At 66.8% G+C, this 54,202-nt stretch carries 60 protein-coding genes (2 of these 60 only partly in view); 24 read left to right on the top strand and 36 right to left on the bottom strand.

Going from position 1 to position 54,202, the window contains the following annotated elements; translation table 11 throughout:
• The 3 genes in view from AAFM92_03750 to rsmA are tightly spaced (at most 7 nt apart) and all read left to right on the top strand, a layout consistent with a single transcriptional unit that may run on beyond the window.
• Positions 1-12: the final stretch of a peptidylprolyl isomerase gene (locus tag AAFM92_03750; GenBank protein ID MEL7299478.1), read on the top strand. The gene continues 1,209 nt to the left of window position 1, outside the view; only the last 12 of its 1,221 coding nucleotides appear in the window; its start codon lies off the left edge, out of view; it ends in the stop codon at positions 10-12.
• A gap of 7 nt (positions 13-19) precedes the next feature.
• The gene (pdxA, locus tag AAFM92_03745) at positions 20-985 is read left to right on the top strand and encodes a 4-hydroxythreonine-4-phosphate dehydrogenase PdxA (GenBank protein MEL7299477.1); all 966 of its coding nucleotides are present in this window, start codon (positions 20-22) and stop codon (positions 983-985) included.
• Positions 982-1,815 (top strand): 16S rRNA (adenine(1518)-N(6)/adenine(1519)-N(6))-dimethyltransferase RsmA, encoded by an 834-nt coding sequence (rsmA, locus tag AAFM92_03740; protein ID MEL7299476.1) that lies wholly within the window; start codon positions 982-984, stop codon positions 1,813-1,815. Before pdxA ends, rsmA begins: the two co-directional genes overlap by 4 nt.
• A gap of 54 nt (positions 1,816-1,869) precedes the next feature.
• Here rsmA and AAFM92_03735 read toward each other — a convergent pair whose 3' ends face one another.
• The 3 genes from AAFM92_03735 to prfA form a co-directional block, all read right to left on the bottom strand.
• Positions 1,870-2,457, bottom strand: a complete 588-nt coding sequence (locus AAFM92_03735; protein ID MEL7299475.1) for a DUF4167 domain-containing protein — start codon at positions 2,455-2,457, stop codon at positions 1,870-1,872.
• Between the two features lie 181 nt (positions 2,458-2,638).
• Positions 2,639-3,463 (bottom strand): peptide chain release factor N(5)-glutamine methyltransferase, encoded by an 825-nt coding sequence (gene prmC, locus AAFM92_03730; GenBank protein ID MEL7299474.1) that lies wholly within the window; start codon positions 3,461-3,463, stop codon positions 2,639-2,641.
• The gene (prfA, locus tag AAFM92_03725) at positions 3,460-4,509 is read right to left on the bottom strand and encodes a peptide chain release factor 1 (protein MEL7299473.1); all 1,050 of its coding nucleotides are present in this window, start codon (positions 4,507-4,509) and stop codon (positions 3,460-3,462) included. Before prfA ends, prmC begins: the two co-directional genes overlap by 4 nt.
• Positions 4,510-4,570: 61 nt before the next feature.
• Between prfA and AAFM92_03720 the strand changes: the two genes are divergently transcribed.
• On the top strand, positions 4,571-4,792 hold the full coding sequence (locus tag AAFM92_03720; protein MEL7299472.1) for a hypothetical protein: 222 nt from the start codon (positions 4,571-4,573) through the stop codon (positions 4,790-4,792).
• Positions 4,793-4,798: 6 nt separating this feature from the next.
• Here AAFM92_03720 and AAFM92_03715 read toward each other — a convergent pair whose 3' ends face one another.
• The 5 genes from AAFM92_03715 to AAFM92_03695 form a co-directional block, all read right to left on the bottom strand.
• Positions 4,799-5,185: a DUF1499 domain-containing protein gene (locus AAFM92_03715; GenBank protein ID MEL7299471.1), complete on the bottom strand. Its 387-nt coding sequence runs from the start codon at positions 5,183-5,185 to the stop codon at positions 4,799-4,801.
• A gap of 70 nt (positions 5,186-5,255) precedes the next feature.
• On the bottom strand, positions 5,256-6,197 hold the full coding sequence (gene speB, locus AAFM92_03710) for an agmatinase (GenBank protein MEL7299470.1): 942 nt from the start codon (positions 6,195-6,197) through the stop codon (positions 5,256-5,258).
• Positions 6,198-6,257: 60 nt separating this feature from the next.
• On the bottom strand, positions 6,258-7,232 hold the full coding sequence (gene speB / locus AAFM92_03705) for an agmatinase (protein MEL7299469.1): 975 nt from the start codon (positions 7,230-7,232) through the stop codon (positions 6,258-6,260).
• Position 7,233: 1 nt separating this feature from the next.
• Complete coding sequence (locus AAFM92_03700; GenBank protein ID MEL7299468.1) at positions 7,234-8,577, bottom strand: aminotransferase class III-fold pyridoxal phosphate-dependent enzyme; 1,344 nt, start codon at positions 8,575-8,577, stop codon at positions 7,234-7,236.
• Positions 8,574-9,734 carry a M20 aminoacylase family protein gene (locus AAFM92_03695; GenBank protein MEL7299467.1) on the bottom strand — a complete coding sequence of 387 codons (1,161 nt, stop codon included), beginning with the start codon at positions 9,732-9,734 and terminating at the stop codon, positions 8,574-8,576. Before AAFM92_03695 ends, AAFM92_03700 begins: the two co-directional genes overlap by 4 nt.
• Positions 9,735-9,782: 48 nt before the next feature.
• Between AAFM92_03695 and mazG the strand changes: the two genes are divergently transcribed.
• Genes mazG through AAFM92_03675 form a run of 4 tightly spaced genes read left to right on the top strand, consistent with a single transcriptional unit; the run spans position 9,783 to position 13,410 of the window.
• The gene (gene mazG / locus AAFM92_03690) at positions 9,783-10,586 is read left to right on the top strand and encodes a nucleoside triphosphate pyrophosphohydrolase (GenBank protein ID MEL7299466.1); all 804 of its coding nucleotides are present in this window, start codon (positions 9,783-9,785) and stop codon (positions 10,584-10,586) included.
• A 48-nt stretch (positions 10,587-10,634) separates the two neighbouring features.
• The gene (locus AAFM92_03685; GenBank protein ID MEL7299465.1) at positions 10,635-11,564 is read left to right on the top strand and encodes a nucleoside hydrolase; all 930 of its coding nucleotides are present in this window, start codon (positions 10,635-10,637) and stop codon (positions 11,562-11,564) included.
• On the top strand, positions 11,561-12,019 hold the full coding sequence (locus AAFM92_03680) for a GNAT family N-acetyltransferase (protein MEL7299464.1): 459 nt from the start codon (positions 11,561-11,563) through the stop codon (positions 12,017-12,019). The genes AAFM92_03685 and AAFM92_03680 overlap by 4 nt, the downstream gene beginning before the upstream one ends.
• Entirely contained in the window at positions 12,016-13,410 is a 1,395-nt protein-coding gene (locus AAFM92_03675; protein MEL7299463.1) for a YdiU family protein, read from the top strand. The genes AAFM92_03680 and AAFM92_03675 overlap by 4 nt, the downstream gene beginning before the upstream one ends.
• Here the strand turns inward: AAFM92_03675 and AAFM92_03670 are convergent.
• The gene (locus tag AAFM92_03670; GenBank protein ID MEL7299462.1) at positions 13,389-14,288 is read right to left on the bottom strand and encodes a DMT family transporter; all 900 of its coding nucleotides are present in this window, start codon (positions 14,286-14,288) and stop codon (positions 13,389-13,391) included. The genes AAFM92_03675 and AAFM92_03670 overlap by 22 nt on opposite strands.
• Before the next feature lie 91 nt (positions 14,289-14,379).
• Between AAFM92_03670 and AAFM92_03665 the strand changes: the two genes are divergently transcribed.
• From AAFM92_03665 to eno, 4 genes are all read left to right on the top strand, one after another.
• On the top strand, positions 14,380-14,793 hold the full coding sequence (locus tag AAFM92_03665; protein MEL7299461.1) for a Fur family transcriptional regulator: 414 nt from the start codon (positions 14,380-14,382) through the stop codon (positions 14,791-14,793).
• Positions 14,786-15,505 carry an NYN domain-containing protein gene (locus AAFM92_03660; GenBank protein MEL7299460.1) on the top strand — a complete coding sequence of 240 codons (720 nt, stop codon included), beginning with the start codon at positions 14,786-14,788 and terminating at the stop codon, positions 15,503-15,505. Before AAFM92_03665 ends, AAFM92_03660 begins: the two co-directional genes overlap by 8 nt.
• A gap of 273 nt (positions 15,506-15,778) precedes the next feature.
• Positions 15,779-16,651, top strand: a complete 873-nt coding sequence (locus AAFM92_03655; GenBank protein ID MEL7299459.1) for a DMT family transporter — start codon at positions 15,779-15,781, stop codon at positions 16,649-16,651.
• A 66-nt stretch (positions 16,652-16,717) separates the two neighbouring features.
• Complete coding sequence (gene eno, locus AAFM92_03650) at positions 16,718-17,995, top strand: phosphopyruvate hydratase (GenBank protein ID MEL7299458.1); 1,278 nt, start codon at positions 16,718-16,720, stop codon at positions 17,993-17,995.
• A 103-nt stretch (positions 17,996-18,098) separates the two neighbouring features.
• On the opposite strand, the gene AAFM92_03645 is transcribed toward eno, so the two are convergent.
• Positions 18,099-19,160 (bottom strand): FAD-dependent oxidoreductase, encoded by a 1,062-nt coding sequence (locus tag AAFM92_03645; protein ID MEL7299457.1) that lies wholly within the window; start codon positions 19,158-19,160, stop codon positions 18,099-18,101.
• A 38-nt stretch (positions 19,161-19,198) separates the two neighbouring features.
• Here AAFM92_03645 and AAFM92_03640 point away from each other — a divergent pair, with 38 nt between their 5' ends.
• A complete protein-coding gene (locus AAFM92_03640; protein MEL7299456.1) occupies positions 19,199-19,879 on the top strand; it encodes a haloacid dehalogenase type II in 681 nt (226 codons plus the stop codon).
• Positions 19,880-19,923: 44 nt separating this feature from the next.
• Positions 19,924-20,352: a cupin domain-containing protein gene (locus AAFM92_03635; GenBank protein MEL7299455.1), complete on the top strand. Its 429-nt coding sequence runs from the start codon at positions 19,924-19,926 to the stop codon at positions 20,350-20,352.
• Between the two features lie 78 nt (positions 20,353-20,430).
• Here AAFM92_03635 and AAFM92_03630 read toward each other — a convergent pair whose 3' ends face one another.
• Entirely contained in the window at positions 20,431-21,495 is a 1,065-nt protein-coding gene (locus AAFM92_03630; GenBank protein MEL7299454.1) for an anhydro-N-acetylmuramic acid kinase, read from the bottom strand.
• Between the two features lie 69 nt (positions 21,496-21,564).
• Here AAFM92_03630 and tyrS point away from each other — a divergent pair, with 69 nt between their 5' ends.
• Positions 21,565-22,815 carry a tyrosine--tRNA ligase gene (gene tyrS / locus AAFM92_03625; GenBank protein ID MEL7299453.1) on the top strand — a complete coding sequence of 417 codons (1,251 nt, stop codon included), beginning with the start codon at positions 21,565-21,567 and terminating at the stop codon, positions 22,813-22,815.
• Positions 22,816-22,838: 23 nt separating this feature from the next.
• On the opposite strand, the gene AAFM92_03620 is transcribed toward tyrS, so the two are convergent.
• Positions 22,839-23,600, bottom strand: a complete 762-nt coding sequence (locus AAFM92_03620; GenBank protein MEL7299452.1) for a Stf0 family sulfotransferase — start codon at positions 23,598-23,600, stop codon at positions 22,839-22,841.
• Positions 23,601-23,786: 186 nt separating this feature from the next.
• Between AAFM92_03620 and AAFM92_03615 the strand changes: the two genes are divergently transcribed.
• A complete protein-coding gene (locus tag AAFM92_03615; GenBank protein ID MEL7299451.1) occupies positions 23,787-24,533 on the top strand; it encodes a hypothetical protein in 747 nt (248 codons plus the stop codon).
• 189 nt (positions 24,534-24,722) lie between these two features.
• Positions 24,723-26,414 (top strand): BCCT family transporter, encoded by a 1,692-nt coding sequence (locus AAFM92_03610; protein ID MEL7299450.1) that lies wholly within the window; start codon positions 24,723-24,725, stop codon positions 26,412-26,414.
• A gap of 300 nt (positions 26,415-26,714) precedes the next feature.
• Here the strand turns inward: AAFM92_03610 and AAFM92_03605 are convergent, their stop codons facing one another.
• The 6 genes from AAFM92_03605 to AAFM92_03580 all read right to left on the bottom strand — a co-directional run bounded on the left by AAFM92_03605 (position 26,715) and on the right by AAFM92_03580 (position 32,542).
• Positions 26,715-28,508: a vanadium-dependent haloperoxidase gene (locus AAFM92_03605; protein ID MEL7299449.1), complete on the bottom strand. Its 1,794-nt coding sequence runs from the start codon at positions 28,506-28,508 to the stop codon at positions 26,715-26,717.
• Positions 28,509-28,661: 153 nt separating this feature from the next.
• Entirely contained in the window at positions 28,662-29,450 is a 789-nt protein-coding gene (locus tag AAFM92_03600; protein ID MEL7299448.1) for an SDR family oxidoreductase, read from the bottom strand.
• A gap of 70 nt (positions 29,451-29,520) precedes the next feature.
• Positions 29,521-30,273, bottom strand: a complete 753-nt coding sequence (locus AAFM92_03595; protein MEL7299447.1) for an SDR family oxidoreductase — start codon at positions 30,271-30,273, stop codon at positions 29,521-29,523.
• A gap of 61 nt (positions 30,274-30,334) precedes the next feature.
• Positions 30,335-31,333 carry a DUF3179 domain-containing protein gene (locus AAFM92_03590; protein MEL7299446.1) on the bottom strand — a complete coding sequence of 333 codons (999 nt, stop codon included), beginning with the start codon at positions 31,331-31,333 and terminating at the stop codon, positions 30,335-30,337.
• A gap of 161 nt (positions 31,334-31,494) precedes the next feature.
• Positions 31,495-32,043: a peptidylprolyl isomerase gene (locus AAFM92_03585; GenBank protein MEL7299445.1), complete on the bottom strand. Its 549-nt coding sequence runs from the start codon at positions 32,041-32,043 to the stop codon at positions 31,495-31,497.
• Positions 32,036-32,542 (bottom strand): peptidylprolyl isomerase, encoded by a 507-nt coding sequence (locus AAFM92_03580; GenBank protein MEL7299444.1) that lies wholly within the window; start codon positions 32,540-32,542, stop codon positions 32,036-32,038. Before AAFM92_03580 ends, AAFM92_03585 begins: the two co-directional genes overlap by 8 nt.
• 115 nt (positions 32,543-32,657) lie before the next feature.
• Between AAFM92_03580 and AAFM92_03575 the strand changes: the two genes are divergently transcribed.
• The 7 genes from AAFM92_03575 (at position 32,658) to AAFM92_03545 (ending at position 39,388) form a co-directional block, all read left to right on the top strand.
• The gene (locus tag AAFM92_03575; protein ID MEL7299443.1) at positions 32,658-33,830 is read left to right on the top strand and encodes a phosphoglycerate kinase; all 1,173 of its coding nucleotides are present in this window, start codon (positions 32,658-32,660) and stop codon (positions 33,828-33,830) included.
• Between the two features lie 75 nt (positions 33,831-33,905).
• A complete protein-coding gene (locus tag AAFM92_03570) occupies positions 33,906-34,790 on the top strand; it encodes a fructose bisphosphate aldolase (GenBank protein MEL7299442.1) in 885 nt (294 codons plus the stop codon).
• A gap of 96 nt (positions 34,791-34,886) precedes the next feature.
• Entirely contained in the window at positions 34,887-35,189 is a 303-nt protein-coding gene (locus AAFM92_03565) for a septum formation initiator family protein (protein ID MEL7299441.1), read from the top strand.
• Between the two features lie 141 nt (positions 35,190-35,330).
• Entirely contained in the window at positions 35,331-36,353 is a 1,023-nt protein-coding gene (pdhA, locus tag AAFM92_03560; GenBank protein ID MEL7299440.1) for a pyruvate dehydrogenase (acetyl-transferring) E1 component subunit alpha, read from the top strand.
• Complete coding sequence (locus tag AAFM92_03555; GenBank protein MEL7299439.1) at positions 36,353-37,732, top strand: pyruvate dehydrogenase complex E1 component subunit beta; 1,380 nt, start codon at positions 36,353-36,355, stop codon at positions 37,730-37,732. The genes pdhA and AAFM92_03555 overlap by 1 nt, the downstream gene beginning before the upstream one ends.
• Before the next feature lie 10 nt (positions 37,733-37,742).
• On the top strand, positions 37,743-38,033 hold the full coding sequence (locus AAFM92_03550; GenBank protein MEL7299438.1) for a DUF5076 domain-containing protein: 291 nt from the start codon (positions 37,743-37,745) through the stop codon (positions 38,031-38,033).
• A 14-nt stretch (positions 38,034-38,047) separates the two neighbouring features.
• Positions 38,048-39,388: a pyruvate dehydrogenase complex dihydrolipoamide acetyltransferase gene (locus AAFM92_03545; protein MEL7299437.1), complete on the top strand. Its 1,341-nt coding sequence runs from the start codon at positions 38,048-38,050 to the stop codon at positions 39,386-39,388.
• A gap of 25 nt (positions 39,389-39,413) precedes the next feature.
• Here the strand turns inward: AAFM92_03545 and cysE are convergent, their stop codons facing one another.
• From cysE to AAFM92_03455, 18 genes are all read right to left on the bottom strand, one after another.
• On the bottom strand, positions 39,414-40,235 hold the full coding sequence (gene cysE / locus AAFM92_03540; GenBank protein ID MEL7299436.1) for a serine O-acetyltransferase: 822 nt from the start codon (positions 40,233-40,235) through the stop codon (positions 39,414-39,416).
• Between the two features lie 69 nt (positions 40,236-40,304).
• Complete coding sequence (locus tag AAFM92_03535; protein MEL7299435.1) at positions 40,305-44,222, bottom strand: glycoside hydrolase/phage tail family protein; 3,918 nt, start codon at positions 44,220-44,222, stop codon at positions 40,305-40,307.
• 3 nt (positions 44,223-44,225) lie between these two features.
• Entirely contained in the window at positions 44,226-44,660 is a 435-nt protein-coding gene (locus AAFM92_03530) for an NlpC/P60 family protein (GenBank protein MEL7299434.1), read from the bottom strand.
• A complete protein-coding gene (locus tag AAFM92_03525) occupies positions 44,660-45,532 on the bottom strand; it encodes a DUF2163 domain-containing protein (GenBank protein ID MEL7299433.1) in 873 nt (290 codons plus the stop codon). The genes AAFM92_03530 and AAFM92_03525 overlap by 1 nt, the downstream gene beginning before the upstream one ends.
• Positions 45,529-46,158, bottom strand: a complete 630-nt coding sequence (locus AAFM92_03520; protein MEL7299432.1) for a DUF2460 domain-containing protein — start codon at positions 46,156-46,158, stop codon at positions 45,529-45,531. Before AAFM92_03520 ends, AAFM92_03525 begins: the two co-directional genes overlap by 4 nt.
• A gap of 11 nt (positions 46,159-46,169) precedes the next feature.
• A complete protein-coding gene (locus tag AAFM92_03515) occupies positions 46,170-46,829 on the bottom strand; it encodes a phage tail tape measure protein (GenBank protein MEL7299431.1) in 660 nt (219 codons plus the stop codon).
• Complete coding sequence (locus AAFM92_03510; protein ID MEL7299430.1) at positions 46,822-47,034, bottom strand: rcc01693 family protein; 213 nt, start codon at positions 47,032-47,034, stop codon at positions 46,822-46,824. The genes AAFM92_03515 and AAFM92_03510 overlap by 8 nt, the downstream gene beginning before the upstream one ends.
• On the bottom strand, positions 47,031-47,348 hold the full coding sequence (locus AAFM92_03505; GenBank protein MEL7299429.1) for a gene transfer agent family protein: 318 nt from the start codon (positions 47,346-47,348) through the stop codon (positions 47,031-47,033). The genes AAFM92_03510 and AAFM92_03505 overlap by 4 nt, the downstream gene beginning before the upstream one ends.
• Before the next feature lie 2 nt (positions 47,349-47,350).
• A complete protein-coding gene (locus AAFM92_03500) occupies positions 47,351-47,764 on the bottom strand; it encodes a phage major tail protein, TP901-1 family (protein MEL7299428.1) in 414 nt (137 codons plus the stop codon).
• 54 nt (positions 47,765-47,818) lie between these two features.
• Positions 47,819-48,229 (bottom strand): DUF3168 domain-containing protein, encoded by a 411-nt coding sequence (locus AAFM92_03495; GenBank protein ID MEL7299427.1) that lies wholly within the window; start codon positions 48,227-48,229, stop codon positions 47,819-47,821.
• Positions 48,226-48,558 (bottom strand): head-tail adaptor protein, encoded by a 333-nt coding sequence (locus tag AAFM92_03490; GenBank protein MEL7299426.1) that lies wholly within the window; start codon positions 48,556-48,558, stop codon positions 48,226-48,228. The genes AAFM92_03495 and AAFM92_03490 overlap by 4 nt, the downstream gene beginning before the upstream one ends.
• 8 nt (positions 48,559-48,566) lie before the next feature.
• Positions 48,567-49,169, bottom strand: a complete 603-nt coding sequence (locus tag AAFM92_03485) for a head-tail connector protein (GenBank protein ID MEL7299425.1) — start codon at positions 49,167-49,169, stop codon at positions 48,567-48,569.
• Positions 49,170-49,270: 101 nt separating this feature from the next.
• The gene (locus AAFM92_03480; protein MEL7299424.1) at positions 49,271-50,434 is read right to left on the bottom strand and encodes a phage major capsid protein; all 1,164 of its coding nucleotides are present in this window, start codon (positions 50,432-50,434) and stop codon (positions 49,271-49,273) included.
• A 33-nt stretch (positions 50,435-50,467) separates the two neighbouring features.
• On the bottom strand, positions 50,468-51,028 hold the full coding sequence (locus AAFM92_03475) for an HK97 family phage prohead protease (GenBank protein ID MEL7299423.1): 561 nt from the start codon (positions 51,026-51,028) through the stop codon (positions 50,468-50,470).
• A 177-nt stretch (positions 51,029-51,205) separates the two neighbouring features.
• Complete coding sequence (locus tag AAFM92_03470) at positions 51,206-51,532, bottom strand: hypothetical protein (protein MEL7299422.1); 327 nt, start codon at positions 51,530-51,532, stop codon at positions 51,206-51,208.
• Positions 51,525-52,700, bottom strand: coding sequence for a phage portal protein (locus tag AAFM92_03465; protein MEL7299421.1), 1,176 nt, complete (start codon positions 52,698-52,700; stop codon positions 51,525-51,527). The genes AAFM92_03470 and AAFM92_03465 overlap by 8 nt, the downstream gene beginning before the upstream one ends.
• Before the next feature lie 23 nt (positions 52,701-52,723).
• Positions 52,724-54,040 (bottom strand): terminase family protein, encoded by a 1,317-nt coding sequence (locus AAFM92_03460; protein ID MEL7299420.1) that lies wholly within the window; start codon positions 54,038-54,040, stop codon positions 52,724-52,726.
• Positions 53,979-54,202, bottom strand: the 3' portion of a protein-coding gene (locus AAFM92_03455) for a hypothetical protein (GenBank protein MEL7299419.1). Its footprint extends 139 nt past the window's final position; the window shows 224 of its 363 coding nt (coding positions 140-363); its start codon lies off the right edge, out of view — the gene reads right to left on this strand; its stop codon occupies positions 53,979-53,981. The genes AAFM92_03460 and AAFM92_03455 overlap by 62 nt, the downstream gene beginning before the upstream one ends.

Raw genomic sequence — 54,202 nt, 5'->3', positions numbered from 1 at the left:
ACCATCAACTGAGTTTCTGATGGCTCGTCTTCCCATCGCGCTGAGCTGCGGCGAGCCCGCGGGCGTGGGCCCGGAGCTTGCTCAGGAGGCCTGGGCCTCTTTGCGCGAAGAGCTGAGCTTTGTGTGGGTGGGCGATCCGCGCATGCTTCCTCTCCCGCTGCCATGGGAAAAGGTGACGCGACCCGAAGATGCGGCGGAGGTGATGCCACGGGCGATGCCGGTCTGGCCGCTGAGCTTTGCGGGCGACGCTCGGAAGGGCCGCGCCGATCCGCAGAACGCGGCGGGCGTGATCGCGGCCATCGAGACCGGTGTATCCCTCGTGCGGGATGGGCGTTCGACCGCCCTCTGCACCGCGCCGATCCACAAGGCGGCGCTTCAGGACGGGGCCGGCTTCGCCTTTCCCGGCCATACAGAGTTTCTCGCGCATCTCGCCGGGGTGGAGTCGGTGGTTATGATGCTTGCCTGCGCGGAGCTCCGCGTGGTGCCGGCCACCATCCACATTCCCCTGAGCGACGTGCCAGCGGCGTTGACCGAAGAGCTCCTCCGCGAGCAGGTACGCATCACCCACCACGCGCTCCAGAGCGATTTTGAAATCGCTTCGCCCCGGATCGCGATCGCGGGCCTCAATCCGCATGCGGGCGAGGATGGCAAGATGGGCCGCGAGGAGCTCGACTGGATGAACGGGGCCGTCGCGCGTATGGCTGCGGAGGGATACGACGTACGCGGGCCGCTGCCGGCGGACACCATGTTTCACGCCCGCGCCCGCGCGGGCTACGACGTGGCCATTTGCGCCTATCACGACCAGGCGCTCATCCCCATCAAGACGCTCGACTTCGACGGCGGGGTGAACGTCACGCTGGGCCTGCCTTTCCGCCGGACCTCGCCTGACCACGGCACGGCCTTCGACATCGCGGGCCACGGCATCGCCCGCCCAGACAGCATGATCGCCGCGCTGCGGATGGCCTGGGACACCGGCGCCCGCTGATGCAGATCGACCACCTGCCACCCTTGCGCGAGGTCATCGCCACCCACGGCCTCAAGGCCAAGAAGGCGCTGGGGCAGAATTTCCTCCTCGATCTCAACCTCACCGCCAAGATCGCCCGGCAGGCGGGTGATCTCACGGGCTGCGACGTGCTCGAAGTGGGGCCGGGCCCCGGCGGGCTCACCCGCGGCCTCCTGGCCGAGGGCGCGCGGCGCGTCGTGGCGGTGGAAAAGGACACGCGCTGCCTCCCCGCTCTGGCGGAGATCGCCGCGGCCTATCCCGGGCGCCTCGAGGTTCTCAATGCCGACGCACTCGCGCTCGACACGCGCGCGCATCTCACTCCGCCCATCCGCGTGGTGGCCAACCTGCCCTACAATGTCGGAACGGAGCTCCTGACGCGGTGGCTCTCGCCGCCTGCCTGGCCGCCCTTCTGGCAGAGCCTCACGCTCATGTTCCAGAAGGAGGTGGCCGAGCGCATCGTGGCCGCGCCGGGGTCCAAGGCCTATGGCCGGCTGGCTATCCTCGCCCAGTGGCGCGCCGATGCCCGCATCTCCATGACCCTCCCGCCCGAGGCGTTCCAACCCGCCCCGAAGGTGCATTCGGCGGTGGTCCACCTCGTGGCGCGCGACGCGCCGCGCTTCCCCGCGGAGCCCGCCACGCTCTCTCGGCTCACGGCCAAGGCATTTGGCCAGCGCCGCAAGATGCTGCGCGCGAGCCTGAAAGGGCTGACTGAGGATCTGGAGGACAAGCTCGAGGCCGCGGGGATCGCCCCGACGGCCCGCGCGGAGGAGATCGACCTCGAACGCTTCTGCGCCCTGGCGCGGCTCATCTAGGGCGCGCGGAAAGCGCGCCACTCATCAAAGCTGGTCGTCGATGCTTCTGGGGCGCTATTCGGCGGCCTGCGGTGCCTCGCCGCCCTGATCGCCTCCACCATCGGAGGCTTTCTTGCGGCTGCGGGTGCGTTTGGGCTTCGGCGCCGGGTTGCCGTTCTCGGGCGTCTCGACGAGGCCGCTATCGCCGCCCGCGGCTTCCACCACGTCAGGCTGATCCTGCTCGGCTGGGTCGCTGCGGTCACGGCGGCGTCCGCCTCCCTGCCCCTGCTGGTCTCCGCCCTGCTCGTCGCTGCCGTTCGATTCCCGCTCCTGACGCTCGGCGCGCTCGCGGTCGCGCTCGGCCTGGCGCTCGCGGTTCTGACGCTCCTGCTCTTCGCGGCGCGCATCCTGCTCTTTCTGCGCCTCGCCCAAGAGACGCGTGTAATGCTCGGCGTGCTGCTGGAAGTTCTCGGCGTTCACGCGGTCGCCGGAAAGCTGGGCGTCGCGCATGAGCTGGTTGTACTTGTCGATGATCTGCTGGGGGGTGCCGCGCACCTTCCCCTCCGGCCCCGAGCTGTCGAAGACGCGGTTGATGATGTTGCCCATCGACCGATTGTTATTGTTGCGGTTTTTATTCCGCGAACGCGATTTCGATGATCTCATAAAGTGCTTCTTGAGCCTGTGCTTGTGACCGAGATGGTGCCGTATGGGCGGGGGTCACTGAATTTGCGCTGATATCCTGCGGGGAGCGTGCTCACCCTGCGGATGCCGTTTCGTCGCATGGGACGGGCGCGCTGACAACCGTCTTTCTACACTTGGGCGCGATTTTCAGGGAAAATAACCGTCAAAGCGGCCCCGCAACCTCCAAAACACGTGGCCGACCATCGAGATCGGCGTGGGAAACGATGTGTTTCCAGCCTGCATCGCGGGCAATGGCGGCCACGTCTGCGCCCTGCCCCGCGCCGAATTCGAGTAGGACACGCCCGCCGGGGGCGAGATGCGCGCCTGCGCGGCCGAGGATCGCGCGGTAGGCGCCGAGCCCGTCGCCCCCATCGGTGAGCGCGCCGTGGGGCTCGTGATCGCGCACTTCGGGCGCAAGACCGGCCATGTCGGCGGCGGGAATATAGGGCGGGTTGGACACGATGAGGTCGTAGCGCCCCGCCACGGGATCAAACCAAGGGCCCTCCCCAAAGCGCGCCCGCCCGTCGAGGCCGAGCTCGCGCGCGTTCCACCCGGCGACGGCGAGCGCGGCGGCACTGACATCGGTGCCGAGCCCCTCGGCCCCGGGCCTTTCTGCGAGCAGCGACAGGAGGATGCAGCCCGAGCCTGTGCCGAGGTCGAGCACCCGCGCAAATGGCTGCTCAAGCGCGGCGGCCACGAGCGTCTCCGTCTCCGGGCGGGGGTCGAGCACGTCTGGCGTGACGCGAAATTCGTGGCGCCAGAAGGCGCGCCGCCCGATGATCTGCGCCACGGGCATCCGCGCGAGCCGCTGGTCGAGAAAGATGGAGAGCATCTCGAGCGTCACCTCGTTGGGGGCCTCGCGCGTCTGCGCGGGCGCGCCGGGCGCGTTGCCCGCCGCATAGGCCTCCTCGAAGAGCCGTCGCACATCACCGGCCGCATTCGGGATGCCGGCCGCCTCAAGCCGCGCGACGAGCGCGCGCGGGATCACAGCCCCTGCTCTGCGAGAAGCTCCGCCTGGGCCTCGGCGGTGAGCGCGTCGACGATCTCGGTCAGATCGCCCGCCATCACCTGGTCGAGCTTGTAGAGCGTGAGGTTGATGCGGTGATCGGTCATCCGGCCCTGGGGGAAGTTGTAGGTGCGGATCCGCTCGGAGCGGTCCCCGGAACCCACCTGGGATTTCCGGTCCGCGGAGCGCTCCCCGTCGATGCGCTGGCGCTCGGCATCGTAGAGCCGCGCCTTGAGCACCTGCATTGCGATCTCGCGGTTGCGGTGCTGGGACTTCTCCGACGAGGTCACGACGATGCCCGAGGGGATATGGGTGATGCGGACGGCCGAATCGGTCGTGTTCACGTGCTGTCCGCCCGCGCCCGAGGCGCGCATGGTGTCGATGCGGATGTCCTGCGGATCGATGTGGATGTCCACGTCCTCGGCCTCCGGCAGCACGGCCACGGTGGCCGCAGAGGTGTGGATGCGGCCGCCGCTCTCGGTCGTGGGCACGCGCTGCACGCGGTGCACGCCGCTTTCGTACTTGAGCCGCGCGAAGACGCCCTCGCCCTGCACATGGGCCACCACTTCCTTGATGCCGCCGAGCTCGGTGGCCTGCTCCTCCACGATGTCGAAGCGCCAGCCCTGCGCCTCGGCATAGCGCTGGTACATGCGCAGAAGATCGCCGGCGAAGAGGGAGGCCTCGTCGCCGCCCGTGCCGGGACGGATCTCGATCATGGCGGGCCGTGCATCGGCGGCATCCTTCGGCAAAAGCGCGATGCGCAGCGCCCCCTCGAGCTCAGGAAGCCGGGCACGGAGCGCTGGAAGCTCCTCTTCGGCCAGCGCCTTCATGTCGGGGTCGGCGAGCATTTCCTCGGCCTCGGCGATGTCTTCCTCCACCTGCCAATAGGCGCGCACCTGCTCCACCACCGGGCGGAGATCGGCGTATTCCTTGCCGAGCTTGGCGATGTCACCCTCTCCCGCGGCCATGGAGGCCTCGAGAAACTCGAAGCGCTGGGTGATCTGCTGGAGGGTCTCGCGAGGGATCATGGCGGCCTAGGTGCGACGCGCTGGCATTTTGGTCAAGGGGGCGTCCGTGGTACGCTTAACCATGCGTAAACTCATCCTCTCTCTCATCTTCCTGGCCGGATCGGCGACCGCGGAGACCAATCCCGCGCTCGATTGCTGGTGCCGCGGGTCCTCCGGTGAACGGTTTGAAATGGGCGACATCACCTGTTTCACCATCTCGGGCCGCACCTTCACGGCGCAGTGCCAGATGAGCCTGAACAACACCATGTGGCGCGAGCTGAGCGAGGGCTGCCTGAGCGCGTGAGCGCGCCTAGCGGAGCCCCGAGAGCCACCCCTCGATGCGGCGCCGGTTGGCGCCGAAGTCGGCACGCCCCACGACAAGGTGGCTCGCGAGGTGCACGTGGTCGGCCTCCTGCCAGACATGGGTGACATCCGGAAACCCCCAGAAGAGCGAATGGTGGAGGTAGACCCCCTCCGCGAGCTGGCGCGTGCGCGGTGTGGCCTCAATCCGCTCGATCAGCACCGGAAACTCCACGAGCTCCGCCGGTCGCACGGCATAGTGCCCGCCCTCCGAGCTGTAATCGCCGACGTCGCGGATTTCTGGGCGGCCCGGGCCGCTCTCCGGCGTGACGGGCATCAATCGGAAAAAGGCCATGGCAGCACCCACGAGGGCTAGGATCAGGAGGGTCGTCTTCATGGCGTGAGTGTGGGTCTCCCCTGGCCCGGGGCAAGGCTGACGCCGGGACAAGGCAGCGGGAGCAGGCCGCCTAACGGTAGGGCACGCCCGGCAGGACCGAGAGCAGTTCGAAGACGAGGTTCGCGCCCACGAGCGCTGTGTTGCCCGAGGGATCGTAGGGCGGAGAGACCTCCACGAGATCGCATCCCACGATGTTGAGCCCGCGCAGGCCACGGATCAGCTCCATCGCCTGCCACGTGGTCAGCCCGCCGATCTCGGGCGTGCCCGTGCCGGGCGCGAAGGCCGGGTCGAGGCTGTCGATGTCGTAGGTGATGTAGGTGGGTCGATTGCCGATTTTGGTCAGGATTTCAGCGGCAAGCGGGGCAAGGCTCTTGCCCCAGATCTCCGGCGCCAGCGTCATGTTAAAGCCCCAGCCCTGCGCCTCTGTGAAGTCTTCGGCCGTGTAGCCCGTCCCGCGCAGACCGATCTGGAAAACCTTGTCCGGGAGGATCAAACCCTCCTCGTAGGCCCGGCGGAAGACCGTGCCGTGCGTCTCGCGTTCGCCGAACATCTCGTCGTTGACGTCGGCATGGGCATCCACGTGCACGAGCGCGACTGGCCCGTGCTTCCTGGCGATGGCCCGCAGCACCGGGAGGGTCAGCGAGTGGTCTCCGCCGAGGGCCACCGGAATCGCATCATGCGTGAGCACCTCCGCGTAATACTCTGTAATGATGCGAATAGTCTCGCTGAGCGAAAACGTGTTGATCGGGATATCGCCCAGATCGCCGATCTCGAGCCCGTCGAAAGGCGCGGCCCCCGTCTGGATGTTGTAGGGGCGGATCATCGCGCTTTCCTGACGGAGTTGCTTGGGCCCGAAGCGCGTGCCCGAGCGCCAGGAGGTGCCGATATCCATGGGAATGCCGATGAAAGCCACGTCGAGGCCCTCGGCCGTCTCCCGCGCGGGCAGGCGCATGAAGGTCTGCGGGCCCGAGAAGCGGGCGAGGTCGTTACCGGAGATGGGCTGGCTGGGCATGGGCGTGGGGCGCCTTCTGAATTGAGGTATTCTTGGAAAGATGAAGCGGGGCGTCGCGCTCTAGGGGTGCTCACGGCGCTGGCGGAGGTTCCAGCAATAAAGGCAGGCGAGCTCCATGGCGACGTGGGCGCCCGCGATGGCGGTCGCGTTGCCGGCGTCATAGGGCGGAGAGACCTCGACGACATCGCCGCCCACCATGTTGATCCCCCGCAGCCCGCGCAGCATGGCAAGCGCCTGCGCGGAGCTCAAGCCACCCGACACCGGCGTGCCGGTCCCGGGCGCGAAGGCCGGGTCCAGACAATCGATATCGAAGGTGAGGTATGTGGGCCTATCCCCAAGTATTCTCTTGATTTTCGCCACCGCCTCGCGCCAGTCTTCATGGACCTCCGGCGCGTCAATGATGGGCACGCCCAGCGTGTCCGGGTTGAGCGTCCGGATGCCCACCTGCACGGAATGCGCCACATCGATGATGCCCGCCTTCGCGGCTTTGTAGAACATCGTGCCGTGGTCGATGCGGGTCTCGTCGTCATCGGCCCAGGTATCGGTATGGGCGTCGAACTGCAGGAGCGAGATCGGTCCGAAGCGCGCCGCGTGGGCCTTCAGGATCGGGTACGTGATGTAATGATCCCCGCCGAGCGCGAGGCTGCCCGCGCCCGCCGCGAGGATGCCCGCGATATGGGTCTCGAGCGCGGCAGGAAAGTCTGCAACCTTCGCGTAGTCGAAGGCGAGATCTCCGTAATCGACGAGAACATTATCCACCAAAGGATTGATATCCCATCCATAAGGCGGATCGCAGGGCTGCAGCGTGGAGGCCTCCCGGATCGCGCGGGGCCCGAGCCGCGTGCCAGGCCGGTTGGTCACCGCCTGATCGAAAGGCACGCCGGTGATGGCGAGGTCCGCCCCCGTGAGGTCCTTCGTGTAGCGCCGCCGCATGAAGGAGAGCGCGCCGCCGAAAGCGTTCTCGAAGGAGAGCCCGGTCCGCGCCTCCCGCGTGAACGCGCCATCGACGTCATTTTCGCTATCTTTCAACGCCATGTCAGCCGATCCTCACGTTCTCTCGCGTGAGCCCGTCGGCCACCTCCCGGATCGCTGCGCCCAGCGTTTCGACGCAGAACGCGACCTCGGCCTCCGAGATCGTCAGCGCAGGCGACATGACGTTGAGGTGCCCGAGCGGCCGCACGAGGAGCCCTCGCTTCTGCGCGGACTCCGAGATCCGGCGGCCCACATCGATCTCCTCGGGCAGGAGCGCGAGGGTCTCCTTGTCGGCCACGTTCTCCACGCAGCCGATGAGCGCCTCGCCGCGCACATCGCCCACGAGTGGGAGATCTCGGAGCGTGGCGAGCCCCTCCTGAAAGAGGGTGCCCACTTCGAGCGCGCGGGCGCAGAGGCCTTCCCGCTCGATGATCTCGATGTTCTTGAGCGCCGCCGCGGAGGCAACTGGGTGCCCCGAATAGGTGTAGCCCGACGTGTACCAGCGCGGCTCGGCGGCGAGGGTCTCCCAGATCGCATCGGAAAAGAGCATCGCGCCGATGGGCTGATAGCCGGAGGACAGCCCCTTGGCGCAGCACAGGATATCGGGGCGCGCGCCGTAGCGATCCTCGGAGGCGAAGATGTGCCCGATGCGGCCGAAGCCGGTGACGACCTCGTCGGCGACGAAGAGGATGCCGTGGCGCTGGCAGGTCTCGGCCATGGCCTTGAGATATCCCTCTGGCGGCATGATGACGCCGCCCGAGGCCTGGATCGGCTCGGCGAAGAAGGCGGCGACGCGCTCTGCTCCGATCTCCGCGATCTTGGCTTCGAGTTCGGCCACGCAGCCTGCAACCGTCGCCCCGCCGCGGAGCGTGTCGGGGGCGGAGATGTGGTGGATCGTCTGAGTCTCGTAGCGGAATTCTGGCGCGCGGTCCCCGTCGCGGTTGCCGATGGACATGCTGATATGGGTTGAGCCGTGATAGGCGTGTTCACGCGCGATGATGTGGTGGCGCCCCTCGAAGCCCCGCGCGGCCTGCACGAAGCAGGCCATCCGATAGGCCGAGTCGATGGCCGTGGAGCCGCCTGTCGTGAAATGCACGTGGGTGAGCCCCGTGGGCGCCAGATGCGCGAGCTTGGCCGAAAGCGCCGCGGAGGGCGCGTTCGACATGTCCCCGAAGGTGCTGGAAAAGGCGAGCTTTTCGGCCTGCTGGGCGATGGCCTCGGCCATTTCGCGGCGTCCGAGCCCGATATTCGTGTTCCAGAGGCCTCCCACGGCGTCGAGATACTTCGCGCCCGACACATCCCAGACGCTGCAGCCCTCCCCGCGCTCGATGACGACGGGCGGCTCGCCGCCCGTGAACTGCCATGGGCGCAAGGCATGCGCCATGTCCATCTGCGTGAGGTCGTTCATGGGCTGACGGGCTGCGCGGTTTCGACGAGCTTGGCAAAGAACGACGCGCCCACCGGGGCGATATCGTCATTGAAATCGTAGGCCGGGTTGTGAAGGCCCGCCGCCTCGCCAATGCCGAGGAAGAGAAACGCGCCGGGGCGGGCCTGAAGCATGTAGCTGAAATCCTCCGCCCCCATCTCGCGGCCCGTGTTGTCGTCCACGTTGGCCGAAACCTGCCGCGCGACATCCGCTGCGAAAGCCGCCGCCTTGGGATCGTTGACCGTCGCCGGGTAGCCCTTCTCGTAGCGCAGCGTCGCCTCCAAGTCGTAGGCCGCGGCATGGCCCGCCACGATCTGCTCCATCCGGCGCATGACCATGGCCTGCACCTCGGGATCGAAGGTGCGCACCGTGCCGCCGAGATAGGCCGCACCGGGGATGACGTTGTCGGCCGATCCGGCATGGATCATCGTGACGGAGACGACGAGATCGTCGAGCGCCTTGTGATTTCGGCTCACGATGGTGCCCATTGCGCCCGCGATGGCCACGGCGGCGGCGACCGGGTCTTTCGTTTCGTGCGGATAGGCGCCGTGCCCGCCCACGCCCGTGATATCGACATGGAAAGTATCGACCGCCGCGAGAAGCGGGCCCGGAGCGGTATAGAACGCGCCCTCCTCGATGCCCGGGACGTTATGGATGCCGTAGACCTGCGCGATGTCGAAGCGGTCCATCATGCCCTCCTCGACCATGACGTTGCCGCCGCCCCCGCCCTCTTCGGCGGGCTGGAAGATGAGCGCCACGCGGCCCGCGAAATTGCGCGTCTCCGCGAGATAGCGCGCGGCCCCGAGGAGCATGGTGGTGTGCCCGTCATGGCCGCAGGCATGCATCTTGCCCGGCACCGTCGAGGCCCAGTCCGCGCCAGAGGTCTCTTCCATTGGCAGCGCGTCCATATCCGCGCGCAGGCCGATCGTCGGCCCCTGCCCCTTGCCCTCGATCAGCGCCACGACCCCGCTCGTCGCGATACCTTCATGGATCTCGTCCACGCCGAACTCGCGCAGCCGCTCCACGACGAAAGCCGCCGTCCCGTGGCAGTCGAACCCGAGCTCCGGATGCTGGTGGAGGTGCCGCCGCCAGGCCGTCATGTCCTCGGCGAACTCCGCGATGCGGTTGACGATGGGCATGGGCTGTCCTCCTATCCGGCCAAGCTACAGGCGGCGGAGGAAAGCGCAATGGCAGAGGATCTCGTGCACGATCCGAAGGGCGGCATGCCACGGCTCCTGGAGATCATGCGCCGCCTACGCGACCCGGAGACGGGCTGCCCGTGGGACATCGAGCAGACCTTCGCAACCATCGCGCCCTACACGATCGAGGAGGCCTACGAGGTGGCCGATGCCATTGACCGCGAGGCCTGGGACGAACTCGAGGGCGAGCTTGGCGATCTCCTCCTGCAATCGGTCTACCACGCCGCCATCGGGGAGGAGCGCGGGCTCTTCAGCTTTGCGAGCATCGCCGACAAGATCTCCGACAAGATGGTCGCCCGCCACCCCCATGTCTTCGGCGACGAGAGCCGCGAGAAAAGCGCCGAACAGCAGGTCCAGGACTGGGAGCAGATCAAGGCTGCCGAACGCGCGGGCAAGGCCGAGACGGGCGTTCTCGACGGCGTGGCGATGGGCCTGCCCGCGCTCATGCGCGCGCTCAAGCTCCAGAAGCGCGCGGCGCGCGTGGGCTTTGACTGGACCGATGTGGAGGACGTGCTCGCCAAGCTCACCGAGGAGACGCGGGAGCTCGTGGAGGCGCGCGAGGGCGAAGACCCGGCCCATATCGAGGAGGAGTTCGGCGATCTCCTCTTCGTCGTGGTCAATATCGGGCGGCATCTCGGCGTGGATCCCGAAACGGCGCTGCGTGCCACGAATGCAAAGTTCACGCGCCGCTTCCGAGGGATCGAGGCCGCGCTCGCCGCCGAAGGCCGGACGCCGAAGGACGCCACGCTCGCCGAGATGGACGCGCTCTGGGAGGCCGAGAAGCGCCGCTAGGCCCCGCGCGGTCTGGACATCGCGCGCAAATCCCACCACGTCTGCCCCATGCGCAAGATCATCATCGACACGGATCCCGGCCAGGACGATGCCGTGGCCATCCTCCTCGCCCTCGCCTCGCCCGAGGAGATCGAGGTGCTGGGGATCACGGCCGTGGCGGGCAATGTCCCGCTGGAGCTGACAGCCAAGAATGCCCGCATCGTCTGCGAACTGGCGGGGCGCACCGACGTGCCCGTCTTCGCGGGCTGCGACCGGCCCATGGGGCGGGCGCTCGTCACGGCGGAGCATGTCCATGGCCAGACCGGGCTCAACGGGGTCGAGCACGCCGATCCCACGATGCCGCTGCAAGAGATGCACGCGGTGGATTTCATCATCGAGACCGTGCGCAGCACCGACGGTGTCACGCTCTGCCCCCTCGGCCCGCTCACCAATATCGCCACGGCGCTTGAGCGGGCCCCTGACATCGCCGGGCGGATCGCGGAGATCGTGCTCATGGGCGGGGCCTATTTCGAGGTGGGCAACATCACGCCCGCCGCCGAGTTCAACATCTACGTGGACCCGGAAGCCGCTGAAAAGGTGTTCAAATCCGGCGTGAAGCTCACGGTCGCGCCGCTCGATCTTACCCACAAGATGCTCACCTCGGCGGAGTGGATTGCGGCCATGAAGGGCCTCGGCACGCCAGTGGGCGACGCCGTGACGGGGTGGACGGATTTCTTTGAGCGCTTCGACGTCGCCAAGTACGGCTCGGCCGGCGCGCCGCTGCACGATCCCTGCGTGATCGCCCATCTCATCGATCCGACGCTCTTTAGCGGGCGCGAGATCAACGTGGAGATCGAGGTGGAGAGCCCGCTCACGCGCGGCATGACCGTCGCCGATTGGTGGGCCGTGACGGACCGCCCCAAGAATGCCACCTTCCTCGGCGACGGCGACCGCACGCGCTTTTTCACGCTGCTCTCCCACAGGCTGGCCACGCTATGAGCCCGCGCACCGCCATCCATCGGGCCACTGTCGAGGACTTGCCCATCCTCGCGCCGCTCGTGGCGGCCTTTCACCACGAGGAAGGCATCGACACGGACGAGGCGCACCGGCAGCGCGCGCTCAGCCCCCTGCTCGAGGGCTCCCCGCACGGCGAGGTCTTCCTGATCGGGCCGAGACGTGCGCCCGCAGGCTACGCGCTCGTCTGCTACGGCTGGTCGCTCGAATATGGCGGGCTCGACGCCTATCTCGACGAATTCTACCTGAGGCCGGCTGTCCGCGGGCGCGGCATCGGCGGCGACGCGCTCCATGCGCTGTCGCATTATCTCGGCGAGAAAGGCGCGATGTCACTCGCGCTCGAGGTGGACATGCGCAACGAGGCCGCGCGACGGAGCTACGCGCGCTCGGGCTTCGAGGCGCGGGAGCGCTACAGCCTGATGGTGCGGACGCTGACATGAGCGCGGGAACGATCCCTTTCGACAACAGCTACGCCCGCCTGCCGGAGCGCTTCTACACCAAACTGCCGGCGACCCCCGTGCGCGCCCCGCGCCTGCGCGCCTGGAACGACGCGCTCGCCGCGGAGCTCGGCCTGCCCGACATGGACGACGCGGACAAAGCCGCGATCTTCGGCGGCAACGCGGTGCCCGAGGGGGCCGAGCCGCTCGCCGCGCTTTACGCCGGGCACCAGTTCGGAAGCTGGAACCCGCAGCTCGGCGATGGCCGCGCGATCCTTCTGGGCGAGGTGGTGAAGGGCGGCGCGCGCTGGGACATTCAGCTCAAGGGATCGGGGCCGACGCCCTATTCCCGCATGGGTGACGGGCGCAACTGGGTGGGGCCCGCACTGCGCGAATACCTCGTCAGCGAGGCCATGCACGCGCTCAGCATCCCCACGACCCGCGCGCTCGCGCTTGTGACGACCGGCGAGGATGTGCTGCGCGAGGCACCGCTGCCCGGCGCGGTCGTCACCCGCGTGGCGCGCTCCCATATCCGCGTGGGGACCTTCCAGGTCTTTGCCTCACGGGGTGACGTGGACGCGCTCGAAGCGCTCACCACCCACGTCATCGCCCGCCACTACCCGGACGCTGCTGGCCCCGCTGAGCTTCTCGCCGCCGCCGTATCGGCGCAGGCTTCGCTCGTGGCGCGCTGGATGTCGGTGGGGTTCATCCATGGCGTCATGAACACCGACAATGCCCACATCGCCGGTGACACCATCGATTACGGCCCCTGTGCCTTCATGGACGGCTACGACCCCGCACGGGTCTTTTCCTCCATCGATCAGATGGGCCGCTACGCCTACGCCAACCAGCCCAACATCGCCGCCTGGAACATGGCGCAGCTGGCCACGGCGCTCCTGCCGCTCATGCCCGACAGGGACGCGGCTATCGAGGACTTCACAGAGATCGTGAACGGCTTCGCCCCGGCCTACCAGAGCGCGTGGCGCACGGCCTTCGGCGCGAAGCTGGGCCTGAAGGAGGTGGGCGACGCGGAGGTGGAGCTGATCACCGGGCTCCTGACGATGATGGCCGAGGCGGAAGCTGATTTCACGAATACTTTCCGCGCCTTGGCAGAGGATGCTCAGGCTGTCGAACATGACGGCTTCGAGGACTGGCGCGCCGACTGGCAGGCGCGCTCACCGGACCATGCACTGATGTCTGGTGCGAACCCGGCGCTCATTCCGCGCAACCATCTCGTGGAGCAGGCGATCCAATCCGCGGTCTACGACGATTTCGGGCCCTTCGAGGCGCTCCATGGCGCGCTCCGCACCCCTTACACTGCGCCAGAAGACCCGCGTTTCACGCGGCCTCCGGCCCCCGGCGAAGAAGTCACTCAGACTTTCTGCGGCACTTGACGCGGGCGGCGGTTGATCAGCACGAGCCCGAGCGTCACGAGCGCTAGTGCGCCCAGAAGGCTCGGCCCCACCTGCTCACCCAGAAGAAGCGCGCCCAGCAATACGCTGAAAACCGGCGATAAAAAGCTGAAGGATGCCACCGACGCAGCCGGGTAGATTTTGATCAGCCAGAACCAGAAGAGAAAGCCGAAGCTCACGACGGCAAGGATCTGGAAGGCGAGCGCGGCATAGTGGATCGGCGCCAGTTCTCGCACCAACGGCCCAAAGAAGAGCGCCCCGATAAAGAGCACCGGGATCGAGAGCAGGACCTGCCAGAAAATCTGAACTTCGGCGCGCAAGTCCTTTACATTGCTGCCCTTCACGACAAGAAGGATCGCGGCCCAGCCGATGGAGGCCGCCACCGCGCAGAGATCGCCCGCGAGCGAGCCCCCCGCCACGCCTTGCCCGTCGAGGATGGCCCAGGCCATGCCCGCGAAGGCCACGGCAAGCCCTGCGAGCTTCACCGGCCCCACGCTCTCGCCCAGAAAGATCCGCGCGCCGAGCGCGGCCCAGACCGGCATGGCGTAGAAGATCACGCTGGCCCGGCTCACCGTCGTCAGGTCGAGCGCAGTAAAGAGAAAGATGAACTCGAGCCCGAAGATGGCGCCCATGAGGGCCGCAGTGGGCCACATTTCCCGGCTGAGCCCGAAGGCGATGCCGCGAAAGCGCAGCCAGCCATAAAGCACGATCGCCCCGCCGAGGGAACGCAACGCGGCCATGAAGACGGGCTGCCAGCCATCCCCGCCCACCGCGATCACCACCTGGTTGAACGCGAGTAGGAGCGCGAACGCCACCAGAGAGACGGTGCCGAACGTGTCGAGGTGATCCTTGGGAGCCATGATCCGCATCGCTGACCGCGGGGGCGTGCGATGTCAACGGTTGAGGCTGGCGAGGCGGAGGAGTATGCCCGGCACGGGACGAGAGGCGCATATGTCGGACACGATCATCGAACGCTGCGAGGCCAAGGGCCTGCGCATGACCGGCCAACGGCGCACCATCGCCATGGTGCTCGAGGCGGCTGACGATCACCCCGACGTGGAAGAGCTCTACAACCGCGCCTCGGCCGTCGATGCGGGCATTTCGCTCGCCACCGTCTACCGGACGGTGAAGCTCTTCGAGGAGGCTGGCATCCTCGAGCGCCACGAATTCGGCGACGGGCGCTCCCGCTACGAAGATGCCGACCGGGATCACCACGACCACCTCATCGACATAACCACTGGCGAGGTGATTGAATTCGTCGATCCCGAGATCGAGGCGCTACAGGAGCGCATCGCCGAGCGGCTCGGCTTCGAGCTCAAGGGCCACCGGCTCGAGCTCTATGGAAGGAAGCGCAAGAATGGCTGAGACCGGGCAGACCCGCGACCGCCCCCTCCTGGCCGTGCTGATCGACGCCGACAACGTCCCTGCGCGCCACGCCGAGGCGATCCTGAAGGAGATCTCCTCCATCGGGGAACCCGCGCTGCGCCGGGTCTATGGCGACTGGTCCTCGGGTCAGCTGAAGAGTTGGTCGAGCCGGATCCGCTCGCTGGGGCTCAACGCGCACCAGGAGACGGCCAACACGCAGGGCAAGAACGCCTCCGATATCGGCCTCGTCATCGATGCCATGGACATCCTGCACACCCGCCGCTTCGACGGCTTCGTGCTGGTGAGCTCCGACAGCGACTTCACGGCGCTGGCCAACCGGCTCCGGGAAGACGGGCTCATGGTCATCGGGATCGGCGAGGCGAAGACGCCAGAGGCGCTGATCACCGTATGCAACCGCTTCATCTTCCTCGAGAACATCGCCGAGCCCGAGGCCGGCGCCAAGGCCACGCCCCGCAAGGGCGGCAAGGCCGCTGCCGACGCGCTCCCGCTCATCGAGGCGGCCATGGACCGGCTCGACCATGACGGGGAATGGTACTCGCTCGGCCTCATCGGGCAGACGATCCAGGCCGAGCGGCCCGATTTCGACACCCGCACCTACGGCTACCGCAAGCTCTCCACCCTCGTGGGCGACATCAAGAGCCTCGAGACGCGCAAGGAAGCCAATCACCTGATGATCCGCCTGCGCGAGTGATCGTCTTTCGTGGGTCGCGGGCGGCGCTGTTCCTGCGCGCGGGCCGTTGCCCGTGCTCGAAAGACGCCCACCCACCGACCCGTATACCAGAGCAGCCGTTTTGGCGGTGAGGCGGGTCGAGCCATCCGCCGCCACAGTCCCCGTCCCGCCAGCCGCATGGCGCCACGCACCCGATCGGCGATGGACCCCGCCCCGCGCGCGGCCTAAGGGTCCTCGGGCGGGGGCCTGCGCGGCGCGCGCTTTTCCGCACCCGACCTGATCCGGAGCAAGACCATGGACAATCTGCGCGGCGCGTTCCTCATGACGCTCGCCATGGCGGGCTTTGCCGCCGAGGATGCGCTGATCAAGGCGCTCTCGGCCTCCTGGCCGCCCGGGCAGGTCATCCTTTTCATCGGCGCCCTCGGCGCGCCTGTCTTCGCGGTCATGGCGCGCGCGCAGGGGCTGCCGCTCCTTTCCCGCGCGCTGGCGCATCCCGCCATCCTCGCGCGCTGTCTTATGGAGATGCTGGGCACGCTCTGCTTCGTCTCGGCCCTCGCGCTCATTCCGCTCTCGCTGGCCTCGGCGATCCTGCAGGCGGCGCCGCTCCTCGTGACGCTCGGGGCCGCGCTCTTTCTGGGCGAGGCCGTGGGCTGGCGCCGCTGGACGGCGATCCTCGTGGGCCTCGTGGGCGTCCTGCTCATCCTCCGGCCCGGGACAGATGCCTTCGAGCCCGCCGCCATCCTCGCGATCCTCGGCACGCTGGGCCTTGCGGGCCGGGACATCGCCGTGCGCCGCGTGCCGCCGGCCACGCCATCGATCCAGCTCGCCTGGCTGGGCTTTCTCTCCATCATCCCCGCGGGGCTTCTGCTGATGGCCTTTGACGGCGTGGGCACCGCCGCGCTCGACACCCAAACGCTGCCGCGCGCGCTCGCGGCCGTGGTCGTGGGGCTTCTGGCCTACTATGCCATCGTGCAGGCCACGCGGATCGGCGAGATCTCGGTGGTCACGCCCTTCCGCTACACCCGCCTCGTCTTCGCGCTCGTGATCGGGGTGATCTTCTTCGCCGAGCGGCCCGACGCGCTCACGCTCACGGGCGCGGCCATCGTCGTGGCCTCGGGCCTCTACACGCTGGCGCGCGAAGCCCGGCTCAAGCGACGCGCGGCGTGAGCCTCCTTTGAAACCTGCGCCCGGGCCTGTTAAGCGCTCTCGCAACGGAAATCAGGGAGCCCCGCCATGAGCGCCATCATCGACATCTTCGCCCGCGAAATCCTCGACAGCCGGGGCAACCCCACGGTGGAGGTCGATGTCACGCTCGAGGACGGCTCCATGGGCCGCGCCGCGGTGCCCTCGGGCGCCTCCACCGGGGCCTACGAGGCCGTGGAGCGCCGCGACGGCGACAAATCCCGCTACAAGGGCAAGGGTGTGCTGGAGGCCGTGGCGGCCGTGAACGGCGAGATCGCCGAAGCACTGGCCGGCATGGACGCCACCGAACAGGTCCTGCTCGACGCCACCATGATCGAGCTCGACGGGACCGACAACAAGGGACGCCTCGGTGCCAACGCCATCCTCGGCGTCTCGCTCGCCGCCGCAAAGGCCGCCGCCGAATACTGCGAACAGCCGCTCTACCGCTACGTCGGCGGCACCTCCGCGCGGGTGCTGCCTGTGCCGATGATGAACATCCTCAATGGCGGCGAGCACGCGGATAACCCGATCGACATCCAGGAATTCATGATCATGCCCGTGGCCGCCGCCAATATCCGCGAGGCGGTGCGCATGGGTTCGGAGGTCTTTCACACGCTGAAATCGGAGCTGAAGGCCGCGGGCCTCTCCACCGGGATCGGCGACGAGGGCGGCTTCGCCCCCAATATCAGCTCCTCGCGCGAGGCGCTCGATTTCATCCTGAAGAGCGTGGAAAAGGCGGGCTTCAAGCCGGGCGAGGAGATCTTCCTCGCCCTCGATGCCGCCGCCACCGAGTATCACAAGAACGGCAAGTACGAGATGGCCGGCGAGGGCCTCTCGCTCTCGTCCCAGGAAAATGCCGACTACCTCGCAAAGCTCGTGGCCGATTATCCCATCATCTCCATCGAGGACGGCATGGGCGAGGATGACTGGGAGGGCTGGGTCGCGCTTACCGAGGCGCTCGGCGACAAGGTGCAGCTCGTGGGCGACGACCTCTTCGTCACGAACCCTGCCCGCCTCGAGACCGGGATCGAGAAGGGCGCGGCCAACGCGCTCCTCGTGAAGGTGAACCAGATCGGATCACTCACCGAGACGCTCGCGGCCGTGGACCTCGCGCACCGCAATCGCATGACTTGCGTGATGTCGCATCGCTCGGGCGAGACCGAGGACGCCACCATCGCCGATCTCGCCGTGGCCACGAATTGCGGACAGATCAAGACCGGCTCGCTGGCGCGCTCGGACCGGCTGGCGAAGTACAACCAGCTCATCCGCATCGAGGAAGCGCTCGGCGAGGCGGCGACCTATGCCGGGACGTCGATCCTGCGCGGCTGAGCGGAGGTCCACGGCGGAGGCGCGTGCCGGGACGGCCTCCGGCGGAGGTACGGGGCACAAAGATGCGGGGCCATGCGCACGGTTTCGGGGTTCGCGGCGGGCGTCAGGCCTGGAACCGCGCGAGGCGGTAGGGCGCGAGCAGATCGTGCCCCGTGCCTGTCGTGAGCTCGTCTGCCAGAAGCTCGGCGGCGACGGCGGCGAGCGTTGCACCGGAATGCATCACCGAGAGGGAGAGCCCCGCGATACCTGTGGCCCCGATGACGGGGAAGCCGTCCCGCGGGACCGGGCGCGCGGCGCGCAAGATACGCTCGTAGCCCAGATCCTTCACGGGCAGATGCTTGCGCAGGACGGCCAGCGAGGCCCCGGCGATCTCGTCCATGTCGAAAGCGCGCGCGAGGCCTGTGATACGTCCTTCCGGCGCGGCCGGCGGGGAGGACGGCACGAGGAAGCGGCCCGAAGCGTCCTGCCGGATTTCCCGCTCGGGAGTCACGAGCACATGGCGCAGCATGGCGGGGGCGGGCGCGGTCACGAGGAGATCGCCCGGCCGGGGGCGCAAAGGCAGCCTGAGGCCGAGCGGTGCCAGCAGATCGGGCGCGCCCGTCCCCGCGGCGAGCACGGTGTGATCGGCCAGGAGGAGGCCCGCCTCTGTCTCCACGCCCACGGCGGCACCGTCCCCGGCGAGGACGGAGAGGACCCGCTGGCCGAGGAGGACCTTGGCCCCTCGCGCCACGGCGCGGTCGAGGAGCGCGCGCGCGGCAGGGCCGGTCTCCAGATATCCCTCAGTGGCGAAGCAGAGGGCCGGTCCGCGCGGGAAAAGAGCCGGCTCGCGCGCCGCGACCTCCGCCTCTTCCAGCCGTGCAACCTCGTAGCCCAGCGCGAGGAGCGGCGCGGCATCGCCCGGCACGTCGAGGCTCAAGGCACCGCACCAGCGCGGCGCGGCGGCCCCGAGATCCTGCGCGCGCCGGGCCCAGGCGGCCATTCCCGCGGCGCGCAGCGCGAAATAGGCCGGGTCCCGGGTCGTGCTCGCGTTGATCCAACCGAAGGAGGCCTCGGTCGCCGGGCCCGGCCCCTCGGCCACCACGATCACCTCCTGCCCCGCACCGGCCAAACGTTCGGCCAGCGCGGCTCCCACGAGCCCCGCGCCCACGATCAGAATTCTCGCCATGACTTCCCCATCTTCCCCAGGGGTCTCATACTCACCCGATGACCCGACATTCTCCCAGTGCCCTCATATTCGACGTCTTCGGGACCTGTGTCGACTGGCGGAGCGCAGTCGCGCGCGAGGTCGCGGCCGTCCTCGACGTCGACGGGGCGGCTTTTGCCGATGCCTGGCGCGGGGAATACCAGCCCGCGATGGAGCAGATCCGGTCCGGCGCGCGGGGCTACGTGCGCCTTGATACGCTCCATGCCGAGAACCTCGCGCGTGTGGCGGCGCGCTTCGGTGTCAGCGCGCCGCCGGACCTGACCAGCGCCTGGGAGAAGCTCGATCCGTGGCCGGACGTCATCCCGGGCCTCGAGCGGATCCGCGCGCGCCGCATCATCGCGCCCTGCTCCAATGGCTCCATCGCGCTCATGACGCGGCTCGCCCGCTACGCCGGCCTGCCCTGGGATTGCATCCTCGGGGCCGAGATCGCCCGGGCTTACAAACCGGCCCGGCTCGTGTATCAGGCGGCCTGCGAGGCGCTGCACCTTCCGCCGGCCCGGGTGATGATGGTGGCAGCCCACAACGACGATCTCGCCGCCGCGCGCGCGGCGGGCCTCGCCACGGCCTTCGTGCCCCGCCCCCGGGAGCACGGGCCGGACCAGACAACCGACCTTGAACCAAGCGCGGAATGGGACATCTGCGCAGCAGATTTCGAAGCACTCGCCGAGGCCCTTCCATGACCCCGCATGATATCTCCGCCGTCCGCACCGGACTGACAGCGACCATGACACCCGAGCAGATCATCTCCCGGCTGGAGCTCGCGCCCCATCCCGAGGGCGGCTGGTACAAGGAGACCTGGCGCGAGACCGGCGGCGCGGGCCGCGCGTCTGGGACGTGCATCTATTTCCTCCTGCGCGACGGGGAGGCGAGCCACTGGCACCGCGTGGACGCCGCCGAGATCTGGCACTTCTACGCGGGCGCGCCGCTTATCCTGTCGATGGCCGCGAGCGAGGCGGGCCCGGCCCGCGATCACCAGCTCGGCCCCGATCTCAGCGCGGGCGAAACACCTCAGATCGTCGTGCCGAAGGGGCATTGGCAGGCGGCGCGCACCACGGGCGCTTACACGCTCGTGGGCTGCACCGTGTCGCCCGGCTTCCAGTTCGAAGGGTTCGAGCTCGCGCCCGAGGGCTTCGACATCCTGCGTAGCACCTAAGGCGGAGCGCGGTCCAAGGGACGGCGGCCGGGATTTTGCTTGGGCGAATTGCGCAGCAAGAGCGTTCGTCCCACCGGATCACGCGGGCCGTGAGACGATCCCGCCGCCCACCACGGCCATCACCCCGGTCGTGCCCGGGCAGGTCGTCGGCATCCCCTGCGCCACCCGCGCGGCGAGATAGGCGAAGGCCTGCGCCTCGAGCATGTCGCCATCGAGCTCGATCTCTTCGACCGGCAGGACGGGACAATCTGCCCCCGCCGCGATCATCTCCATCATCGTCGCGTTATGGCGACCGCCGCCGGTGACGAAGACGCGCTCGGGCACGGAGGGGCAGGCCTCAAGCCCCACGCTCACACTCGCCGCCACCGCCGCCGTAAGCGTGGCCGCGGCGTCGGCGTCGCCTAGCCCGGAGACATCGAGCGCCGTTGCGAAGGCATCCCGGTCGAGCGATTTTGGCGGCACCTTGGAGAAATACGGATGCCCGAGGAAGCGTTCGATCAGCGCCATGTCGACCTCGCCCTCCCGCGCGAGCGTCCCGCCCTCGTCCCGCGCCGCGCCGCGCCGCGCGCGCAGGAGGTCATCGAGCGGCGCGTTCGCGGGCCCGGTATCGAAAGCCAGAAGCACGCCCGGCGCCTCGGGCACATCGCTCGCTGGATCCACCCAGGTGAGATTGCCCACGCCGCCGAGATTGAGGAAGGCCACCGGGCGCTCGCAGCCTGCCCAGCGCGCGCAAGCCCAGTGATAGAAGGGCGCGAGCGGCGCGCCCTGCCCGCCCATCTGCACATCCGCCGTGCGGAAATCCCACGCCACGGGCCAGCCCAGCGTATCGGCGAGCTGAGCGCCATCACCGGCCTGGTAGGTGCCGTGCCCGCCGGGGTCATGGGCGAGAGTCTGGCCGTGAAAGCCCACGAGATCGGGCGCCTCGAAATCGTGCAGAAGCTCCTCGTGGGCGGCCTCCACGAGCGCCGCCGCATCATCGGCCCGCCAGGAGCCCAGCGCCGCGCGCAGGACCGCGCGCTCGTCCTCGGCATAGGGCCGGAAGGCGGTGGGCCCGAAGCCCTGGATATCCACGCCGTCGGTCTCGAGCACCGCTGCGTCCACCCCGTCGAGCGAGGTCCCAGACATCGTCCCTATCACGCGCACGCCACCACTTCCCCTGCCCCTTGATCTTTCTTATAGCCATGCCGCGCAGCACCCCGCGGAGCAAGGCAAATGACGTATCACCCGAAATCGGAATTCCTCTCGGTCATGGTCGAGCGGGGTTTCCTGGCGGATTGCACGGACATGCAGACGCTCGACGAGGCAATGGTGGCGGGGACGGTGCCGGCCTATATTGGCTACGACGCCACGGCGCAGTCGCTCCATGTGGGGCACCTGATGAACATCATGGTGCTGCGCTGGCTCCAGAAGACCGGCCACAAGCCCATCACGCTCATGGGCGGCGGGACGACAAAAGTGGGCGATCCGAGCTTCCGCTCCGACGAACGCCCGCTCCTCGGCCCCGAGCAGATCGACGCCAACATCGCGGGCATGAAGCAGGTCTTCGCCAAGCTCATCACGTATGGCGATGGTGAGAGCGATGCTTTGATGCTCAACAACGCCGAATGGCTCGACGGGCTCAATTACCTCGACTTCCTGCGCGATATCGGGCGGCATTTCTCGGTGAACCGGATGCTGAGCTTTGAAAGCGTCAAGAGCCGCCTCGACCGGGAGCAAAGCCTCAGCTTCCTCGAGTTCAATTACATGATCCTGCAGGCCTACGACTTCCTCGAGCTCAATCGCCGCTACGGCTGCCTCCTGCAGATGGGCGGCTCCGACCAATGGGGCAACATCGTCAACGGCATCGACCTCACCCGCCGCGTGGCGGAGACGGAGATCTTCGGCCTCACGACCCCGCTCCTGACGACGTCGGATGGCCGCAAGATGGGCAAATCGGCGAATGGCGCGGCCTGGCTCAACGGCGACATGCTCTCGCCCTACGAGTTCTGGCAGTTCTGGCGCAACACGACCGATGCCGACACGGGCCGCTTCCTCAAGCTCTTCACCGAGCTTCCCGTCGACGAGTGCGACCGGCTGGGTGCCTTGGACGGCGCGGAAATCAATGCGGCCAAGATCAGGCTGGCGAACGAGGTCACGACCCTCCTCCATGGCGCGGAGGCCGCCGCGGCGGCGGAAGCCACGGCGCGCGAGGTCTTCGAGAAGGGCGGCGTGGGCGATGACCTGCCCACCCTCACCCTCTCCGCCGCCGATGTGGGAGACGGGATCTCCATCGTGCAGCTCATCACCCGCGCGGGCCTTGCGAAATCCGGCAAGGAGGCCAAGCGCCTCATCGCGGAGAACGGCGCGCGCCTCGACGACGCGCCGCTCACGGATGCGGGCCTCATGCTCGACGCCGCGGCCCTGAGCTCCCCGATCAAGCTTTCGGCCGGCAAGAAGCGCCACGCGCTCGTGCAGATCGGCTGATCCCAGGGATCTGACGCGGGGCTCTATCGCCCGGCGTCAAAGCGCTGCCGCCACGCCCTGTTCGTCACATCCGCGAGCCGGGCCGTCTGAACCTGCGCGGCTTCGGCGCGCCCGGCATCGAGACCGAGCGCCGCGAGCAGGTCGTGCAGGGTTTTCTTGGGTGCGGCCGCGAGGTCCTCGTAGCGTACTTGGATTGGCATGATCCCTTCCCGGGCGAACCAGCGCATCCACGCGTCATTCTGCGCGGTGATGGCTGTCACATGGGCTTCGATTTCCGCGCGGTCGTAGCCAGGTGGCAGCGTCGGCGCCTCCTGTTCGAGCACGGACCCATCCGCCCGGCGGTGCCAGAGGCCGGTCTGCTCCGCACGCAGGCGCGAGATCGCCTGATCGACCGGGTCACCGCGAAAGAGATGGATGAAACGCGTCTGTCCGAAGAGCTGCTCGAAGCGCGCAGCGTCACCCGCCCGATCTGGGACGAGGCGCGCGAGTGTCTCGAAGAAGAAGGGGAAGCTGTCCCGCTGGAGGCGCAGGGCGAACACGTCACCACCCGCCTTCCCGCGCTCTATTGCAGCCGCGAAGACGGCCTCGCAGGCTGCCGCGTCGCTGGCGTAATCCTCCTGCGCGAGGCCATGATCTGCGAGCCAGGACCCGAGGGCGGGCCGATGGAAATGCGACTCGGGCCACCCCGCCACCCCTGTGGACCGCAAAAGCCCGCAGAGCATCGTGCTCCCACTGCGCGGCGTGGTGCAGATGACATAAGATGTCTCGGAGAAGGCGCGCATCATCCGGGGTCACTCATTCGGGTCAGCCTGCCCCAGCGCCACGGCTTCGTCCAGATTGGCTTCGATCCCGCGCCCACGGGCCATAGTTCCGCCGATTTTTACCACTATTCCACGCGCGAGCACTGACGCGGCGCGCGGGCCCGGACAGCAAGGACCGCGGCGCGCACTGGATGATTGGATGGAGGCACCATGCCCAGCACGGAATTCGCGGAACGACTGGCCCGGATCGAGGCGAAGCGGCCCAGCCCGCAGCAGCCCAAGGCCCACGCTCCCGCCGAGCGGAAACGGAAGGGCACGAACTGGAAGCTCTGGATCGGTGCCGCAGCGCTTCTGGGCGCGGCTGGCGTCTTCGTGATCTTCGGCGACGAGGCGAGCGGCCCGGGCCTCGACGATGTCTTTTCCGGCGAAAGCGCGGCGGCCTTCGACGGCGCACTCACGCCCGTCACGCTGCCCTTGGCCGATGTCGAAATGCAGATCCCCACGAGCTGGCGCGCGATGACACCGGCAGAAATCTCCGCGGCGGGAGACAGCTTCGCGTCCTTGGGCGAGGTCACCAACATCGCCAATTTCACCTCCGACGCCGCGGGCGGCCCCGCGGGGCTGCGCGCCCATGTCTACACACAGGCGACCCAGGCGCCGGACGCTCTCCTGCCCATCTTGGTGATGCAGGGTATCATCGAGGAAGCTCCGCTCATGATGAAGATCGCGGGCTTTGACGTCACCTTCCTCACGGAGCCGGGGCCGATCACCGTGCCGGGGGTCAGCTCCGCAGCGCAGACGGTGGGGCAGCAGAGCTTCCCCGAGGGCGACATGGCGCTGATCTACCGCGCCTATGTGGCAGGCGACGAGACCGTGACCATCCTCCTCCAATGGGCAGATACCGGCATCCATCCTGGCGCGTTCGACGCAGTCCTCGACAGCCTGCGCCAGCTCTAGGTCGGAGCCCGGCGGCCCGGCCGAGGGCTGCCAGATCAAGCCTGCGTCTTGCACCGGACAGGCCCCCTCGCGGCCCGGCTACGACAAGCGCGTTTGGTGCCCAGAATTTGGGCATCTCGAGAAATTCCTTTGGGAACCGATCAGCCTGTGATGTGTTGGCGGCACAACAACAACAGGTTGGGAGTCCGCATGTCCATCAAACCTCCTCTCATGGAGCTCGATATCAAGACCGCAAGTAGCGGTTTTTATTCGGGTTTTTCCAAGAATGTCGCAGTCATTTCAAAGATCATCATCGCGGCCCTCGTCGTTTGGGCCGTGGTCTTCCCGGAGCAGGCCGGCACGGTTCTGAACGCGATCAACAGCTTCATCCTGTCCAACACCGCCTCCTGGTACATCTACATCGTCGCGTTCTTCATCATCCTGTGCTTTGGCCTCGCGCTCTGGCCCGCGGCCGGGCGGCTCAAGCTCGGGCTCGATGGGGACACACCCGAATTCTCCAACTTCTCGTGGTTTTCCATGATGTTCGGCGCGGGCATCGGGGTGGGCATGCTCACCTGGGCCGTGGCCGAGCCCGTCTACCACTTCGGCAACAACCCCGACGTCATCAAGGGCCTCGCGACCGGCGGCGCGGAGGACAACATCCGCAACGCCTACAAGTGGTCCTTCCTGCATTGGGGCCTTGGTGCCTGGGCCTCCTATGCGGTCGCGGGCCTCGCGCTCGGCTTCTTCTGCTATCGCCGCGGGCTGCCGCTCACCATGCGTTCCTCGCTCACGCCGCTCTTCGGCCGGGCGCTTGCGGGTCCGCTGGGCTCGCTCGTCGATATCGTAGCCGTGGTGGCGACGATCCTCGGCGTGGCGCAGACGCTGGGCTTCGGCGTGGAGCAATTCGTGGCGGGGCTTCAGCGCATCGGCATCGGCGGCCTGACCAACGAGGCGGGCACGGCCAATGTGACCGGTGTCCTCGTGGCGATCTTCGTGATCATGGGCCTTTCCACGCTCTCGGCGCTCTCGGGCGTTGGAAAGGGGATCAAGTGGCTCTCGAACCTCAACATGGGGCTCTCGATCTTCCTCCTGCTCTTCTTCCTGTTCTTCGGGTCGACGTTCTTTGGCCTGCAGGCGCTCATCTTCGGGGTCTGGGACTATCTTGTCGCGCTCCCCTCGATGATGTTCACCGTCTGGCAGGGTGACGGGGTGGAAGGCTCGGTCGCCACGCAGCTCGAGGGCTGGCAAGGCGGCTGGACCGTCTTCTACTGGGCCTGGTGGATCGCGTTTGCGCCCTTCGTGGGCCTCTTCTTGGCGCGCATCTCCAAGGGTCGGACGATCCGGGAATTCGTGCTGGGTGCGATCATCGTGCCCTCGCTCATGTGCTTTGTCTGGTTCACCTGGGCCGGCGGTACGGCGATCGACCTGGAGCTCACCGGCGGGGCCAACGGCCTCATCAACAGCGCGCCGGACGGCGACAAGATCTTCGCCGCCGTCGTCTACATGCTGCCGGGCATCCTGGGCTACCTGATGTCCATGGTGATCGTGGTGCTCCTGCTCACCTACCTCGTGACCACGGCGGACTCCGCCGTCCTGATCGTCAACACGATCAACGCGGCGGGCGACGAAGGCCCGAAGGCACGGCCCCACATCTACTTCTGGGGTATCGCGCTCGGCGCGGTCGTAGCGGGCCTCCTTATCGCGGGCGCCACGGAGAGCGACCCGGCGGGCGGCCTGCGCGCGATCCAGACGGCCATGGTGATCGGGGCGCTGCCCTTCTCGGTGGTGATGGTGCTGCAAGGGGTCGCGCTGGTGAAGGCGATCTACAACGATGCCCGCCGCGAGCGGCAAGGCGTGCCGACGACGATGGACCCGGAGGCGCCCGTCGTCGCCGAATAGGCGCCTTCGCCAGAGACAACGTAAACGCCGCCCCAGCCGGGGCGGCGTTTTTCATTTCCGGGCCAGCCTAAGACATCACTCGACGCGGAGCGGCTCTGGGCGGCGGCCTGGCAAAACCGCCCGCCCCGGACCTGTGTTACGGGTCTCGGGGCGGGACCGGCGACCCACCGTGTCCATACGTCTTGCGTACGGGTGGTGGTCGCGCGGCGTACGGTCTGTGCCCCCCGGCACACTCCTGACCCTCCGCCGCTGCCCCCGGGGTGAACGGGCCGCGCGACGCAGTCAGGAGCCCATTGCTTCCTACTTCGCCCCGATGCGGACGAGGTCTCCATCGAAAGTCGGGATGGACATCACGAAGTCATCGGTCGGATAGCACAGGGCTTGTTCCTCAAGCATTCCGATGGCGATGGCCTCGCCCATGCGCAGGCTGTCGTAGTAATCGGAGAAATAGTGCACCCCGGCCATGTTACGTCCGATGGAGATATTGGCGGCGAGCTTGTTGAGCTCCCCTTCCAGCGTGAGCGGGCACGGGCTCGCGCATCGCTCCAGCGCCTCTCCCTTGTCCACGGTCTGAAAATGGATCGCCTCCTCGATGTCGTGGAAAAAGCCGATGCGCCCGGCGCTACACCCGTCGTCGGTCTTCTTCGTGCCGAGCACCGCGCCGGTGTCGAAATAGGCCTTCACGATGGTCGTGCAGGCCCCCGCGACGGTGGCATGGCCCGCGCCGTAGGTCGGATGCATGGGCGAGCCTTCCGCGAAGGCCATCGGCAGAAGCGCGGTGGCCTCTCCACAGGTCTTCTTGTTGAAGTCTTTGACCGCGTGCACCGTCTCCTTCATCTGCTCGTGGAGCTTCTCGAAGGCCCCGCAGGTGGCCGGGAACGCCGCGTCGATCTCGGACGCGCGATGCACGCGACCCGCGAGAGCTTCGGGGCGCAAGCGCAGGTGATTGTTGAACTTCTGGTATCGCACGGCCTTGAGCGCCCGCGTCGCCACCTCCGTCACCAGCGTCAGGATGTGCGGCCCGCCATAGAGCGCAAAGCCCCCGGCATTCTGCGGCACCCGGGCATTGGTGATGGGATTGAACATGTCCCGCATGCCGGAAAGCTTGGCAAAGCCAGGATCGAAGGGCGCGCCGTGCCCGAGCAGGATCAGCGTCGCGTTCAGGTAGGCCTGGTAGAGCGCGTCGTAGTGCACGTAGGTCGCGAGATCCCGCGGTGTGCAGATGAAGCGCGGCGCGTCCTGGAAGTTCTGCCCCGCGGAACAGGGCTTGTTGTTCTTGCCCTTGCCGGCGGAGTTCACGTCGAACCCTTGCTGGACGTCGAGCCAATCCTGCCAGAGCTGCATGTGATCCTGGCCGGGGATGGCCACAGGCACCCGCTGGTCGATCCGCTGCGCGCCGTAGGACACGAAGCCATCGGCCACCGACGACCCGGCGAGGGTATCGTTGCCCATGATCATGAACTGCGACAGGTACGGCCCGAGATCGCAACCCGGGCTCGAGCCGCGGAAAATCGTCTGCCGAGTGAGCTGCCCGCCATCATTGGCGCGCGCACGGCCGGGAAACGCGTTGGCCACATAATCCATGCCATTCAGGCGCCCGAGCGCGGCGTCGATATCGGCCTCCCCGGCCCCGCCGCCCGCGTCAAAGCTCGTCAGCGGCACATCGCGCAAGAGCGCGATCTCGTAGACTTCTGCCATCTCGAAGGCCAACTCGTCCGAACAGAGCTCCGGCGCCGGCGGCATCGTGACCGCCTGCGCATCGGGGCCCTGCAAATCGTAGGCGACCCCGGCTGTGGGCGCTTCCCACTTCCGGCGGCCGCATTCGGGATCAGTGGGCACGGGCACACGAGAGGTGAAGGGCTCCACCCAGCCTTCATCGATGCAAGTGCGGAACGCGTCGAAATGCGTGGGATCGACGACGAGGCCGGTGGTGGCATCATGATCGAGACCCTTGGTGAAAGACATGGCGTAGTGGACGGACGCATAGCGCTGCTCGTCACGGTTGGCCTTGTGGGGGGGATGGTGCCTGTTCTTGGCCGCATTGGCGGCTTCCACACGCACGCGATAGGCGGATTCAATCCGGTCCTTGGGCATGACTTTTCTCCAAAATGAGTTCGTCTGAAAATGTGATCGCGGCAAAAATAAACGCCGCGCAGGTAGCATGCCTGCGCGGCGCTTGACGTGGAAGTCAGGAATACCTGAGGTTGTGATTTCAGGCGGAATTCAGCCTAGGGCAGAAGTTTTTCGTTACATTCCCATGAGTTGGTCGATGCGCGCCCGGGCGATGGACCAGCCGCCATCGGCCCCGATGATGGAGCCTGAGACGTAGCGACCGGCCTCAGACCCGAGAAAAAGGCAGACCTCTGCCACGTCATCTGGCGTGCCCATGCGGTTCATTGGCACCGATTTCTTCACCGCCGCCTTCATCTTTTCTCCCGGCGCGAGGCGCTCCATGCCCTCGGTTCCTTCGATGGGACCGGGGATCACGGAGTTCACGCGGATTCCCTCCGCGCCCCATTCGATGGCGAGGCATTTGGTAATCATGTCGACCCCGGCCTTGGCCGCGCAGACATGGATCTGGAACGGCATCGCCTGCACCGCCTGCGGCGCGGAGATGTTGATGATCGCAGACGGCCGCGCGAGGTGCTGATGGGCCGCGCGCATCACGTGGAAGGTACCGATGAGGTCTATGTCGACCACGGATTTGAAGCCGTTCGGAGAAAGGCCCACGGCGGGGGCCGGGAAGTTGCCGGCGGCGCCGGAGACGAGCACGTCGATCTTGCCCGCCGCCTCTTCGAAGGCAGCAAAGCCCGCGGCGACGTCATCGTAGTTGCGCACGTCATAGGCATAGCCCAGCGCGCCATCGCCGAGCTTGGCCACGGCGGCGTCGACCTTGTCCTGCTTGCGGGAGGCGACGGCCACGCGTGCGCCTGCTGCGGCATAGGCCTCGGCGATGCCGAGGTTGATGCCCGACGTGCCGCCGACGACGAAGACGTTCTTGCCGGTGAAATCGAATGTGGCTTTCGCGTCTGCCATGGTGTCCTCCCGAAATTGACCTGCGCGTCAATTAGCCGGGGCCCCTGCCCCAAGCCAGCGCGCCGTTGCGTCAGACGCTGCCAGCCTCGACGAAGAAGTTCGACGCCGTGCAGGCACTTGCGGCGTCCGAGGCGAGGAACATCACCATCTCGGCCACCTCGGAAGGCTGGATCGGGTCGGGCGTGCACTGGTTGGCGAGATGCGCCTTCAGCGCGTCCTCGGTGACCCAGAGCTCCTTTTGCCGGTCCGTCATGATCCAGCCCGGCACCACGGTGTTCACCCGGATGCGGTGTGGCCCCAGATCGCGGGCAAAGCTTCGCGTCATACCGTGCACGGCGGCCTTCGAGGTCGTGTAGACGGGCATGCCGCCAGAGCTCTCCCACCAGCTGTTGGAGCCCATGTTGACGATGGAGCCGCCCCGCCCGGCCTCGATCATCGCGGGCGCGCAGGCCTGCGTGGCGAAGAACATGTGGCGCAGGTTCGCAGCGATGCGCTCGTCGTAATATTCCTCCGTCACCGTCTCCCAGCCGTGGCGATCGTCCCGCGCGGCGTTGTTGACGAGCACCTTCGGGGGCCCGAGACGCGCGATGAGATTGGCGAAGGCGCGCTTGAGGGCGGCGATGTCGCGAAGATCGGCCACCTCGTAGGCGGCGCCAGTTTCCTCGGCCCGTGCGGCGGCCCCGTCGGCGTCGAAATCGACGAAACCGACACGTGCGTCCTGCTGGGTGAACCCGCGCACGATGTCTGCGCCGATGCCCGACGCGCCGCCCGTGAGCAGCACAGTCTGGCCCACGAGGCTGGGATAGTTGGCTCTGATTTCCATGGGGGCTCCTTCGCGTCGATTGCCGCAGAGCTAAAGGAGCGCCCCGAGAATGCAAGCGAGACTAGGAGCCGAGCATCCACGTCCCATCGGGCCAGAAGGCATGGTAGGCAAAGGCGAACATCACGTCATGGGCGAGGTTCTCGCCGGTCTCGGCATCGAAGACGCGCACCGTGCCCACGTCCCGGCTCTCGGCGATGGAACGGGCGTCGAGCGCAGAGGCCTGGCCTGCGCGCCAGGTCATGCGGATACCCGCCTCCACGATCTCGCCCTCCTCGGAGAGCCGCGTGAGCGGCCAGGCCCGGTCTCCCACGCGCACGACCCGCACGAGGGGGTTGATGCCATGGGGCGGGTTCTCGCCATTGTAGAGGAAGGGCCTGCTGGAGCTGTCGTAGTTCACGTAGGGGTTCTGGCCGTAGGGCCGGTTGAAGCCCGTGGGCCGCATCATGACGGCTCCCTCGGGGTTGCGCTCCCGGAATTCGGCCCAGCTCTCCATCCAGGTCGGCAGCGTTTCGAGCTCCACCCCCGTCAGCTCCCCCACGATGCCTTCGCCCACGGCCTGCTGCCACCAGCTCTGGGTCTGGCGGTCATACATGATCATGTCGGAGTTGCGGAGCTTTCCCGAGACACCGAATTCAAGCACGCGGCCCGCCACGCGACGGTCGAAGGTGATGCCGGAATTGCAGAGCGGGCAGAAGGTGACGGCGATGGGGATGCCGGCCACCTCGTCATTCACGATCTCATGCCAGGTGAGGTAGCGGATCGGATAGGCCCGGGGAACCGCGCCTTCGATCTCCACGGTGATGACGGGCTCCCGGTTGCCGATCTCGGTCTCGTCCGCGACGGACTGAAAGTTGGGGTTCTCGATGGAAGGAATGCCGTCTTTCGGCGGCCCGCCGGACATCACTTCCGTCCAGCTTTCGAGCGTGTTGGTGGAAAAATCGGTGTCGCCCCACTCCACCGACCAGAACTGCGGGGCGGCCTCGGCAGGGGCCTGCGCAAGGAGTGGTTGAGGCAGGATCGGGAGGAACGCGAGCGCGAGTGTGCGAAGCATGCGGGGCATCGGGGGTCTCCTCTAGTACCGGGAGAGACCTGACAGAATGTCGCGGCTCCGCCTAGCCCGCACACGCGCTTGTGACACCCGTGGTGCGCCCCGGCCGCCGCCGGGCGCGCACGCCTTTTCATAATCTTCGAAGGCGTTTGGAGACGCCAATTGCGCAGAGGTTAGTCGGTGACACGCACTGCGGACATGTGATCCGGCTCGCCCGTGACCTGGAGCGTGGAGCCGTCACCGCGCTTGATCCCGTCGAGCACGTCGAGGCCCGCCGTCACTTCGCCCACCACCGTGTACTGCCCGTTGAGGAAGTCTCCCTCGGCGAACATGATGAAGAACTGGCTATTGGCGCTGTCGGGGCTCTGACTGCGCGCCATGCCCACGGTGCCGCGCACGAAGGGCAGATCGGAGAACTCGGCGTCGATGTTGCCGAGATCAGAGCCGCCCGTGCCCGCGCGCCGCAGGTTGCCGCCCACGGTGCCGAATTCGCCGTCTCCGGTCTGCGCCATGAAGCCGTCGATCACACGGTGAAAATACACGTCGTCGTAGAACCCCTGCTCGGCGAGCGCGGTGATCTGGGCCACGTGGTTGGGCGCGACCTCTTCGAAGAGGTCGATGGCGATGGTGCCCTGCACATGGGCGCCGTCGACGTCGATCTCGATCCCCGTGGCCGCGGCGGGCCCGGCGAGGAGGCTCAATGCGAGCGCAAGCCTACGCATCGGCGGCCACCTTGACCGAGATCATCCGGTCCGGGTTCATGGGCGGCTCGCCGCGCGTGATCGCGTCCACGTGCTCCATGCCCTCGATCACCTGCCCGTAGACCGTGTACTGGCCGTTGAGGAAATCGTTGTCCTTGAAATTGATGAAGAACTGCGAATTCGCACTGTTCGGGTTCTGGCTCCGTGCTGCGCCGAGCGAGCCGCGCGCATGGGGCACCTTGGAGAACTCGGCGGGCAGATCCGGCTTCTCGGAGCCGCCCGTGCCGGCCATGCGGATGTTGAAATCCTTCTCCATGTTGCCGTTGGCCACGTCGCCCGTCTGCGCCATGAACCCGTCGATCACCCGGTGGAACGCCACGTTGTCATAGGCGCCTTCGCGCGCGAGCTCCTTCATCCGCGCGACGTGCTCGGGCGCCACATCGGGCAGGAGCTCGATCGTGACGGTGCCGCCCTTCAGCTCCATGAGGATCGTGTTCTCGGGGTCTTTGATCTCGGCCATTTGGCTCTCCTTTATCTGTCGGCGCGGACCCTAGGGCGTGGGCCGGGGGAGGGAAAGGGGCCTTGATGTTTTCGCCGGGATGGTCTGGTAACAATCGCAAAAGGGAGGATGCACCATGGCCTGGAAGACGCTCGACGAGATGGAGATCACGGGGAAGATCGTCCTGACACGGGTGGACATCAACGTCCCCATGCAGGACGGCAAGGTGACTGATGCAACACGGATCGAGCGCATCGTGCCGACTGTGCAGCACATCCTGTCTCAAGGCGGCACGCCCGTGCTCCTGGCGCATTTCGGGCGGCCCAAGGGCAAGCCCGATCCGGCATTTTCCCTGCGCCAGCTCGTGCCCGCGCTCGGCGCGGCCATCGGGGCGGAGGTCCTATTCGTGGAGCGGCCGAGCCGGGACTTTCTCGAAGAGAACGCGGGCCGCGTGATCCTCGTGGAAAACACCCGTTTCACCGACATGGAGGAGGCCAACGACCCGCGCATGGCGCAATTCCTCGCCTCGCTGGGTGATGTCTATTGCAACGATGCCTTCTCGGCGGCGCACCGTGCCCATGCCTCGACAGAGGGGGTGGCGCATCACCTGCCCTCTTGCGCGGGCCGGCTCATGGAGGCCGAACTCAAAGCGCTGGAAGCGGCCCTCGGCAACCCGGAGCGCCCGGTCGTGGCCGTGGTGGGCGGCGCGAAGGTCTCCACGAAGCTCGATCTTCTAGGCAACCTCGTGGAGAAGGTAGACCACCTCGTCATCGGGGGTGGGATGGCCAATACCTTCCTCGCGGCCCAGGGCTTGGGCATCGGCAAGAGCCTCGCCGAGCACGACATGGCCCCGACGGCGCGGGAGATCATGGCGAAGGCCGGGGCCGCGGGATGCAAAATCCACCTGCCCGTCGACATCGTCGTCGCCCGCGCGTTCGAGGCGGGTGCTGCCAGCGAGACCCTGCCCGTCGATCACTGTCCCGAGGACGCGATGATCCTCGATGCCGGGCCCGAAACGGTCGCGAGACTGGGGGAGGTTTTCGCAGGCGCGAAGACGCTGATCTGGAACGGCCCGCTCGGTGCCTTCGAGATCGCGCCTTTCGATGCGGCCACCAACGCGGCGGCGGAGGCGGCGGCGACGCTCACGGCGATGGGCAAGCTCACGTCCGTGGCGGGCGGCGGGGATACCGTCAGCGCGCTGAACAAGGCCGGTGCGGCAGGGCGTTTCAGCTATGTCTCCACCGCGGGCGGCGCGTTCCTCGAATGGATGGAGGGCAAGACACTGCCGGGCGTGGCCGCCCTCGGCTGAGCCCCGCCTGGCCCCAAACCTCATTGAATCTCAGCGCCCGGGGCTCTACTTCGCCTCGAACCCAAGGAGATCCCCATGCCGAACGAGACCCAAGCCGCCAAAATCCGCGCCGGACAAGGCTTCATCGCAGCACTTGACCAGTCAGGGGGCTCCACGCCGAAGGCGCTGAAGGCCTACGGGATCGAGGAGGATGCGTTCAACGGCGACGAGGAGATGTTCGGCCTCATCCACGAGATGCGCACCCGGATCGTCGACGCGCCCGCGTTCACCGGCGAGAAGGTCGTCGGCGCGATCCTCTTCGAGAACACCATGGACCGGCAGATGAACGGCAAGGACAGCGCGGCCTACCTCTGGGAAGACCAGGGCGTCGTGCCGTTTCTGAAGGTGGATAAGGGGCTCGAGGCGGAGGCCGATGGCGTCCAGCTCATGAAGCCGATCCCGGACCTCGACGATCTCTGCGCGCGCGCGGTCGAGAAAGGCGTGTTCGGGACGAAGATGCGCTCCGTCATCAACGCGGCCAACGCGGCCGGCATCGCGGCCATCGTGGAACAGCAATTCGCATTCGGCGCGCAGATCGCGGCCCACGGCCTTGTCCCGATCCTCGAGCCGGAGATCACGATCTCGATCCCCGACAAGGCGGAGGCGGAGGACATGCTGCGCACCGCGCTCCTCGCGCGGCTCGATCACGAGCCGTCCGAGATCATGCTGAAGCTCACGCTGCCGGAGACACCCGGCTTCTACGCGCCGCTCATCGCCCACGAGAAGGTCATGAGCGTCGTCGCCCTCTCGGGCGGCTACTCGCGCGACGAGGCCAATGCGCGGCTTTCGAAGAACAAGGGCATGATCGCGAGCTTCTCACGGGCGCTGACCGAGGGGCTGAGCGCCCAGCAGAGCGACGAGGCCTTTAATGCGACGATCGCTGACACGATCGACTCCATCTACCGCGCGTCCATCGCCTGACAGATACCGCAAAGACTTGTGAGAAAGGGGATTCACAGGGCGAATCACCTGTGGCATTGTGTGCGAAACGGCCCGGGAGAGGCCAAAGAGGCAGACATGACCCCTTCTCGCACCACGCCCGCCCTGGGCGCGCTCGCCTACCTGACGACGTGCCTCGCGCTCGGCGCGTATTTCACTTTTGCAGCGGTCCAGGGGGATTTCGGCCTCTTCAAACGCGCGGAGGTGGAGGCCGAGGCGCGCATCCTGGGAGAGGAACTGTCGGAACTCTCCGCCGAGATCGCCGTTCTCGAGAATAAGACCCTGCGACTGTCGGATACTTATCTTGATCTCGATCTTCTCGATGAACAGGCCCGTGACGTGCTGGGCCTCATCCGCGCCGACGAAATCGTCGTCGAGTAGGGCATTCGCCGCCAATCCCGCCAGAATTCGCCATGAGAGCCATGCAACGGGCGCATTGCCGCGTGCCACATGTCGTGGGTTAACGTCGCGTCGTGAATCGGGTACGGGATAGTTTAACGTTAAACCATCTGGGAGGAGCCGATGGCCACGCGCAAGACCGCCGCAGCCAAGAAGGGCGCCAACGTCTCGAAAGACGAATTGCTCAACCACTACCGCGAGATGCTCTTGATCCGCCGCTTCGAGGAGAAGGCCGGTCAGCTCTACGGCATGGGCCTCATCGGGGGCTTCTGTCACCTCTATATCGGGCAGGAAGCCGTGGTGGTTGGTCTCGAGGCCGCTGCCGATGAAGGCGACAAGCGCGTCACCTCCTACCGCGACCACGGGCACATGCTCGCCTGCGGCATGGACCCGAAAGGCGTCATGGCCGAGCTCACGGGCCGCGAGGGCGGCTACTCCAAGGGCAAGGGCGGCTCTATGCACATGTTCTCGAAAGAGAAGCACTTCTACGGCGGTCACGGCATCGTCGCAGCACAGGTGCCCATCGGCGCAGGGCTCGCCTTCTCCGACAAGTACAAGGGCAACGACCGCGTCACCTTCGCCTATTTCGGCGACGGCGCCGCGAACCAGGGCCAGGTCTACGAGACCTACAACATGGCAGAACTCTGGGACCTGCCGGTCATCTTCGTCATCGAGAACAACCAGTACGCCATGGGCACCAGCGTGAAGCGCTCCACGAAGTCGCCGTCGCTTTGGGAGCGGGGCGCCGCCTACGGCATCCCCGGCGAGCAAGTGGACGGGATGGACGTGCTCAAGGTGAAGGAAGCCGGCGAGAAGGCCATCGCGCACTGCCGGGCGGGCAAGGGCCCCTACATCCTCGAAGTCATGACCTATCGCTACCGCGGACACTCCATGTCCGACCCGGCGAAATACCGGACGCGCGACGAGGTCCAGAAGATGCGCGACGAGCGCGATCCGATCGAAAGCGTGCGCCAGATGCTCCTGACGGGCAAGCACGCCACCGAGGACGAGCTCAAGGCCATCGACAAGGACATCAAGGCCGTCGTGAACGAGGCCGCCGAGTTCTCCAAGGAAAGCCCCGAGCCCGCGCTCGAAGAGCTCTGGACCGATATCTACGCAGAAGAAGCGCCGCAGGAGATGGCGTAATGGCTACCGAGATCCTGATGCCCGCCCTCTCTCCGACCATGGAAGAAGGCACGCTGGCCAAGTGGCTGGTGAAGGAAGGCGATACGATTGAATCCGGCATGATCCTCGCCGAAATCGAAACCGACAAGGCCACGATGGAGTTCGAGGCCGTCGATGAAGGTGTGATGGGAAAGATCATCGTCTCCGAGGGCACCGAGGGCGTGAAAGTGAACGCGCCCATCGCGGTCCTTCTGGAAGACGGTGAGGATGCCTCCGCCGCCGAGGTCGAGGCCCCCAAGGAGGAGACGGCCCCTGCCCCCGCCATGCTGAATGGCGCTGAGGGCAAGGTGGCGCCCTCGGCACCTGCCATGCCGGTGGAGTCAAAAGCCGTGGAGCCCGACGTGCCCGCGGGCACCGAGTTCAAGACGCAGACCGTGCGAGAAGCACTGCGCGATGCAATGTCCGAGGAGATGCGCCGGGACGACGCCGTCTATCTCATGGGCGAGGAGGTGGCCGAGTACCAGGGCGCCTACAAGGTCTCGCAAGGGATGCTGGACGAGTTCGGCGCCAAGCGTGTGATCGACACGCCGATCACGGAGCACGGTTTCGCCGGCATCGCTGTCGGGGCAGCCTTTGGCGGCCTGCGCCCGATCGTGGAGTTCATGACGTTCAACTTCGCGATGCAGGCGATCGACCAGATCATCAACTCCGCCGCCAAGACGCTTTACATGTCGGGCGGCCAAATGGGTGCACCGATGGTCTTCCGCGGGCCCAATGGCGCGGCAGCCCGCGTGGCAGCGCAGCACAGCCAGGACTACGCGGCATGGTATTCGTCCGTCCCCGGCCTCAAGGTGGTGCAGCCCTACTCGGCCATGGACGCCAAGGGCCTTCTGAAGACGGCGATCCGGGACCCGAACCCGGTCATCTTCCTCGAAAACGAGATCCTTTACGGTCAGTCCTTTGAGGTGCCGGTGCTCGACGACTTCACCATCCCATTCGGGAAAGCGCGCATTTGGCGCGAGGGAGACGATGTCACGATCATCAGTTTCGGCATCGGGATGAAGTACGCGCTCGAAGCTGCTGATAAGCTTGCAGAAGAAGGTGTGAGCGCCGAGGTGCTCGACCTGCGGACACTGCGCCCCATCGATTACGGCGCCATCATCGCTTCCGTGCAGAAGACGAACCGCGTGGTGACCGTGGAAGAAGGCTTCCCCGTGGCCTCCATGGGCAATCACCTCAGCGCCTACATCATGACCCACGCCTTCGATTACCTCGACGCGCCGGTCATTAATTGCACGGGCAAGGATGTGCCCATGCCCTACGCGGCCAACCTGGAAAAGCATGCCCTCACCAGCACCGCAGAGGTGCTCGAGGCCGTGCGCCAGGTCACCTACCGCTGAGGGTCTGCGCATGTTCTGGCAGAAGAAAGAGGAAGGGGTCAGCATCCAGAATCCGATGCTGATCGCCCTTCGCGTAGAGAATGCGCAGGAGACGGTGAGTGTTCACCTCGATCCTGAGCAACTGGTCAATCCGGGCGAAGCGGGCGTGATGCATGCAGATATCGGGCGCCACATGGCGCGCGCCCTCGCCCAGACCTCCTTTGACGGCAGTGAAGAAGAGGCGTTCCACCAGATCGCCAATATCTTTAACGCCGAAGCCAATGCCCCCACGCAGCCGCTCAAGCGCGGCCACGTTCAGTAGAGGGAGAAAAGAACATGGCGACTGAAATCCTGATGCCCGCCCTCTCGCCCACGATGGAGGAAGGCACGCTCGCGAAGTGGCTTGTGAAGGAGGGGGACACCATCTCCTCCGGCGACCTGCTCGCGGAAATCGAAACCGACAAGGCCACGATGGAGTTCGAGGCCGTCGACGAAGGTGTGATGGGAAAGATCCTCATCGTCGAGGGCACCGAGGGCGTGAAAGTCAACGCGCCCATCGCGATCCTTGTCGAAGACGGCGAGGACGTGCCCGACAGCGCCAGTGAAAGCGCGCCGGTGCGCCCGGCGGCCGACGCGCCCACGCCGGCGGAGGTTCAGGCCGTGAGCGAGCCCGCCACTGATGGCGGAAGCACGACGCCGGTCGCGGCGGCGCCTGCGCCCTCGCCTGTCGCGTCTGGCGGTGACCGCGTCTTCGCCTCGCCTCTCGCGCGGCGCATTGCCAAGGACAAGGGCCTTGATCTCAGCTCTATCAAGGGCTCCGGGCCGCATGGTCGGATCATCAAGGCCGATGTGGAGAATGCGGAAAAGGCGCCCGCACCAGCCCCCGCTGCCGAAGCCTCGAAAGAAGCCCCGAAGGCCGCCGCACCCGCTGGCGCGATGCCGACAGGTCCGGGTGTCGATCAGGTCCGCAAGATGCTGGAGGGGCGCGAGACCGAAGAAGTCGCGCTCAACGGGATGCGCAAGACCGTCGCGAGCCGCCTCACCGAGGCGAAGCAGACGATCCCGCATTTCTACTTGCGGCGCGATATCAAGCTCGACGCGCTTCTGAAGTTCCGCAGCCAGCTCAACAAGCAGCTGGAGACGCGCGGGGTGAAGCTCTCGGTCAACGATTTCATCATCAAGGCCTGCGCACTCGCGCTTCAGGCGGTGCCCGATGCCAATGCCGTCTGGGCCGGAGATCGCATAATCAAGCTGAAGCCGTCGGATGTGGCGGTGGCCGTGGCTGTCGACGGTGGTCTCTTCACGCCGGTCCTGCAGGATGCCGACCAGCGGTCGCTCTCCGCGCTCTCCGCGCAGATGAAAGATCTCGCCAGCCGTGCGCGGGACGGAAAGCTGAAGCCGCACGAATATGTCGGCGGTTCTTTTGCCATCTCTAATCTCGGCATGTTCGGCATCGACAACTTCGACGCCGTCATCAATCCGCCCCATGGCGCCATCCTCGCGGTGGGCGCTGGCAAGAAGCAGCCCGTGGTGGGCGATGACGGAGAGCTTGGCGTGGCCACGGTCATGTCCGTGACGCTATCTGTGGATCACCGCGTGATCGACGGCGCGCTTGGCGCGGAGCTCCTGCAGCACATCGTGGACAACCTCGAAAACCCGCTGACGATGCTGGCCTAAAGGTTGAGACTCCACGGCCGGACGTTCAGGCGTCCGGCCCCGCAGAAACGCTGAGAAGATGATCCATGAGCTGGGAGGGCTGATCGCAGCCCGCCTCGCCCACGATGCGTGCGGGTACACCCGCGACGGTCTTGCAGGGCGGCACGGGGTCGAGGACCACGGAGCCCGCGGCGATCCGGCTGCAGTGACCGATCTCGATATTGCCAAGCACCTTCGCCCCTGCCCCGATCAGGACACCGTCACGGATTTTGGGATGGCGGTCGTCATCTTCCTTACCGGTGCCGCCGAGCGTCACCGAATGCAGCATGGAGACATTGTCCCCGACCACCGCGGTCTCGCCGATCACGATGGAATGGGCGTGATCGATCATGATCCCCTTCCCGATCCGCGCGCCCGGGTGGATATCCACGCCGAAGACCTCGGAAGCCCGCGCCTGCACGAAGTAGGCAAGATCCTTGCGGCCTGAATTCCAGAGCCAATGCGCGATCCGATAGGCTTGCACGGCCTGGTATCCTTTGAAGTAGAGGACGGGCTGGATCATCCGGTGGCAGGCGGGGTCGCGTTCGAAGACCGCGACGAGATCCGCGCGAGCGGACATCCCGATGTCCGGTGACGCCGCGAAGGCCTCATCCACGATCTCGCGCAGGATCTGCTCCGACATCTCGGCCGAGGAGAGCTTGAGAGAGATCCGGTACGCCAGAGCGTGCTCCAGCGTCGCGTGGTGCAGAATCGAGGAATGCACCAACCCGCCGAGGATGGGCTCCTCCGCGATCGCGTCATGCCCGTCCGCACACACCCGCGCCCAGACGGGGTCGAGTGTGCTGAGCTTTTGGTCCGTGACAGCCATGGCGATCTCCTCCAGTTGCGCCGTGCCTACACAAAATAAGCACAAGCACGCAAACTTAAACGGAGAAGATCACGTCACGGGGCACACAATGCTAGGCCCTGGCCCGTATTTCTCCGAAATCTGAGACACTTCCACCTCGAGGCTACCCAGAGGGACTTCCCCTGCAGGAAGCAACCATGCCGGCGCGCTGGTGATTACTTCGACCACCAAGACGCCGCCTTGGAGCAGCCTGACGCGGTAGCTTTCATGGGCCTCACCCAACGGGACATCGCCGCCATCCCAGATGTCGCCGTCCACGCGGGTTCGGCGAATCCACTGGGCCTCAAGCGACCCATCGCTCTTTCGCTTGGCACTCAGGTGCACGGGGGCGTAGGGCCGGAGGCCGTTGCCGCGGAAGGCGAGCGTCGTCTCGCGATAGCTCGGATCATCGAAAGGCCGCCCTGATGGCCCGATGCGATAGGTCTGGGAGACGTTCCTGCTGGTGCTCGGCAGATCGAGAGGGCGCACGGCTCCGTCAAGCAGGACGAAGACCGTCCCCGCCGGCCACGTCGGGGGCATGAGGGCATCCGAACCGAGCTGCCCACGCAACAGGATCGTCAGATCATACGTGCTCTCGGCCACGAGCCGCGCCTCCTGGAACTGGATGATCTCCCAAGCATCCGCCGTGCCGTCTCCCAGCGCCGCGAGATTGCCGCCGGCCAGAAGCGCAGCCTCGGTGATGCTGCTCAACATCCCTTGTGTCAGGCGCACGCGGATCGTCGTGGCCCGGTCTTTGACGGCAAGGGGCCCAGCGGGAATGTCTTCCAGCACCTCACCGAGGGTTGCAGGCACATCGATAACATCCAAGAGCTCGAAATCCTCGCCCGAGGGCGATGCAAATAGGGCAGCGACACCCGGCCAGTCGGAGGCCGTCGCGGCAATGCGCGGCGCATGGGGCGGCTCATCTCCGGTGATGAGCGGCAGGTCGAGATATGCCGCGAAGACGGGCAGCGGCGGCACGAAGTCCGACACGACCACCTCGGCCTCGAGATCGGCAGGCCGATCATAAACCCCGGGCTCCACCCGGACAGCCTCCACCAGGCGCGCTTCGGTGTCCTCGACACGGTCAATGCGAAACCGCGCTTCGCCGCCGGCCTCCGGCAAGGCCACCACATCACCCGCCCCCAGATGCGCCAGTGAGGGTGGCAGCGCGAATTCGGCACCGTCGCGCGCCAGTTTCGTCTCCGATAGCCACCGCTCCGCAATGGCGCGCGCTTCTGCCCGCGTCAGAGCCAGCGGAAGCTCGGAGCTCGTTGTCGTGTGCAAGTCCTCTTCGGGGAACACGGCTTCGGCTGCCGCGGTTTCGAAGTCTCCGTCCACGTCCACGAAGGTCACTTGAACGCGCCCGGCGATCTCGGCATCGGCAGCCCGATCCCGTCGCAGGACCGGCTCTTCCCCACCACGATAGACGAGCGCGCCTTCCTGTAAGGCCTCCGTGACCTCACCGTTGCGATTGAAGAAATGCAGGGTGCCGTCCCGCTCCACGGCGTCGAAGCCGTAGGCCAGCATAAGGGGCTGCAACGCAGCCCGCGCGTCGCTCACATCGGTGACGACATAACCGCGGACAAAGCCGAAGAGTCGGCTCACGTCGAATTCCGTGACCCCGGAGCGCATGCAGATCTCGGCGACAACATCCGCAAGCGTCCGACCGGAAGACCGGCCGCTGATCCAATGGCCCCGCCCATGGTTCTCCCCGTCCGCCCAGACATCGCGGCGGCCCGGAAAATAAGGATAGGGCCGGGCATCCCAGCTCCAGACATGGGCCCGCGCGGTGTCGATCATCGGTCCCTCATAGGTGCTCGACACCGGATTGTTCGCGCTGTTCTCCCAGTAGGTCGCCATGGCGCGCAGATACTGAAGCTGGACCAGCGGATCGCGCAGCCCGTTGGAGAAATGCGGCAGACTTGATTCCGAGGATTTGGGATCGAGGAACTTGTTGGGCTCGTTCGTGCCCTTGTCGATCGCCGCACAGCCGAGCTCCGTGAAGCGGATGGGTTTCTCGGCGGGGCGCCAATCCGTCGGAAAGGTCGCCCGGGTCCCGCCGACACGCTCATGGTGATAATTGCCCCACCAGTTGCGAATGTCCTTGTAGCGATAGACCCACGGCTCATGGTGAGCGCCGTCCGTGATGGGTGTCCGGATCTGGGACTCTCGGGCCTGCGGCGAGGCATAGAAGAAGTCGTACCCTTCTCCGCCCTCGATGTTGCCCATCAGGTAGTCGAGGTCATAGATCGCGCCGGCCTCTGCATCGAGGTGGTCCGAGCCGTCCCTCCAGTCGGAGAGCGGCATGTAGTTGTCGATCCCGATGAAATCGATGTCGTCATGCATCCAGAGCGGATCGAGATGAAAGTAGACATCGCCGGACCCGTCCTGGGGCTGGTACCCGAAGTATTCCGACCAGTCGGCGGCGTAGCTGATCTTGCAGTCCGGCCCGAGGATCGCCCGACATTCCGCGGCCAGCGCCATGAGAGCGGTCACGGCGGGAAAGCTTCCCCCTTCGCCGCGGATGGTGGTGAGGCCTCGCATCTCCGACCCGATGCAAAACGCGTCGACGCCTCCAGCCGCGGCGCAGAGATGGGCGTAGTGCAAAATGAAGCGGCGATAGCCGGTATCCGCGGGGCCGGTGTAGCTGACGCTCTTGCCGTTCACCGTGAAATCCGAGGCCTGCGCGATGCCCAAGAAGGCCGCCACTTCGGCCTCCGCAGCGGCGGTCCCGTCGGGGCTACCCGGAGAACCGGGCGCGAGCGAGGTCGTGATCCGCCCGCGCCAAGGCAGGGCCGGTTGGCCCTCGCCGCCCCCATAGGGATCGGTCAGGCTGTTGCCCGTTTGCTGGGTCATCAGGATAAACGGGTAGAACATCACCTCGAGCCCCGCGTCCCTCGTGGCTTCGATCGCCTCCACCACGGATTGGTCCGTGGGTGTTCCGCCATAGACCGGGCGGCCCGCATCATCGAGGGGCACGACCTCTGCCTCGGATCGGCTGATCCCTGCCACGCGCCAGGGCATGTCCGAGGGATCGGCCCCCTTCCGCTCCACGCGTGGGATGAGCCTGCATGCCCCGCAGCGGAGATCGTCGCCGAACCATGACACGATAAGCGATGTCGATCCGCAATTCGGCAGTTCTTCCTGCAGGGTTTGCAAGGACACCGAGAAGTCCGTAAGCGACGAGGCCGTATTCACGTTGGCCAGCGAGGTCTTGCCGTAGCCCGCGTCGTAAACCACCGGCGTCGTGGCGAGCACGTACTCGCCCGAGCCCGGCATCATCGCCACGGCTTGCACGGCATCGCCCATGTCCTTTGGCGCCGCGCGCGTCCCGCCCTGCGCAGGCCGTATCACCTCGAAGCTGAACTGCGGCACCCGGTTGCCGAATGGCGTGAGGTCAAGGTCCTCCATCACGACGTAGGCCGTCCCTCGAAAGGCCGGAGTGTTCTCGGCGCCTTGCACGGCCGCAATCTTCGGGTCCGGCAACTGCGTGAACGAGCCTCGATAGACGCGCATGTTCAGACTTTCGGGGGCGACTTCCTCGCCATCCGCCCAGACGCGCCCCACGCGCGAGATCTCTCCTTCGCAGAGCGCGATGGCAAGGGACACGGAGTAGCTGTAGGTCGTCGTCTTCGGCTGTGGCGGTGCGCCCTTGCGCCCGCGCCCCCCGCCTGTGGTTCGCCGGGTTTCGAGGAATTGCGTGGCCCAGATCACCTGTCCGCCGACGCGCAGCCGCCCGTAAAGCTGCGTCATGGCAGAGCCTTCGGAGGCACCGGTCAGCCGAAACCGGTCGACCTTCCCGGTCTCCACGGCCTGCGCGCCTTGCCCGAGCAGCCGCTGATCGATGGAGCGGCCGATCGTGGCGCCCACAAGCCGCCCGATGGCCACGGAGGACACCCCGAGGACGGAGCCCCCCACGGCACCGCCAAGCGCCGCGCCCGCAGCAGAAAGAAGGAGTGTCGCCATCGATCAGGCCTCGCGTTGGGGAAATTCAAAGAGGGCGACTGCCCGCCGGGACCAGGGAGCACTGAGAGGCGTCTCGACGACTCCGTGCCCTTGGTAGGTATGGATGAAGCAGGGATCGGGCTGCATGCCGGAGATGATGCCGAGATGCTTGGCCACGGTCCCGCGGCGCATCCGAAAGAGGACGAGATCGCCGGGCACAGGAGGCCGCGAGACCTCCCGGAAAAGCTCGCGAGCCGCCTCCCACAAGCGCTCTTCCTGCGCCGTTTCCGACCAATCCGCGCTATAGACCGGGATGGGTACGGTTTCCGCGCCATAGAGCTCGCGCCAGACACCGCGCACGAGGCCGAGGCAATCCGCGCCCACTCCCTTCTCGCTCGCCTGGTGATGATAAGGCGTGCCCAGCCACTGGCGTGCCGCACGGACCACGTCGCATGTCATCAGACGAGCGCGCCGCCGCTGTTGCGTCCGCCCTGCCGAGGCACGGCGGAGAGCCAGTCATCGCCGGGGATGAAGGGAAAGCCGCGGAAATTGACGACGTTGTCGAATTTAAGTTTCGCGGTCTCGAGCGTCCCGTCCGAGCCTGCCTCGAGCCGGACGGTGTCGCCCGGTTTCAGATCGGCGCGCACGGACATCCAGAGCTCGATCTCACGCCCCGAGGGCGTGATCCTGTCCCACTTGATCGCGGCGCTGAGCCCTTGGCCTGCGCCACTCATGACCTCGAGCCGCCCCCGCTCGAACCAATCCGGATCAAAGCCCGGAAGCGCTGCAAAGCGGAGGATGCGCCTGTCTTCGATCTCCTCGATCGGCACCTCGGTGGCATAGCCCGGCTGCGAGAAATCGAAATCGTAGAGGCCGAGATCGGGGCAGGTCCGCAGATAGGTGCGACCCTGCGGCTCGTTGAGCAGTTCCGTGAGGCCACGCAGTTCGGCGGTGAAGGCGCCGTCGCCCCGTCGGACTTCCCCCACCTGCCCGCGAAACAGGACCTTTCGTGCTGTTGGCTCAGCCCAATTCACGAGCCAAGCCGTCACCCACGCACCGTCATAGAGCCCGGCATTGACATCGGCCTCGGTGATGCGAGTGTCGCTCAGGGCCCCGAGTGCCTCGGTATTGTCAATGGAGAGACCCGAGGTCTGCGTCAGCGCGGCCGCCGTGAGGCCACCATTGGCGTCGAAGGTGACGCCTGCGAAGCTGAGCGGCAGATCGTGATCCGTAAAACCGAAGCGCAGCCCGTCGCGACGCTCGAGCAGCCAGGCCCGGGCGACGCTCGTCGCACCGGTGGCGAGATGCGCCTTGAGCGCCTCGGCACTCATACCCGGATCTCCACCACGGGCACGCTCGGCGCATCCCCTGCCCGGAACGAGGCTACGGAGGTTTGGATGGAGGCGGTATCAAATCGGACAGGCACGTCGAACTCGAAGCCCGCAGTGACCTCCGCACCGTCGTCTGGCGGGTGTGCGAAGCTGACGATCCCCGTGGCCGGGTCGACGGTGTAATCGATCGTGTCCTGCTGCTCCACGTTGCCGATGCCGACGCGCACCGAGCCGTCCACGGGCTTCTGAATAGGACGCTCGTAGAGCTCTTGGCCCGACCGGTAGACCTTCAGGAGCTGGTAGTCGGCGCGCACGCCGTCGCCCTCTCCGATCACCTGGTCATCAAAGGCCACCTGCCGGTTGGACGCAACGGAGCGGTAGTCGGACCAGTCCTTCCAGCGGAAGCCGTGGAGCTGCCCGCGCCGCGCTTCGAAGAACGCGATGAGTTCCTCCACGTCATCGAGCGAACGCATGGCCACGCCCGCATCGTAGCGACGCCGGGAATGGGCCCAGGGCGTATTTCGCTCTTCGAACCCGTTGGCGAGCGTCACGATCTCCGTGCGGCGCTCGGGCCCGCCAATGGAGCCAAAGCTCAACGTGGCGGGAAATCTGACTTCGTGAAACATGGGGCCCTCCCTCAGGCGTTCCGCTGTCCGCGGGCCAGCGCGCGGTTCACCTGCGCGGCGATCTGCCCGCGGCTCTTCTGGAACCCCGCGACATCCGGTGTTGTGACGTTGATGGTGACATTGGCGGGCGTGCCGCCCCCGGCGCTGCGCACGCCGAGCCGCCCGTCGCTGCCGCGCGCGAGCGGCATGATCGCCTCGGGCCCGGCCTCGCCCATGAGCCCCACGCCGCCGCGCATGGGGAAGGCCGTGGCCTGACTCACGATCCCACCCCGGGCAAAGGGCGTGACGCGCCCGCTCGAGAACGCCGCCCCCTCGCCGAAGGGTGAGGCCCCGAAGAGCCCGCCGAGGCCGCTCGCGATCGAGCTTGCAAAGCCATCTGCAACGGGATCGAGCGCGGCCTTGTAGACGGTGCGCGAAAGGCTTTCGCCGAGCACCCGCATGGCATCAGACAGCTCGAGCCCCTTGAAGACGACGCCATCAAAGGCGCGTTTCAGGCCCTTCGACAGCCCCTTTTCGAAGGTCGCCACGTCGGTATTCACCGATGCCAGCGAAAGCTTCACGCGATCGATCTCGTGGGTGAAGCTCTGGGTGACGACCCGCGCCTCCTCCACGCTTCCCGTCAGTTGGCCGAGCTCTTCATCAAACCCGCCGAGGCCATCGAAATCAATCATCCTTGGGCTCCTTTTCCAAATCGTCCACGGCGTCCGGGAAGCGCGCCATGAGCACACCGAGATCGGCCTTGCCGAGCCGCGCAGGGCCGCCGGTCCCGGCCATGAGTTGCAGTTCGGCGGGCGTCAGCGCCCAGAATTCCGCGGGCTTCAGACGCATCTGCGTGAGGCCGAGCCGGCAGAGCGCGGGCCAGTCGAGCGCGCTCATTCGCCCACCGGCGTGAAGGCGAGCACCAGAAGTCTGGCTGCCACCCGCGCCGCCTCTCGCAGGCCACCTTCGATCTCGGCGCCCATGAGGTCGCGTTCTGAGCCCGACCATCCACCGCCGCGGAGGCCTGCCACCACGAGGGCGAGGACGTCCCGCGCCTTGTACTGGCCTCCCTCGAAGCGCTCGATGAGCGCGATGAGGCTGTCATCGCCCAGCGCCTCCTCCAGCTCGGCCAGCGCGCCCAGCGTGAGCTTGCAGACGCGCCGCTCCCCGGCGACGACCAGCGCCACCTCTCCTGCCAGCGGGTTGGCCATGCTCAGAATGCCGTGAAGCCGATGACACCCGCCGAGGCGAGGGAAAGCTCGTAGGTCGCCTCGCCGTCATGGGAGCCGGCATATTCGAGCGCGGTGACCTGAAATGGTCCCTCAACGGTGCCGAAATCGGGCACGATGATCTGAAAGCCCGGGTTTTCACCCGCGAAGAAGATCTCGCGCATCCGCGCGTCGGTGACCTCATCCTTGAAGACGCCCGATCCCGTGATCGCCACCGTCTTCGTGCCCGCCCCCGCGAGGAGCTCGCGCCAGCCGCCCGAGCTTTCGATGCTGGTGACGTCCACGGCCTCCGTGTTGAAGCTGACGCGCGTCGCGCGCAGGCCCGCCACGGTCTCGTAGGAGCCCGTCCCGTTCATGTCGACCTTGAGGAGCAGGTCCTTGCCGTTCTGAGCTGCCATGGCTCTTTCTCCATTCTGGAAGGGAAGTGAGGGTCGCGCGTGCAGGAGCCGGGGTCAGACCCCGTCGATCCGCGCGCGGAATGTCAGGTCGATCCGGCGCACGTCGCTATCGCCGGCCCGCGCGGCCTTGGCCTTAAGAAACCAGAGCCCGACGAGACTGCCCCGCGCGAGGGGAAGATCCGCATCGAGGAGGACGTCGCAAATGGCCGAGGCCACGTCCTTGGCCGCCTGGAAGCCGGACGCATCGGTGACGACGGAGACGGTGAAGTCATGGCGCGCACCTGCGCCCGTCTTCGAGGAGGCGTCGATGGCGTCTTCCGGGCCGAGGCTCACGTAGAGCTCGGGCACCACGCCGGAAGGCAGCGCGTCGTAGATGTCGCTGCCCACGAGCGCCGTGAGCGCGGCGTCACCTGTGAGCGCAGTAAACACGGCGGCCTGCAGCCCGCTTGATCCGGCAAAGCTCATGTCACTACCTCTTCGAGCGCGTTGCAGGTCAAAAACCGGCCATCGATGCCCGCTTCCACCACGGCGCGGATGCCGAAGATGCGCGTGCCGTCCACGAAGCGCTGATCGGGCTTCGGGCGCGACGGTGCGCCTTCGGGCGCGGCGCGGACGGTGATCCGGTAGGGCGCGCGCGACCGGGTCGAGAAGTTCTCGCCCGTCTCCCGTCCCGTGCCCGCCTTGAGCTCGGCCCAGAGCGTGCCCAGCGGGACCCAGCTCTCGGTGTAGCCGCCCGCCCCGTCGGGCGTCCGCACCCGCTCTTCGAGCACGAGGGGCCGATTCAGCATCGGCATGGACGTCCTCATGCGAGCCCCCCTCCCGTGCCGAGGCGCACGGGCCGGTAGCGCTCGAGAAGCACGCTGACGCCATAGGGCATTGCGCCCTCGTCCCGGCCCGTTTCTGCGCGGTGTTCGTAGTAGTGCCCGGCGAGCATGAAGACCGCCTGCGCGAGATCGGCTGGCAGATCGCCAAAGGCCACCGCGTAGCCCGCGCGGAAAGAAATGTCCGCCGTCCCGCCCGCCGGGATCGCGGGGAGCACGCCGCCCGCGGCACACAGGCGCGGCGCGTGGTGATCGCGCTCGAGGCGGTAGCTGCTCGCATCGATGGTCGTCTCGTTGCCCGCGGCATCTGCGATGACGAGCTCTACGAGGTCCGTGACCGGCGCCACGGGCAGCACCTGCTGCACGGGATGGCGCCACCGCGTCAGCGTCCAGGCGAAATCCCGGCTCAGGAGGATTTTGCCCGTCCGTCCCTCTATGGCTGCCATGGCCGCACGCAGGAACGACGTGAGCACCGCGTCCTGCACGGCATGGTCGCTAAAGCCCGTGCCGAGCCGCAGATGCGCCTTGAACTCCGCCACCGGCAGTGCCGCGTCGGGCACGCTCGTCTCTTCGATGAGCATCATGGAACGTCTCCCGTCCTAGCTGCAAAAATCCTGAAGGTGATTTGGCAGGGAGACAGGAGAGCGCAGCGCGCGCCCTCCTGCCCCGCGCCTCGGTGCCGCGCTCAGGAGGTGGCGAACTTCAGGATCTTGATCGCCGCAAAGTCGCTCACGTCGCCGCCCACGCGCTTCGTCGCGTAAAAGAGGACATGGGGCTTGGCCGAAAAGGGATCGCGCAACACGCGGAGGTCCGGGCGCTCGGCCACGGTGTAGCCCGCGCTGAAATCGCCGAAGGCGATGCAGTCCGGATTGGCATCCTCGGCGTCGGGCATGTCTTCGGCGATGAGCACAGGATAGCCCATGAGGCGTGCGGGCTCACCGGCGGCGAGGCCGTCCGACCAAAGGAAGCGGCCATCGACGTCCTTGAGCTTGCGCACGAGTGCCGCCGTCTTCGAATTCATCACGAACGTCGCGTTCGCGCGGTACTGCGCCCCGAGCGCATAGACCACGTCCACGATCGCATCGGCGGTCACGTCACCCGCCGCGCCGGATGCGACGTAGCCCAGCGTGTCCCAAGCCCAGGATGCATCGTCGACGATGGCATGGGTGAGGAAGCCCTTGGGCTTGTCCACGCCGTCGCCGTTGATGAAGGCGTCAGCCTCGGCGCGCGCAAACTTGTCGGCGATCCGGCCTGCGAGCCATCCCTCGAGATCGAAGGCGCTGTCATCGAGGAGCCGCTGGGAGGCCTTCGGCAGCGCCGAGAGCTCGTGGAGCGGGATCGAGATGCGGTCGATCTGGGGCGTGGAGGTCTCGGTGACGGCGGACGCCTCCGTGGCCCAGCCTGCGCCCATGTCCCCATGGTCGATGAGGACGTCGTAGGAGGTGGCATCGACATTCACAACGTTGGCGATGGCGCGGATCGAGGCGGTGCTGGAGAGGGTGGACTGCACCACCTCCGCCGTCTGCGGATCCACGAGGTAACCGCCATCGCCGGAGACGGCCAGCGCTTTTTCTTCCATGTCGAGGCCGCGCAGGCCGTCATCGTCGCCGGTCCGCAGGTAGGCGTTGAACGCCTTCTGGTGCGGGGCTTCCACGGGCGCCGCCGACAGCGCCGGGCGGGTGAGTTTGGTCTTCGTGAGCATGGTCAGCTTTTCTTCCTGCTTGTCGAGTTTGGATTGAATGTCGCTCTGGAAAGCCTCCAGATCGCCCATGAAGCCCGCGAGCGCTTGCTTCACGGCCACAGCCGGAGACAGATCTTCCCCGGCCTGAGCCTTCGTCTCAGGTGTCATCAGTGATCCTTTCGGGTGGTTGAGACCGCTGGCTCAGGTATTCGCCAGCCGCGCGCCCGCCGCGTTCAATGCCCGGGCAATGTCGCGCAGAAGGGCGTCGACGGGCTCGCTGCCCTTCGCGCCCACCCGCGCATCCGGAAGCATGGGAAAGGTCACGAGCGACACCTCCCAAAGCTCCAGCTCGTGCAAGTGCCGCTGGCCCTTGCTGTTCTTTTGCGCCTTGAGGGTGCGGTAGCCGATGGAGAGCCCGTCGATCGCCCCCGCCTTGAGAAGCGCCGCCGCTTCCCGCGCGCGGGCCACGTCAGGCAGGAGGCGGCCCTTCACATAGAGCCCCTTTTCGGTTTCACGCACCTCGTCCCAGGTGCCGATGGGCTCCTCGGGGCGGTGCTGCCAGAGCATCTTCACGCTCCGACCCGCCTTCTTCAGTATCTCCAGCGAGGCCGTGTAGGCCCCGCGCTCCACGATATCGCCGCCCGTGTCCTTGACGCCGAAGAGCGACGCATAGCCCTCCACGACCAAGTCATCGCCCAGCGCCACCGACCCCTTGAGGCGGCAAAACTTCCGCTCAAGCCCGTAGCTCTCTGCCATTTGCATCTCCTGCATGTCTGGAATGAAACGGCCTCTCACCGCTTGGCCCCGTTGCGGGCGGGGTAGTTTCGTCCCTGCCGGTCCTCTCGGGCCGACAAGGCTGACAGGAGAACACCCCTCGTTTCTCCGTCGCGCAGGCGCGTCCTTGTGCGCGCCTCGGCGAATTCTTCCATCAGCGCAGAGTTAAAGGCCCAGCAGTCCGCCGCGGATCACGAGCGACATGAAGCCGCCGATGATCGCCGCGAGAATGAGCCAGACGAGCTTGGCGATGTGGCCGTCGATCCTGTCGAGCCGGCCATCGAGCGCGTTGAAGCGGCTCACCATGAACTTCTCTTTCTCCTCGTTCACGGCGCGCTCGGTCTCCACGATGTGCATGGCCCCTTCCACGCTCGCCAGCCGCGCATCCATGGCCGCCACGAGGGCATCGGCGTCGTTGATCGAGGTGACGTAGAGCGGCATCCGGGCGATTCCGCTCTTGGTTTCTGCCTCGGCGTCGATCTCATCAGTCATCGCCGAGCTCCCGGGGTGGTAGACCCAAGAGATGCCGCTTCTCGTCACCGCTGAGGAAATCCGCGCCCGCGATACGGCTCCACTGGGCCTCGCGTTCGGCGGCGAGCGCGGGCACCTGGTCGAGATCGGGGCGCAGCTCCACTGCTTCGCCCGCCATGGCGCCGAGCCACGCGGAGAGCGCCTGGCTGACCTTCGCGGCCAGCGGCAGCACCGTCAGGCGGTAGAAGGCGCGATGCGCTTCCTGGTAGTTGGCATAGGTCGCCTCGCCGGGGATACCGAGCAGCATGGGCGGGACGCCGAAGGCCGTGGCGATCTCGCGCGCGGCGGCGTCCTTGGTGTTGTGGAATTCCATGTCCGAGGGCGAAAAGCCCATGGGCTTCCAGTCGAGCCCGCCTTCGAGAAGCATGGGCCGCCCCGCATTGCGCGCGCCCTGGTGGTGCATCTCCATCTCGTTGACGAGCCGGTCGTACTGGTCCGGGCCCATCTGCCCCTGCCCGTCCGCGCCCTTGTAGACGATGGCGCCCGAGGGCCGCGCGGCATTGTCGAGGAGCGCCTTCGACCAGCGCGTGGCGCTGGAATGGACGTCGAGCGCCGTGGCCGCGGCCTGAAGCGGCGAGAGGCCGTAATGATCATCCTGCGGATGGAAGCTCTTGATGTGGCAAATCGGGCTCGCGCCCTCGGTGACATGGAAGCGGTGCTTCCGGCCCCCCACCGTATAGTCATAGGCCACGGGCCAACCATCGGCGCCGGCCACGAGGCTCATCCGGTCCGAGCGCAACACGTGCAACTCGAGCGGGAAGCCCTCGCCCACCGCCTCCACGTAGCCATTTCCGCTGAGCAGGATCTGGCCGTAGAGCGCCTCGAGAAGGTCCGCTCGCCCCTGCCCCGCATTTGGACGCCTCACGAGGTCGAGGACCGGGTGCGTCTCGTAGCGCCGCTCCGCGTCCTGCAGGATCAGCGGGAGCGCTGCAGCGGCTTCGGCGATGAGTTTGACCGCGCGAAAGCCCACCGGATTGCCCGTGAAGCCCGCCTTCGTCAGCGTCACCGCGTCCCGCGGGGTCCACGCGATACGGCCCGAGGATTGATAGGCGATCACCGGCCCCGTGGCAGAGGCCTTCACCTCCGCGTCCGCGTCGGGACGGGCGGTGTTGAACAGGTTGAAAACCATGTCTTGAGCTCCTGATTGTCTCATCAAAGTCCGCGGACGCGCGGCGCTTTCCAGCGGGCGGCCGGGGTGAGCATCGCGTCGGTCAGCGCCCAGACGAGCGCATCCACCCGGTCCGGGCTCCCCTGGCCCTGAAAGCCCGCGGTCGTCATCTGGCACATCTCGTCTTCGAGGGCTTCAAGGCCCCTGGCATGGCTGACGCGCCCCTGTTCGTAGAGCGCGGCGACGGGCTCGGCCCGCGCCGCCTTCCCGCGCGTCGCGTGAACACCGGAATAGGCGATGAGCGGATCCACCTGGCGGATCATCTGCTCCACCATCGCGCCGCCCTGGTTCACTTCCGCCACGATGCGGTCCGCGCCAAAATCATGCGCCGCGGCCACGGCGGCCTGCGCCCAGCCCAGCGGTGTGCCTTTCTCGACGGTTCGGTCTGCCAGCACGTAGCTCCGCCAATCGACGGGTGGTCCGTCCATGCGGCAGCCGACGACAACGATCCCGCATGCGTCGCCCTGCGTCCCGGCGGGAGGATCGACAGCAACCACGATCCGGTCGAGCTGCGGGCGGATGTCAAAGCCCGCCTCTTCGAGCATCTCCCGCGTCCAGAGCGCGCCTTCCACGTCATCGAGCATGACGCCGTCGAGCTCTTGTCGCGCGAGGCGCGAATGCGCATAGCGCGTCCGCACCTCCTCGAGAAACGAAGACGCGAGGTACGCGCGGTTGGCCTCGGTGGGCGCTTGCGTCTGAACCGTTGACTTCGTCTCAAGGAGCGCGCGCAAGACTTTGCTGTTTCTCGGCGTCGTCGTCACCACGGCCCGCGGTTCGTCGCCGAGCCGCAGCGCGAGTTGCAGGTTTGACCACGCATCGCCATCGGGCCATTTTGCGAGCTCATCGGCCCAGGCACAGTCAAATTGCGGGCCGCGCAGCGCCTCTGCTTCATTGGCCGAGAAGCACTGCGCCTCCGCGCCATTCGGCCAGACGAGCCTGCGCCGCGTCGCTTGCCATTCAGGGCGCCTGTCCGGAGGAGAACAGGCGAGGATCCCGCTCTCCCCGAACACCATCACCTCGCGGGCCTGGTCATAGGTTTGTCCGATAAGAGCTACGCGTCGTGAGCGGCCCGGATCGAGCGGTAAGCTGCCCTCCACTTCCGAGCGGATCCACTCTGCCCCCGCGCGCGTCTTGCCCGCGCCGCGCCCGCCGAGCACGACCCAGCTGCGCCACGTGCCTTTTGGCGGCAGCTGATGGTCATGGGCCCACACTTCCCAGAGCCACGGCAGTGCCGCGAGCTCAAGATCCGTCAGGGACCTCAGCAGCTCTTGCTGGACGTCGTGCGTCGCGGAGGCGATCAAGTCGGCTCCCGAGCGCGTCTCGTGCGGCGTCCATGTCGATGGGGGCGCCGGCGCCGGGCACGCCGCCTTTGTTTCGCTGTCGCTGGTCATCAATTTTGATCTCCGCATCCCTCAGCTGCCGGGCGATGCCGACGAGGTCGTTTTTGGCTTTCGTGAACTGCG

This window comes from Pseudomonadota bacterium, assembly GCA_038533575.1.
GTDB lineage: Bacteria > Pseudomonadota > Alphaproteobacteria > Rhodobacterales > Rhodobacteraceae > Shimia_B.
The sequence above is the reverse complement of the archived record's forward strand: the minus strand, read 5'-3'. Positions and strand labels throughout refer to the sequence as shown.

What these genes read in the sequence shown, in the direction of transcription:
- AAFM92_03570 (MEL7299442.1), top strand. Translation starts at nt 33,906, where the DNA reads ATGCCGAACGAGACCCAAGCCGCCAAAATCCGCGCCGGACAAGGCTTC.
- pdhA (MEL7299440.1), top strand. Translation starts at nt 35,331, where the DNA reads ATGGCCACGCGCAAGACCGCCGCAGCCAAGAAGGGCGCCAACGTCTCG.
- AAFM92_03685 (MEL7299465.1), top strand. Translation starts at nt 10,635, where the DNA reads ATGCGCAAGATCATCATCGACACGGATCCCGGCCAGGACGATGCCGTG.
- AAFM92_03675 (MEL7299463.1), top strand. Translation starts at nt 12,016, where the DNA reads ATGAGCGCGGGAACGATCCCTTTCGACAACAGCTACGCCCGCCTGCCG.
- AAFM92_03590 (MEL7299446.1), bottom strand. Translation starts at nt 31,333, where the DNA reads ATGCCCCGCATGCTTCGCACACTCGCGCTCGCGTTCCTCCCGATCCTG.
- AAFM92_03635 (MEL7299455.1), top strand. Translation starts at nt 19,924, where the DNA reads ATGACACCCGAGCAGATCATCTCCCGGCTGGAGCTCGCGCCCCATCCC.
- AAFM92_03575 (MEL7299443.1), top strand. Translation starts at nt 32,658, where the DNA reads ATGGCCTGGAAGACGCTCGACGAGATGGAGATCACGGGGAAGATCGTC.
- AAFM92_03465 (MEL7299421.1), bottom strand. Translation starts at nt 52,700, where the DNA reads ATGGTTTTCAACCTGTTCAACACCGCCCGTCCCGACGCGGACGCGGAG.
- AAFM92_03605 (MEL7299449.1), bottom strand. Translation starts at nt 28,508, where the DNA reads ATGCCCAAGGACCGGATTGAATCCGCCTATCGCGTGCGTGTGGAAGCC.
- AAFM92_03645 (MEL7299457.1), bottom strand. Translation starts at nt 19,160, where the DNA reads ATGGCGAGAATTCTGATCGTGGGCGCGGGGCTCGTGGGAGCCGCGCTG.
- eno (MEL7299458.1), top strand. Translation starts at nt 16,718, where the DNA reads ATGAGCGCCATCATCGACATCTTCGCCCGCGAAATCCTCGACAGCCGG.
- AAFM92_03490 (MEL7299426.1), bottom strand. Translation starts at nt 48,558, where the DNA reads ATGCCGATGCTGAATCGGCCCCTCGTGCTCGAAGAGCGGGTGCGGACG.
- AAFM92_03535 (MEL7299435.1), bottom strand. Translation starts at nt 44,222, where the DNA reads ATGGCGACACTCCTTCTTTCTGCTGCGGGCGCGGCGCTTGGCGGTGCC.
- prfA (MEL7299473.1), bottom strand. Translation starts at nt 4,509, where the DNA reads ATGATCCCTCGCGAGACCCTCCAGCAGATCACCCAGCGCTTCGAGTTT.
- AAFM92_03510 (MEL7299430.1), bottom strand. Translation starts at nt 47,034, where the DNA reads ATGAGCGCGCTCGACTGGCCCGCGCTCTGCCGGCTCGGCCTCACGCAG.
- AAFM92_03565 (MEL7299441.1), top strand. Translation starts at nt 34,887, where the DNA reads ATGACCCCTTCTCGCACCACGCCCGCCCTGGGCGCGCTCGCCTACCTG.
- AAFM92_03525 (MEL7299433.1), bottom strand. Translation starts at nt 45,532, where the DNA reads ATGAGTGCCGAGGCGCTCAAGGCGCATCTCGCCACCGGTGCGACGAGC.
- AAFM92_03515 (MEL7299431.1), bottom strand. Translation starts at nt 46,829, where the DNA reads ATGATTGATTTCGATGGCCTCGGCGGGTTTGATGAAGAGCTCGGCCAA.
- AAFM92_03585 (MEL7299445.1), bottom strand. Translation starts at nt 32,043, where the DNA reads ATGCGTAGGCTTGCGCTCGCATTGAGCCTCCTCGCCGGGCCCGCCGCG.
- AAFM92_03545 (MEL7299437.1), top strand. Translation starts at nt 38,048, where the DNA reads ATGGCGACTGAAATCCTGATGCCCGCCCTCTCGCCCACGATGGAGGAA.
- AAFM92_03500 (MEL7299428.1), bottom strand. Translation starts at nt 47,764, where the DNA reads ATGGCAGCTCAGAACGGCAAGGACCTGCTCCTCAAGGTCGACATGAAC.
- AAFM92_03505 (MEL7299429.1), bottom strand. Translation starts at nt 47,348, where the DNA reads ATGGCCAACCCGCTGGCAGGAGAGGTGGCGCTGGTCGTCGCCGGGGAG.
- AAFM92_03580 (MEL7299444.1), bottom strand. Translation starts at nt 32,542, where the DNA reads ATGGCCGAGATCAAAGACCCCGAGAACACGATCCTCATGGAGCTGAAG.
- AAFM92_03550 (MEL7299438.1), top strand. Translation starts at nt 37,743, where the DNA reads ATGTTCTGGCAGAAGAAAGAGGAAGGGGTCAGCATCCAGAATCCGATG.
- AAFM92_03520 (MEL7299432.1), bottom strand. Translation starts at nt 46,158, where the DNA reads ATGTTTCACGAAGTCAGATTTCCCGCCACGTTGAGCTTTGGCTCCATT.
- AAFM92_03715 (MEL7299471.1), bottom strand. Translation starts at nt 5,185, where the DNA reads ATGAAGACGACCCTCCTGATCCTAGCCCTCGTGGGTGCTGCCATGGCC.
- AAFM92_03555 (MEL7299439.1), top strand. Translation starts at nt 36,353, where the DNA reads ATGGCTACCGAGATCCTGATGCCCGCCCTCTCTCCGACCATGGAAGAA.
- AAFM92_03600 (MEL7299448.1), bottom strand. Translation starts at nt 29,450, where the DNA reads ATGGCAGACGCGAAAGCCACATTCGATTTCACCGGCAAGAACGTCTTC.
- pdxA (MEL7299477.1), top strand. Translation starts at nt 20, where the DNA reads ATGGCTCGTCTTCCCATCGCGCTGAGCTGCGGCGAGCCCGCGGGCGTG.
- AAFM92_03530 (MEL7299434.1), bottom strand. Translation starts at nt 44,660, where the DNA reads ATGACATGCGACGTGGTCCGTGCGGCACGCCAGTGGCTGGGCACGCCT.
- AAFM92_03680 (MEL7299464.1), top strand. Translation starts at nt 11,561, where the DNA reads ATGAGCCCGCGCACCGCCATCCATCGGGCCACTGTCGAGGACTTGCCC.
- AAFM92_03475 (MEL7299423.1), bottom strand. Translation starts at nt 51,028, where the DNA reads ATGCAAATGGCAGAGAGCTACGGGCTTGAGCGGAAGTTTTGCCGCCTC.
- AAFM92_03595 (MEL7299447.1), bottom strand. Translation starts at nt 30,273, where the DNA reads ATGGAAATCAGAGCCAACTATCCCAGCCTCGTGGGCCAGACTGTGCTG.
- AAFM92_03735 (MEL7299475.1), bottom strand. Translation starts at nt 2,457, where the DNA reads ATGAGATCATCGAAATCGCGTTCGCGGAATAAAAACCGCAACAATAAC.
- AAFM92_03695 (MEL7299467.1), bottom strand. Translation starts at nt 9,734, where the DNA reads ATGCCCATCGTCAACCGCATCGCGGAGTTCGCCGAGGACATGACGGCC.
- AAFM92_03495 (MEL7299427.1), bottom strand. Translation starts at nt 48,229, where the DNA reads ATGAGCTTTGCCGGATCAAGCGGGCTGCAGGCCGCCGTGTTTACTGCG.
- AAFM92_03610 (MEL7299450.1), top strand. Translation starts at nt 24,723, where the DNA reads ATGTCCATCAAACCTCCTCTCATGGAGCTCGATATCAAGACCGCAAGT.
- mazG (MEL7299466.1), top strand. Translation starts at nt 9,783, where the DNA reads ATGGCAGAGGATCTCGTGCACGATCCGAAGGGCGGCATGCCACGGCTC.
- AAFM92_03640 (MEL7299456.1), top strand. Translation starts at nt 19,199, where the DNA reads ATGACCCGACATTCTCCCAGTGCCCTCATATTCGACGTCTTCGGGACC.
- AAFM92_03670 (MEL7299462.1), bottom strand. Translation starts at nt 14,288, where the DNA reads ATGGCTCCCAAGGATCACCTCGACACGTTCGGCACCGTCTCTCTGGTG.
- speB (MEL7299470.1), bottom strand. Translation starts at nt 6,197, where the DNA reads ATGCCCAGCCAGCCCATCTCCGGTAACGACCTCGCCCGCTTCTCGGGC.
- AAFM92_03720 (MEL7299472.1), top strand. Translation starts at nt 4,571, where the DNA reads ATGCGTAAACTCATCCTCTCTCTCATCTTCCTGGCCGGATCGGCGACC.
- speB (MEL7299469.1), bottom strand. Translation starts at nt 7,232, where the DNA reads ATGGCGTTGAAAGATAGCGAAAATGACGTCGATGGCGCGTTCACGCGG.
- AAFM92_03700 (MEL7299468.1), bottom strand. Translation starts at nt 8,577, where the DNA reads ATGAACGACCTCACGCAGATGGACATGGCGCATGCCTTGCGCCCATGG.
- AAFM92_03620 (MEL7299452.1), bottom strand. Translation starts at nt 23,600, where the DNA reads ATGATGCGCGCCTTCTCCGAGACATCTTATGTCATCTGCACCACGCCG.
- AAFM92_03660 (MEL7299460.1), top strand. Translation starts at nt 14,786, where the DNA reads ATGGCTGAGACCGGGCAGACCCGCGACCGCCCCCTCCTGGCCGTGCTG.
- AAFM92_03615 (MEL7299451.1), top strand. Translation starts at nt 23,787, where the DNA reads ATGCCCAGCACGGAATTCGCGGAACGACTGGCCCGGATCGAGGCGAAG.
- AAFM92_03655 (MEL7299459.1), top strand. Translation starts at nt 15,779, where the DNA reads ATGGACAATCTGCGCGGCGCGTTCCTCATGACGCTCGCCATGGCGGGC.
- AAFM92_03470 (MEL7299422.1), bottom strand. Translation starts at nt 51,532, where the DNA reads ATGACTGATGAGATCGACGCCGAGGCAGAAACCAAGAGCGGAATCGCC.
- cysE (MEL7299436.1), bottom strand. Translation starts at nt 40,235, where the DNA reads ATGGCTGTCACGGACCAAAAGCTCAGCACACTCGACCCCGTCTGGGCG.
- AAFM92_03665 (MEL7299461.1), top strand. Translation starts at nt 14,380, where the DNA reads ATGTCGGACACGATCATCGAACGCTGCGAGGCCAAGGGCCTGCGCATG.
- AAFM92_03485 (MEL7299425.1), bottom strand. Translation starts at nt 49,169, where the DNA reads ATGATGCTCATCGAAGAGACGAGCGTGCCCGACGCGGCACTGCCGGTG.
- tyrS (MEL7299453.1), top strand. Translation starts at nt 21,565, where the DNA reads ATGACGTATCACCCGAAATCGGAATTCCTCTCGGTCATGGTCGAGCGG.
- AAFM92_03480 (MEL7299424.1), bottom strand. Translation starts at nt 50,434, where the DNA reads ATGACACCTGAGACGAAGGCTCAGGCCGGGGAAGATCTGTCTCCGGCT.